The following is a 55,332-nucleotide window of genomic DNA, read 5'->3' as shown; positions in this document are numbered from 1 at the left end:
CTGCGCCGACGTGGTGACCGTGCCGGCCGGCGAGGCGGGCGAGACGTTGCCGGAGGTGTCGACCGCGACGACGGTGAAGGAGTACGCGGTCGACGGGGTCAGCCCGGTGATCGCCAGCGACGTCGTTGCGCTGGAGCCCACCAGGGTGCTGCCGTCGTACACGTTGTAGCCGGCCACGCCCACGTTGTCCGTCGCGGCCGCCCAGCTCGCCGTCGCGCCCGTCGCCGTGACGTCGGTGAACGCCGGCTTGCCCGGCGCGCTCGGCGCCGTGGTGTCGAGCGGGCCGGAGCCCGGCGCGTCGCCCCAGACCTTCGTGCCGGCGTCGAAGAGCGTCATGTGGCTGTTCGCCGCCTGGGTGATGCCGGCCGGCAGCGACCAGTCGTTGGACGGGTCCCAGGTGCCGGCCGAGGTGATGCGGAACTGCACCTCGCGGCGCCACGCCGACTGCCCGGCCGGGGCGATGCTCTGCCCGGCGCAGCTCACGGTCACGTAGTACGTGCTGCCGCTGACCAGCGTCGGGCCGGTCGGGGCCGAGCACTGGTTGTAGGCGCTCGTCAGCGTGATCTGGCTCGGGGTCGTGGAGCCCTCGAGCGTGAAGTAGTAGCGGAAGGAGCCCTGGGTCAGCGCCCGGGCCGGCCACGCCGACTTGTTGTAGACCAGCGCCTTGACCTCGGTGAAGCCGGGGCCGGTGGCGTTGATGGAGGACTCGATGTACATCTCGGGCCCGTCCGGGGTCTCCGCGACCGGGAAGTTCGCCAGGGCCGTGCCGCCGTACTCGCCGTACATGCGGGCCAGCGCGCTGGTGAACCCGGCGTTGTAGTCGGTGGCGACCTCGTTCATCGTGTAGTCGTTGCGGCTGTCGGTGTAGGTGTCGTTCGGCGCCGTCGGGCCACCGACCAGGGCGCCGTAGAGCGTGTGCCGGGACTGCGCGGGCTCGTTGATGTTGTCCGTCCACGAGCCGTGCGCGGTGCGGTGGTGCGGGTTCTTCGGCGGGTTGGCCCCGAAGCCGATCATGTAGCTGGAGCTGCGCGGGTTGTCGCCGAGGATGTAGTTGATCTGGCGGACGCCGAAGTCGTGGTAGCGCGCCTTGCGGGTCGCGTCCGTGAGCCAGTCGCTGTAGACGAACGCGGCGAAGGAGGTGTTCGCGGCGTACCGCAGCGATCCCCAGCTGTCGAGCACCGCCTCGCCGCCGGGCGACGTCGGCACCTTCGCGCCGTTGACGCCGACGGTCCAATAGTCCAGCCAGCGGTTGGCGTCGTCGATGTACTGCTGCTTGCCGGTGAGCTTGGCCAGCAGCACGTAGCAGCCGTACGACTTGTCGTCCCAGGCGATCGTCCAGCGGTACGACTTCGTGGTGGTCTGGTTCTCGTTGCTGAGGTTGGCGTAACCGTTCTCGGCCTTGGCGAGGTAGCTGCTGTCGTTGGTGGCGCGGTACAGCCAGATCGCGCCCCAGACGAGCTCGTCGTTGTAGCCGCTCCACGAGTTGTAGTAGCTCGCGGCGTCGGTGATGCAGTCCGAGTACTTCTTGCGGACCGTGTCGGCGAAGGTGTACAGCTGCTTCGCGTGCGTCACGAGGGTGTCGGCGTAGGCGGGGTCGGTCGGGCGCAGCACGATCGAGGAGGCGGCCATCGCGGCCGCCGTCTCACCGGCCAGGTCCGAGCCGCCACAGGTGGCATCGATCTTGTACGCCGGGCGCGCCATCGGCATCACCTCGGCCGGCCCCCACCAGGCGTGGTCGGGGTTGCCGCTGCCGATCTGTCCGTAGAGGACGTTGGCGCTCGGGTGCGCCTTGATGAAGTAGTCGTTGACGAACTTCAGGTTGTTCACCAGGTTCGTGAGCTGGCCCGAGCGGACGTACGCGTCGCGGTACTCGACCGCGCCCCACGCCAGCATCGTGGTCGAGAACGCCATCGGGAAGCCGAACTTCACGTGGTCGCCGGCGTCGAACCAGCCGCCGGTGAGGTTCAGCCCGACGTCCGAGCCGTCGTTCATCGCCGAGCTCCCGCGCCAGCCGACCCGGCTCCAGGACGGCTTCGGCCCCGACTGCTGGGCCTCGTAGAACCAGATCGACTTCTGCAGCGCCTCGGCGTAGTTGAACGCGGGCGCGGCGTGGGCGGACGGCTGCTGTATGGCGACCCCGAGCGCGGCGGCCGCGGTCATGCCCACGGCCGCGAGCGCGCTCAGCAGCCTGCTTCGTTTACGCATCGACTTCCCTCCCTGCGGCGGCTGGTCGGATTGAACCCGCCGCCGCCCGCCCTTCGGAAAGCAAGCCTGCGAATTGCCGCCATCGGTGCAGGTCAGCGCCTGAAAGTTGCACGTCCGCCAGCTGTTGCCAGAGCGTCCACAGGCGCTTGGCGGCGGCCTCGTCGCGGGGTGCGTATCAGAACGCCTCTCTCCTGGCACTCAGTGTCAATTCCGCTCTCAGGTGCCAGAAATGCCCGCCGGAAACGTAGACTGCTCGGGTGAGCCTGGCCGAACGCAAGCGCCAGCTGGTCCGCGACGAACTGGCCGAGGCCGCCCTGAAGCTGGTCGCGTTCCAGGGCTTCGACGAGACGACGATCGACCAGATGGCCGCGGCGGCGGGCGTGTCGCGCCGGACGTTCTTCCGCTACTTCCAGTCCAAGGAAGACGTCATCATCGAGTTCCTGAGCGACCTGGGCCGCAAGCTGAGCGCCGCCCTGCGGTCACGACCCGAGCCGGAGCGTCCGGACCAGGCCCTGCGCCAGGCCCTGCGCGTCTTCACCGACAAGTTCTCGGAGCACCCGCAGAAGTCCCGGCGCCTGGCCCGCGTGACAGTCGAGACCCCGGCCCTGCTGGCGCGCTACCTGGAGCGCCAGGTCGCCTGGAAGCAGACGATGACGCAGGAGCTGGCCCGCCGCATGGCGAGCGACCCGGCGACCGACCTCCGCCCGTCGGTCCTGGTCGCGGTGGCGTTCGCCGCCTTCGACACGGCGCTGATCCGGTGGGCCACCACCCCGGGCGACGAGGACCTCGACGCCCTGGTCGAGGAGTGCTTCACCCTCGCCTTCACCTGACGGCGGGCCGCGACCGGCGCAGTCAGGAAAATCACGCGGCGCGGGCCGGGTGGTTCGGCGGAAGCGCGCAGGCGGCCGTCCCGCCGGGCATACGGTGGCGGTTGCGGGCGACCCAGCGGTAGACCGGCCACGCCAGCGCGGTGACGGGGCGCAGGCCCAGAACGGCGCCGGCGGCGCGCCACACCAGCCCCGCGCGGCGCAGCAGGTCGGCGATCGCGGCCGGGCCGGCGCTCACCCGGTGCGCGTCGACGTAGTACACCGCGGCGCTCACCTGCTCCTCGGTGAGGCCCAGCACGTCGAGGCCGGCGAACTGCCATGCCACGACGTCCGCGGCGGGCCTGATGCGCCGCTCGATGAAGCGGGCGCATGATGAACAGAAGGCACAGTCACCGTCGAACACGAAAGTCGGGCGTTCCACGCATTCATCATCCCGCACCCCGCCCGACCGGCGGGCGTGAGCCCCGACACCGGGTTGGGAATGCCGGTAAGGGGTATTTGGTTATGACGGTGCATACCCGATGGACGCCATGAAGGATCGGAGCTGAAGGCATGGCAACCGTAGAGCTGACCGCGGAGAACTTCGCCGAGAAGATCGGCAGCGAGGGCATCACCCTCGTCGACTTCTGGGCCTCGTGGTGTGGCCCGTGCCGCATGTTCGCGCCGGTCTACGAGCGGGTCTCCGAGGCCAACCCGGACATCACGTTCGGCAAGGTCGACACCGAGGCCGAGCAGGCGCTCGCGGCCGAGTTCAACATCCGGTCGATCCCGACGCTGATGATCGTCCGCGACGGCGTGGCGCTGTACTCCGAGCCCGGTGCGCTGCCGCAGCAGGCTCTCGAGTCGCTGATCCAGCAGGCCCGGGATCTCGACATGGACGAGGTCAAGGCCAAGGTCGCCGAGGCCCAGGCGGCCGCCGAGTCCGCCGCCACGGACGGCTCGGTAACCAAGGCGTAACTCCAGGTAGTAGCCCGCCGGGGCGCCTTGCATCCCGTTCGTACGCGTGTTCGAATTGAGTCGTGCGATGGGACAACCTCAAGGCGACCGGCGGTCCTGGCACCGGTGATCCCGGGCAGCCGCGAGTGCTACCGCTCGCGCTGCCCGGGGCCGTCGCCCGGACCTTCGACACTCCCGAGTTCCGCGGCGTCACCTTCTACGAGGTGCAGGCCAAGTCTCTGATCAACAAGGTGCCGGGCGCCTCCCGGGTGCCGTTCCAGTGGACCATCAACCCCTATCGGGGCTGCTCCCACGCGTGCGTCTACTGCCTGACCGGCGACACCGCGATCCTCATGGCCGACGGCACCAGCCGGCCGCTTTCGGACCTGCGGGTCGGCGACGAGATCGTCGGGACCGTGCGCGACGGGCGGCTGCGGCGATACACGACCACCCGCGTGCTCGCGCACTGGCAGACCGTCAAGCCCGCCCACCGGGTCACCCTCGCCGACGGCACCGCGCTGATGGCCTCGGGCGAGCACCGCTTCCTCACCGACCGCGGCTGGAAGCACGTGACCGGGGCCCGGCACGGGCGCAGCCGCCGGCCGCACCTGACCACCGCCAACCGCCTCGCCGGGTTCGGCGTGCTGCCGGCCGCCCCGGCGGTGGGCGCGCCGGCCTACCGGCGGGGATATCTCTGCGGCTTCGTCAACGGCGACGGCCACGCCTCGCCGGTGCCGGAGGCGGTGCGGCGGCGCGCGGACGAATACGCGGCGGCCCTCGGCGGCCTGCACGCCCTGGCCGGCGGCGACCCGCGCGAGTTCGCCGGCGCCAGCGTCCGCGACGCGAGCACCGTGCTCGACTGGCCGCAGGCGCCGGAGCGGGCCTGGCGCCAGGGGTTCGTCGCCGGGCTTTATGACGCCGCCGGCGTCCTGGCGGGCGGCCTGCCCCGCTTCGACGTGGTCGACAAGGTGGTCGTCGACTGGCTCGTCGAGTGCCTGGAGCGCCTCGGCTTCGCCACCGCCGCGGACGAGGACTTCCAGGGTGTCCGGCTCCTCGGGGGCGTCCGCGAGCGGGTCCGGTTCGGCCGGCTCTTCGCCCCGGCCCGCATGGTCGGCGGCCCCGAGGGCGACCTGGTCCGCGGCGACGAGTCGCTGCGCGTGACGGCGATCGAGCCGCTGGGCGTCGACGTGCCGATGTATGACATCACCACCGGCACCGGCGACTTCATCGCCAACGGGGTGGTGAGCCACAACTGCTTCGCCCGCCACACCCACACCTACCTCGACCTCGACGCCGGCCACGACTTCGACTCGCAGATCGTCGTCAAGGTCAACGCCGGCGAGGTCCTGCACCGCGAGCTCTCCGCCCGCACCTGGTCCGGCGCCCACCTGGCCATGGGCACCAACGTCGACGTCTACCAGCGCGCCGAGGGCCGCTATCGCCTGATGCGCGAGATCCTGGCCGCCCTGCGCGACCATGCCAACCCGTTCTCGATCCTGACCAAGGGCACCCTGATCACCCGCGACCTCGACCTGCTGCGCCAAGCCGCCGAGGTGACGCGGGTCAGCCTGTCGATGTCGGTCGGCTTCCTCGACGAGACCCTGTGGCGCACGGTCGAGCCCGGCACCCCGAGCCCGCTACGCCGTCTGGACGCCATCCGCCGCCTGTCGGACAACGGCTTCGCGGTCGGCGTCCTGATGGCCCCGATCCTGCCCGGCCTGACCGACACCCAGGACTCCATCGACGCCACGGTCGCGGCCCTGTCAGCGGCCGGCGCGGCCAGCATCGTCCCACTGGTGCTGCACCTGCGCCCGGGCGCCCGCGAGTGGTATCGCTCCTGGCTGCTTCGCGAGCACCCGCACCTCGCGCCGCGCTACAGCGAGCTTTACGGCAACGGGTCATACGCGCCGCAGCCCTACCAGCGCGAGATCACGGCCCGCGTCCGCCTCGCGGCCCGCCGCCACGGGATGACCACCGGCGGCACGGGCACAACACGGATGGGCCCGCCGGACCCGGCGCCACAGCCACCCCCGAAGGACACGGCGGAGCAGGTGACCCTGCTGTAGCGGCGAGGAGCATTCGGGGACTCCGGTCCCATCAGACGCCTGGGCCCTGGTCGAGCGTGCGCCGCAGTGCCGGGCCGACCAGATTCATCAGCACGGCCGCCGCTCCCATCAGACACCCCGGACGGCGTCCAGCATGCGCCGCGCCCCCGACAGCCAGATCCGCCGGGATGGCCGCCGCCCCCGTCAGCCGCCGGGGCCAGGTCCAAAGCACCGCAGCCCCGGACCAGCCGAGGCCGTCAGGACGGCCGCCACTCCCATCAAACGCCGGGCCAGGTCCGACAAACGCCGCAGCCCCGGACCAGCCGAGGCCGTCAGGACGGTTGTCGCTCCCGTCAGACGCCTCGGCCGGGTCCGACAAGCGCTGCGGCCCCCGGACCGGCCGAGGCCGTCAGGACGGTTGTCGCTCCGGTCAGACGCCTGGGCCGGGGTCGAGCGTGCGGCGCGGTGCTGGGCCGGCCAGATTTGTTGAGCCGGGGGCGGTCGGCTCTGGCTCGGACGGCTTCGGCGGGGTGGAGCGCAGGCGGCGGGCCCACTTGATCGGGGTGATCTTCTCCAGGGGCAGGAAGGACGCCATCGCGATCTGGTGCGGGATGAACGAGATCGTGATCAGGCTGAATGTCAGCAGGTGGAAGACGTAGAAGCCCGCCACGATCGCGTAGCGGAACTTCGGCTTCACGAAGAACACTATCGGGCTGAAGATCTCGAAGCCCACGATGCCGAACTGCGACACCGTCGTGAAGTACGGGATCTTCAGCAGCCACTGTGCCGCCACCGTGCCGCGGCGGATGAACGAGCGGGTGAGCGTCGCGCCGGTGAGCCAGGCCAGGCCGCCGTAGCGCAGCTTGGCGATCGAGGCCAGGAAATACGTGGCGATCACGCCGATCTGCGTGACCCGCAGCGCGAAACCGCCCGCCTCGCTCGGGGTCTCATCGCCGTGGCGGGCGCGGCCGGCGGTGGGCAGGACGGCCAGGGCGACCAGGATCGCGTACCGATCATGGTCGATCTTGCCGTAGCTCATCGCGATGACCATCCACTCGAAGTACAGCGCGAAGACCGTCCAGCCGAGCAGCCGGTGCGCCCGGCCGGTCGCGGCGAGCAGCGACAGCGGGATCAGCGCGTAGTAGATCGAGTTGACCAGCAGGTGGGTCGGCGTGGGCAGGTGCAGCAGCCGGCCGACGACCAGCGGCTGGTACAGGTCGCCGGGCAGGTTGCCGTGGCTTTTGATCCAGGCGCTGAAGAACACCAGGTCGAGGGGGATGAAAACGTAGACCAGCGTGCGGAAGGCGGCGATGCGCGCCTTCGGCACCGGGGCGAACAGCCAGCGCGTCACGGGTGGTACCTCGCCAGAACCTTCTCGGTGATCTCCCCCGTCGGCTGCGCGTGGCGCAGATGGTGCGCCACTTCGACGATGTCCACCTCGACGAGCGGGGGCTTGCCGGGGTTGCGCGCGGTGTAGGACTCCTGCACCGAGCGCAGCAGCGCCGGGTCGGCCTTGAAGCGCTCGATCTGCGCCTCGATCTCGGCCCGCCGCACCCCGGCGTTGCGCTCGTTGAGCTCGAACCGGCGCCCGGTCGTGTCGACGCCGTCGGTGCGCAGCACCAGCACCGGCTCGTCCGGGTTGTCGGCGGTCGAGAACATGCGGAACGGCGCGAACGGGAACACCGTGTCGTCGGCGAAGAAGGTGCCCGCCAGCGTCAGAGCGGCGACGACCAGCGTCGCCACGACCCGCGCCACGCGCCCCCGAGTGGTCAACCCTTCCATCGGCGCCGTACTTTACCGCACGGCCAACAGATCACTCTCCGTAGCGAGATACCAATCACAATGCGTAGTGGCGCGCTCATCTTCGGCAGACTGTGACGCGCGTCTCTATACGGAGCGTTGCGACGGGCGGGGGTGGGGTACCAAGATACTCACCACAGAGCGTGGGCGGCGGGCGCCAGGAAGAGCCCCGCCGCTCGCTGCGTTTTCTCACACTTGCCCGGATCCTCTATCGAGCGCGCGAACCGGCCCGGCATGCTGCCCAGACACCTGACAGAGGGGGCGAAGATGCAGTTCGGCCGATACTTCGAGGAGTTCGAGATCGGTGCGGTCTACCGCCACTGGCCCGGCAAGACGGTCACCGAGTCCGACGACCACCTGTTCTGCCTGTTGACCATGAACCACCACCCGCTGCACCTCGACGCCCACTACGCGCAGACCCAGACGGACTTCCAGCGCAACGTGGTGGTCGGCAACTACATCTACTCGATCCTGCTCGGCATGTCCGTCCCCGACGTGTCCGGCAAGGCCATCGCCAACCTCGAGGTCGAGTCGCTGCGGCACACGGCCCCGACCTTCCACGGCGACACCGTCTACGGCGAGACCGTCGTGCTGGACAAGCGCGAGTCGCAGTCCAAGCCCGACCGCGGCGTCGTGACCGTGGAGACCAAGGGATACAAGCAGGACGGCACCCTCGTCTGCGTGTTCAAGCGCCGCGTGATGGTGCCGAAGAAATCGCACGCGGGCCCGGAGGCGCCCAGCTTCCCGGAGCCGAAATCGTGAGGGCCTAAGCGTCAAGGAGGACGGCGTGGGTTTGCTCCGCAGGCTGCTGGGGCGGGACCCGGCATGGGTCGAGCGCTGGGCGGTCTACCCGGGCGAAGTGGGCGAGCACCTGGCGATGTACAACATCGATCTCGGCGCCGTCGAGGCCGCCCCGGTCGCGAGGTTCCCGCAGCGGTACGACGTCGAGTTCACCTACGCCGGCGACGGCGCGAGCGGCATGCCGGCCGCGCCCGAGCTGTCCGCCATTCACGAACTGGACGCGGCGGTGCGTCAGGTCCTCCGCTCGGCCGGCGGCGCACTGGTCGGCCGCGTGCTGTCCGACAACGCGGGCCGGATCACCGGCCACCTCCCAGCGGACTCGATTCCGCCGCCGCTGCCCCCGATAGCCGGACTGACCCCGCAGACGTCACTGGTGAGCGATCCGGGCTGGACGCGCGTGCGTCAGGAGCTGACCCCGGACGCGTGGCAGCGCAACATCATGGACGACAACCAGGTGGTCCAGGAGCTCGAGGCCCACGGCGACCGCCTGAGCACCCCGCGGGCGGTGGAGTTCCTGGCCTACTTCCCGGACCCGGACCGGGCCGAGGCGTCGGCCCAGGCGCTGCGCGAGGACGGGTTCGCGGTGACGGTCGAACGGGGCGACGAGGGCGACTTCGTCCTACAGGCCATCCGCCGCGACTCCGTCGAGCCGCCGGCCCTGCACGAGGTTACCTGGAAAGTGCGCGGCGTCGTCGAGTCCCACGACGGCATCTACGACGGCTGGGGCTGCATGGTCCAGGCCTGACCCCGGCCGCGACGGGCTCCGGCTCCGGCCGCTGCTCGCACAGCCGGGGCCTCCCGTGACCCATACCGCACCGTGGGCAGGCCGGGGCGCCTGTTGTCCGCGGCTCCGCCAGCGACCCACAGCGCGCCGGGGCCGCGGCCGCCCCCGCCCGTCGACTTGAGACCGCAACACAGGCACCGGCCCCGCCGCGGGCCTTCAACAAACGAGCCAAGGCCACGGCTGCCCACACCCGTCAGCTTGAGCCCGCAACACACGCACCGGCCCTGCCGCGGGCTTTCAACAAAGCGAGCCGAGGCCGCGGCCGCCCACATACCGCGTCGCAGGCACCGACCCTGCCGCGGGCCTTCAACAAACGAACCGAGGCCACGGCCGCCCACCCGTCGACTTGAGCCCGCAACACACGCACCGGCCCCGCCGCGGGCTTTCAACAAAGCGAGCCGAGGCCACGGCCGCCCACCCGTCGACTTGAGCCCGCAACGCACGCACCGGCCCCGCCGCGGGCCTTCACAAACGAGCCGGGGCCGCGGCTGCTCACGCACCGCGTCGCAGGCACCGGCCCCGCCGTGGGCCTTCGACACGCGTTCCGGACTCGCGGTGCCTGACTGATCGGGCATATCGGGCGGTCGCGACCTGTTGGCGCGGGCGAAAAGGCGCTATCGGCGGATTTTTCGGCATACGCTCGGCAGTGGGAGGTTGCCATGCCGAGCGAGCGTGCTTCCGGCCCGGTCGGGCGTCCGGCCGTCGGCGTCGACCTGCCGTTGCGGCGGCAGGAGTGGGAGCTGCTCGTCCGGCTGCCGCGTGCCGTGCTGGTCGTGGCCTGTGCCGGGGACAGGGACGTCGACGCCGTCGCCGGGGTGGAGGCCATTGCCGCCGGTCAGCGGTCCCGGGCGCTGCTCGTGCGCGGGGTGGTGGCCGCCATCTTCTCCGAGCAGCTCACGGACGAGGATATCGACAGCGGGAACGTGCAGCCGGACGCGGTGCTGGCCGAGTGCGGGTGCGCGGTGCGGCTGCTGGCCGAGCGGCTGGGGACGGACAGCGCACTCGCGTACGGGGAGTGGCTGATGGACATCGCCGCCAGCGTCGGGCGGGCCGCCTGGCAGGGCGGATGGATCCGGCTGGGCGGGGTGGAGATCCAGCTGGCGGAGCGGCGGCTCGTCAACGGGATCGCACAGGAGCTGGCGCGCGCCCTCGGCCGCTGAACCCGGGCGGGGGCAGGAACGCGGCGCGCCGCTGGCGCCGGTCGGGTGGGCTGGGCAAACCTTCTCACTCGGCCGGCCTCCAGCGAACGCCCCGACCGGTTCGTGAGCGAACCGGGCGCCTGAAAGCGGACTCCAGTGGGGGCCGGACGTGGAGGTTCGGGGCCGGACGAGCGGGTGCGGTACCGTCGCCGCAAATGGAACCGGAGATCGAGCTTGCGGTCGGGGTCGGGCCTTGGGAAGGCCCTTGGCCGTCCGAGCCACACTACGACCCGCAGCTGCTCGCGGACGGTGACCGGCGCAACGTCGTCGACCGCTACCGCTACTGGCGGCTCGAGGCGATCGTCGCCGATCTCGACACGCGGCGGCACCCCTTCCACGTGGCCGTCGAGAACTGGCAGCACGACCTCAACATCGGCACCGTCGTACGCAACGCCAACGCGTTCCTCGCCGCCGAGGTGCACATCGTCGGGCGTCGGCGGTGGAACCGGCGCGGGGCCATGGTCACCGACCGCTACCAGCACATCCGCCACCACCCTGACGTCGAGGCGTTTCTGGCCTGGACGTCGGCGCAGCGGCTGCCCCTGATCGGGATCGACAACCTGCCGGGGGCGCGGCCGCTGGAGCGGGCCGAGCTGCCGCGGCGGTGTGTGCTGCTGTTCGGCCAGGAAGGGCCGGGGCTGTCCGAGCCGGCCCGGGCGGCCTGCGGCGCGGTGTACTCGATCGCGCAGTACGGCTCCACGCGTTCCATCAATGCGGGCGTCGCCAGCGGTATCGCCATGCATACCTGGATCCGCCAGTACGGGGTCGGAAACCCCTGATCGGCTTTACCGTGGGTACATGGGCGTCGCGATCAGCTGTCCCCGCTGTGGTGGTCCGGTGCGGCCGCCGGACCTCATGCACTCCGAGTGGCGCTGCGACACGGACGGCGCGGTGCTGCCGCTGCACGTCGCGCAGCACATCGGACCCGAGATCGCGGACGCGGCCAGAACCAAGCTGATCGCCGCGGCCCAGCGGGCCGGGGAGCAACGACCCACCCCGCTGTGGTGCCCGTGGCCGCTGCCCAGCGGGTGGACGGTCACCGGGCTGGGCTGGGTCGGCGACGAGCGCTCCGGGGTCCGGGCCACGGCGCTGGCCTGCAGCGGGCCCGGGCCGGTCGAGCACGGGCCGGCCGACGCCGTCATCATCGCCGAGGAGCCGGGCATCGGGCTCGGCACGCGGTTCGCCGGCATTCCGGGGACCGATCCGGGGACGTTCTTCGACGGCGACCTCGCCACCATGACCGCGCACGCGAAGGTCCGGGCCGCCGGGTGGCCGACCCCGCTGTGGATGGCGAAGTCGCCGGAGGACCGGACCGTGTACGTCGGCGAGGCGGCCGGCATGTGGCTCTACATCGTCACGTGGCCCGCCGCGGCCGGCTATCTCCTCGAGGAGGAGCTCGACCTGCACGATCTCTGCGACGACGTGCCGGCCCAACTCGTTTACGGCGCGCCGTCGCCGTATCTTCACGGCCAGGCCGGCCAGGCGTAGACAGCCGCGACTAAGGCCTGTTTCATAGCTCGTGGTTAGCTAGGTCGTACCGGGTCGCGATCGCACAGTGGCGTTTCAGTCGATTGATGCCGCACTCCACCGCGTGGCGCTGCCGGTAGCGTTCGGGGTCGAAGGCTGGTGGGCGGCCGCCCTTCGAGCCGAGCTTGCGCCGGTTGGCGTCCTGGTCGGCCTTGCTCGGGATGGTCGCCTTGATCCCGCGCCGGCGCAGGTAGCGGCGGTTCGCCCGTGACGTGTAGGCCTTGTCGGCCAGGACCCGGTCCGGGCGGGTGCGGGGCCGGCCACCGTCCAGCCGCGACACCCGGATGCCGTCCAGCACGACCGTGAACTGGGGCTGTCCCCGCGCTGCCCGGCGGTCAGCAACGATCGACAGCGGCTTCTGCCCCTGTTCACACCCCAGGTGGATCTTCGTGGTCAGCCCGCCGCGGGACCGGCCGAGGGCATGGTCGGCCGGCTCCGGGTCGACGCCGCCCGGCGGCTCTCGCTGCAGGTCACCGTCGCGGCGGGCGCCGGCGGCGTGCTGATGCGCCCGGGCGATCGTGGAGTCCACGCTGACGTCCCAGGTGATCAGCCCGGCGGCGTCGGCCTGCAGCCTGGTGACGATGCCCTGCCAGACACCGGCGCGCTGCCAGCGGCGGAACAGTCCGTAGACGGTCTGCCAGGGCCTGTAGCAGGCCGGCACGTCCCGCCACGGTGAGCCGACCCGGACCCGCCACCGAATCCCGTCAACGAGCTGCCGTTTACTCCACTTCGGCGGCCGGCCTGCCTTCTTACCCCGCGGCAGCAGCGGCTCCAGCTTCGCCCACTGCGCGTCGGACAGGTCGAACCACCTCGTCACCGCTACGCTGGCCACGAGGTCTCCGTGCTGATGGTCGTCTTGGTCGAAGAACCAACTACCGGAGACCTCGCCGTCTATCGATCAACGACGCGCCGAGACTTCCTCACACCAAACCCACGTTTGAAACACGGCCTAGGATCGGGCTGCGGGCCGATGGCTCCGGCGCGGCGTTAGTGCACCCTGAGCCGCGCAGCTGATACGCTGAGTTGGCCGGGGCGTTGGTGCGCAACGCCGCGGGGAGGGGATTGACGGCGATGGTCAAGAAGGTCCTCACCTGGGGAAGCATTGCCTTCCTCATCTTCTTCGTGGCATATAGGCCGCAGTCGGCCGCCGAGGTGTTCAAGTCCATCGGCGGCGGCATCATGGACATCGCCACCGGATTTGGCGACTTCTTCTCCAGCCTGGTTGCCTGACGCCGATGTCCACCGGCGCCGAGCCCCCCGAGAACGACCCGAACTCCCGGCGTTTTCAGGACCGGGACACGGAGCCGATCCCCCGCGCGCGGCCGGAGTTCCTCCCGGATTCCTACAGCGTGCCGACCGACGACGCCGCACCACGGGCCGAATACACCACGGACGGCGACGACTTCATCTCCGAAGCGTATGCGGACCCCCTCACCGACGGTGCGCACGCGCGCGGCTCGAGTGCCCCGCAGTATGACAGCGCCCCGCCGACCTTCTCCCAGGACGAGTTCGCCCGGCTCCAGGGCGGGGAGGCCGCACCGTCGGTCCCGCCCGGCAGCCGCATGGCGCCCCTGGAGGACGAGGCGAGCCGGCACGCCTCGCGCTATCTCTTCCCGACGGAGAAATTCCGCGGTGAATGGAAGCGGCACTGGGTGCAGCTCGCGAAAGAGGGCCTGATCGCGATCAGCGCGACGGTCGCGATGGGTTACATCGCCGGCTGGCTCACCAAGCACGGCCAGGAGCAGCTGCGCACCGCCGTGGTGGTGATCTGGGCGGCCGTGGTCCTGTGGTGCGCGTGGAAGGTCGCCGACTGGTGGTACGACCGCTTCATCCTCACCAACAAGCGGGTCATGGTCGTGTCGGGCATTTTCACGCGAAATGTGGCAATGATGCCGCTGTCGCGGGTCACGGACATGAAATACGTGCAGTCATTGACCGGCCGCATGTTCGGATATGGGCATTTCGAGCTCGAGTCCGCCGGCCAGGATCAGGCGCTGCGCAACATCCGCAACCTGCCCAACCCCAACGAGCTCTATCTGCGCATCGTCGAGGAGATGTACGAGCCGGAGGCGGTCGAGGCGCGCCTGAGCCGACCGGCGGGCGGCGAGGACGACGGCACCTGAGCGGCCCGCCGCTGGGAATTACCTGAGAACCTCGCCAGGGACGCAACCGGACGGACCCTTCATGGCGTCTACGTACGTGGGCGGAGGGGGAGGGGACGGCCGGTGCCGGACGACGTAGGTTTCCGCGAAGAAGACTTCCGTGAGTTCGTCGGGCTCCGCTCCAAGGCGCTGCTGCGCACGGCCTACCTGCTGGCCGGCGACTGGGCGACCGCGGAGGACCTCCTCCAGATCGCGCTGACCAAGACCTTCCTGGCCTGGAAGCGGCTCGGGCACATCGAGGCCGTCGAGCCCTATGCGCGCCGCGTCCTCGTCAACACCGCGACCAGCTGGTGGCGGCGGCGCTGGCACGGCGAGCGCCCCACCGAGATCCTGCCCGAGGGCACCGCCGCCGACCAGATCGAGGAGACCCTCGAGCGCGACGCCATGTGGCGGCACGTGCGCGCCCTGCCCAGCCGGCAGCGGGCCGTGCTCGTGCTGCGCTACTACGAGGACCAGTCCGAGGCCGAGACCGCCCGCCTGCTCGGCGTCTCCGTCGGCACGGTCAAGAGCCAGACCTCCCGCGCCCTGGCGACGCTGCGCGAGAAGCTCGGCGCCGAGGGCGTCCGCCCCAAGACCCAGACCCGGACCCAGCCGGCCCGCCCCCCGACCGACCCCGCCCCCGCCCTGACCGCTGTGAGTGTTCCGGCTCTTGAAGAGCCGGAACAACCTTTTGCCGAGGCTGAGGCGCTTCTACCCGCGGACACCGTGGTCGAAGAGCCGGTGGAAGTCTGACTGGGGACGTGACGATCATGCTGGAAGACGAGCTCCGCGAGACATTCGCGGCCAAGGCGGGCGACCCCCCGCCCGGGTCGCTGTCGTCGCTGGACGGGGTCGCCGACGTCGCCATCCGGGGCGCCGCGCGGGTCCGCCGGCGACGGCGCGCCGCGGTGACCGGGCTGTCCGGGTTCGTCGCCTTCGCCGCCGCGTCGGTCGCGGTCGTGCACACCCTGACCACGGGCACGCCGACCGGCTCGCCGCAGTCACCCGGGCCGGTCGCCCAGGGCAGCCCCGAGCAGCGCCCCTCCGTCGTCGGCACCTCGACCGCCCCGGTCGCCCCGCCGGAGATGCACGAGGTCACCGCGATCGGGCCCAGCGCGCAGGCCGCCACCAAGGTCCGGCTCCAGCTGCCGGCCAAGAGCACCGTCACGGCGGCCTACCAGGCCAAGGACGGCTACCTGGTGGTCAACACCCAGCCCGACGGCGACAAGCAGCTCGTCCTGCAGGACGACAACGAGCAGCAGCAGGTCCTGGTCGACGACGCCACCAACATCACCGTGGCCAAGGACGGCAGCACGGTGGCGTGGGCATCGCAGGGCCAGATGAACGTCGGCACCCGCAGCAACCAGGACAACAAGAAGATCGCCAAGGGCCTCTCGACCGACGTGCCGCCGAACACCGAGCCGGTCACGTTCGTCGGCACCAACCTGGTCATGAGCAACGACGACAAGGGCTTCGACGTCTGGCACACCGAGCGCAAATACAGCCAGACCTGGGACAAGACCGTCGTGCGGGTCTTCGGCGGCACGCCCGACAACCTCGGCGTCTATGCCGAGATCGCGGCGGTGTCCCCGGACACCCAGATGTGCCTGGCCCAGTTGCTGTTCGACCAGCCGTTCAAGATCGCGAAGAAGTTCTGCGGGTTGCCGATGGCGACCAAGGGCGGGGCCCGGATCTCGCCCGACGGGCGCTGGCTGGCCTACCCGGTCGCCGGGGCCGGTCAGGTCGCGATCCTCGACCTGACCACGGTGTTCGACGGTGGCAAGCCAAAGCTGTGGAAGCTCGCCGTCACCGACAAGACCGTCTGGCTCAACGCGAAGACGTTCGTGGTCGACAACGGCAACAAGTTCCTCAAGCTCGACCCGACCGGCAAGGCCGACAATGTCGAGCAGCTGGACCAGGAGAGCGACGGGGTCGTCCTCATCGAGCCGCTCACCGCCCAATAGCGCCTCTATAGGCTGGGAGCGTGCGGATCGATCTTCACGCCCACTCCACGGCGAGCGACGGCACCTCGACACCGGCCGAGCTGGTCGCCGAGGCGGCCACCGCCGGGCTCGACGTCCTCGGGCTGACCGACCACGACACCACTCTCGGCTGGCCGGCCGCGTTCGAGGCCCGGCCGGCCGGGCTCACCCTCGTGCCGGGGGCGGAAATCTCGTGCCGGTGGCACGGTGCTCCGTGGCCGATCGGGCTGCACTTGCTGGCGTACCTGTTCGACCCCACCGACCCGGCACTGTCCACCGAGCTGGCCCGGGTGCGGATGTCCCGCGAGACCCGCGCCGAGCGGATGGTCGAGATGCTCTACGCCGACGGCATCGACATCACCTGGGACGAGGTGCTGCAGGACGCCGCCGGCGGCACCGTCGGCCGCCCGCACCTCGCCCAGGCCCTCATCCGCCGCGGCCTGGTCGGCTCGGTGACCGAGGCGTTCGAGCCACAGTGGCTCGGCCGGCGCTACCGCGTGCCGAAGGAGGACCTCGACGTCTTCGCCGCCCTCCGGCTCGTCCGGGGCGCGGGCGGGGTGCCGGTCTTCGCCCACCCGCGGGCCAGCGTGCGCGGCCCGGTCGTGCCGGACGAACTGATCGTCGAGATGGCCGGCGCCGGGCTGTTCGGGCTGGAGGCCGACCACACCGACCACAGCCCGGGTGAGCAGGCCGAAATGCACGCGCTGGCCGACCGGCTCGGGCTGGTCACGACCGGCAGCAGCGACTACCACGGCAGCAACAAGACCGTGCGGCTCGGCGCCCGCACCACCGCCCCCGATGTGCTGGAGCGCATCGTCGCGGCCGGGCACGGAAGCGACGTGGTGGGGTGAGCACCGAGTACAGCGGCGCCGGCGACCCGCGGCGCAGCATCGACCTGCTGTGGGGGCGGGCGCCGGCCCCGGCCGCCCGGCGCGGGCCGCGGCCCAAGTTCACCGTGCCGGGGATCGTCGCGGTCGCGGTGGCGCTGGCCGACGCCGAGGGGCTGGCCGCCGTGTCGATGCGGCGGGTCGCGGAGCAGCTGGGGGTGACGGCGATGTCGCTGTACACCTACGTGCCGAGCAAGGCCGAACTGCTCGACGTGATGGTCGACGCGGTCAGCGGCGAGGCGGTCCGCGACGACTACGCGGCCCGGGGCTGGCGGGAGCGGCTCGGCGAGGTCGCCCGCAACAACTGGGAGCTGTACCGCCGCCACCCCTGGCTGCTGCAGGTCGCGACCAGCCGGCCGGTGCTGGGGCCGAACACGATCGCGAAGTACGACTTCGAGCTGCGCTCCTTCGAGGGCACCGGCGTGCGCGAGGTCGACAGCGACCTGCTGCTGAGCCTGGTGCTCAACTACGTCACCGGCGCCGTGCGGGCCGCGGTCCTGGCCGACCAGGCCGAGCAGCGCACCGGGCAGAGCGAGACGGAGTGGTGGGCGGCATGGTCGCCACTGCTCGCCGAGGTACTCGACCCGGCCCGCTTCCCGACCGCGGCGCGGGTGGGGCAGGCGGCCGGCGAGGAGTACGGCGCCGGGGACCCCGCGCGTGCCTTCGCCTTCGGGCTGGAGCGGGTGCTGGACGGCATCGCGCTGTTCATGCCGAAGGGCCGCCCCGCGTAGTGCGGGACGGCCCTTCGGGTCTCGCTGTCAGTGCAGGGTCGTGTAGATCGTCTTGGTGAGCGTGCCGTTGGCGTCGTCACCGTCGAGCGACCAGATCATCGCGCCGCCGTAGCCGGCGAGGCGGACGTACAGACCCTTCTGGGCCACGACGATCGGGTCGTCGAACGTCCAGAACGTCGTGCCGTTGAACAACCAGGCGTGGCCGGCCACGAGGTCGTGGTGGACCTTGTAGCCCTGCTGCGGCAGCGTGGCGAGGACCTTGTAGTCCTCGTTGCCCGCCGCCCACGTGCCCGGCGCCGGTCCGGTCGCCGGCTGGAACAGGCCGTTGTTGGCGTTGGTCACGCCGGTCCAGCCCTGGCCGTAGTACGGCACGCCGAGCACGAGCTGCCGCTTGGACGCGCCGCGGTCGGTCCACGCCTTGAGCGAGCTCGCGGCGCTGAAGTCCGGCGTCGTGGGCGCCTTGCGCGGCACGAACAGCGCGGACTGCTGGTTGGTGGTGGTCTCCCAGGTGCCGTGGTAGTCGTAGCCCTGGACCGAGCCGAAGTCGAGGTACTTGAAGATCTTGTTCACCTCGAAGCCGGCGTCGATCTTCGCGGGGGCGGCCGGGAGGAACGCGGTCAGCGTGGCCTTCTTGCCCAGCTGCTTGCGGAACTCCGCGACGAGCTTGGTGAAGTTCTGCTTGTCCTCGGGGCGGATCACGTTGCCGGCGTTGCCCTCGGAGCCGGGCCACTCCCAGTCGAGGTCGAAGCCGTCGAACACGCCGGTCGACATGAACGTGTCGATGCACGACTTCACCAGCGCCTGGCGCGACGCGTCGGTCAGCGCGGCGTCGGAGAAGTTGGCCGACAGCGTCCAGCCGCCCAGCGACATGAGGACCTTGAGGCCGGGGTGCTTGGCCTTGAGCTTCTTGAGCTGGTTGAAGTTGCCGGCGAGCGGCTGGCCCGCCGCGTCGGCGACGCCGTCGACGCTCTCCTGCGCCGAGACCGGGCGCTGGTAGTCGGCCCACGGGTCGGCCGAGACGCACTTGCCGCTCGCGTCGACACCGCCGAAGGCGTAGTTGATGTGCGTCAGACGCGCGGCCTGGCCGCTGGTCTCGAGGTTCTTCACGAAGTACTGGCGGCCGTAGATGCCCCACTGGATGAAGTACCCGACGCGCTTGAACTGGTCCTGGTGCGAGGCGCCGTGGGCGCCCGCCGCCGTCCCGGGCGCGAGGGCCAGCGACGTCGCCGCCAGCGCGGCCGCAACCCCCGCCAGGAGCCTGCGTTTGCCCATAAACCCTCCATCTGTAAGGAAAGTTTGCTGTTCCCTCCGCAACGTAGGGGTGCGCTCCGGCAACGTCAAGACCCAGGTATCCGCTCGATACGGGCCTGGTCCGACAATTCCGGTCGTGGATTTGAAGCTTCTGGGTGAAGTGTTCGTGACTCTCCTCGTCATCCTGGACCCGCCGGGGGCGGTGCCGATCTTCCTCGCCCTCACCGGCCAGATGGAGCGCGCCCATCGCCACCGCGCGGCCCTGCAGGCCGTGCTGCTCGCCCTCGGCGTGATCGTGGCGTTCGCGCTGCTGGGCCGGCAGATCCTCGGCTACCTCCACATCGAGCTGCCGGCCCTGCAGGGCGCCGGCGGCCTGCTGCTGCTCCTGGTCGCCCTGGAACTGCTCACCGGCAAGACCGACGGCCCCCGCCACGAGGTGACCTCCAACGTCGCGCTGGTCCCGCTCGGCACGCCGCTGCTGGCCGGCCCCGGCGCGATCGTCGCCACGATGCTGTTCGTGCGGCGGGCGCACACGTTCTCCGGCTACTCCGCGATCGCGGTGGGGATCATCGCCGTGATGCTTGTCGTGTACCTCGTGCTGCGCTTCTCCGGCGTGCTCGTGCGCCTCCTGCGGCCGAGCGGTATCGAGGTCCTCACCCGCATCGCCGGTCTGCTGGTGGCCGCGATCGCCGTGCAGTTGCTGGCCGACGCGATCGGGGCGTTCGTGACGACGTACCTGCACTCGCCGCATTGAACTTTTGTCGTACCCCGGTGGCAGGATGCTGGGCGTGGAGCAGTTGGGTCTATTCGCGACACCTCGGCGGCTGTTCACCTGCACGCCCAGCAAGCTGGGCAGCTACGAGGACTGTCCGCGCCGCTACCGGTATTCCTACGTCGAGCGGCCCGCGCCGCAGAAGGGGCCGCCGTGGGCGCACAACTCGCTGGGTGCCTCCGTGCACACGGCCCTGAAGAACTGGTATGCCCTCGATCCCGGCCGCCGCACGACCGCGGCGCTGCCGGCGCTGCTCAAGGCGACGTGGGTGCGCGAGGGGTATCGGGACGAAGCACAGGAGCGGGAGGTGTACCGGCGGGCCCTGGACTGGCTTGAGTCCTATGTGGACTCGCTCGACCCGGCCGAGGAGCCGGTGGGGGTGGAGCGGACGGTTGCGGCGCGGACCGAGACCCTTGCGCTGTCGGGGCGGGTGGACCGGATCGATCAGCGCGGCTCCGAGCTGGTCATCGTCGACTACAAGACCGGCCGGGGCGGGGTCTCGGCCGACGACGCCCGGGGGTCGCGGGCGTTGGCCCTCTACGCGATCGCCAGCGCTCGCGTGTTCCGCAAGGCCTGCCGGCGGGTTGAACTGCACCACCTGCCCACCGGCACCGTCGCCGCGCACGAACACACGCCGGAGTCGCTGGAGCGGCACCTCAGGCGGGCGGAGGAGACGGCGGCGGACATCGTGGCGGCCGAGGAGGCACTGGCCGGGGGCGCCGACGCCGACTCGGCGTTCCCGCCGATGGCCGGGCCGATCTGCTCGTGGTGCGACTACCGGAAGGTCTGCCCCGAGGGGTCCTCCGCCGCCGCCAAGGATCCCTGGGCCGCAATCGAATGAAATTGGGCGCGGGATGAGGTTCGGGATCGAGGCCGGCACGCTCGGATTGCTGACCGAGCCCTCCCGCGTCGTGGCGGTGGCCGTCGCGGCCGAACAGGCCGGATGCACGCCGAGGCCGGGGTGACGCTGTGGCTGGAGCACGGTCACGGGCGGAGGGGTCCTACGAGGAGTTGCCGAGATGGTCAGAAACCCAGGGCTATGATCGGGATGCCGCAGATGACCAGGAGTTCCACGTAGCCGATGATCATGGCGGCCAGGGCCATGCGAGCGCCCGGACGCCGCTCGCGGCGAGACTGGGACCAGGCGATGTGCCCCATCAGGATGCCGAACGGCGGGAGCAGGAAAGCGCAGATCAGGGCGCCTATCGCCATCGCGTTGACTCGCACCTGAGAACTATTTCACCTGGTCTGTCACCGCCGGAAGCTCGATACTCCAAGGATACCGGTCAGTAGCTTCGGAGGTCTCGCCACATGGCTCGTCTCGCTCGCACGCCTGGGCTCAGTGATGTACAGCAGTCGATGCTGGAGACCGTGCGGGAGTTCGTCGACAAGGAGATCATCCCGCACGCGCAGCGGCTGGAGCACGAGGACGTCTACCCCGCCGACATCGTGGCGGGCATGCGGGAGATGGGGCTGTTCGGGCTCACGATCGCGGAGGAGTACGGCGGGCTCGGCGAGTCGCTGCTGACCTACGCGCTGGTCGTCGAGGAGCTCTCGCGCGGGTGGATGTCGGTGTCGGGGATCGTCAACACGCACTTCATCGTGGCCTATCTCGTGTCGCAGCACGGCTCCGCGGAGCAGAAGCAGCGGCTGCTGCCCCGGATGGCGACCGGCGAGGTGCGCGGGGCGTTCTCGATGTCCGAGCCGGGCACCGGCTCCGACGTGGCCGCGATCCGCACCAAGGCGGTGGCCGACGGGGACGAGTGGGTGCTCGACGGGCAGAAGATGTGGCTCACCAACGGGGCCTACTCCTCCGTGGTGGCGACGCTGGTCAAGACCGAGCTCGGGGCCGAGTCGGTATACGGGAACATGACCACGTTCCTGCTGGAGAAGGAGCCCGGGTTCGGGGAGAACCTGCTGCTGCCGGGGCTGAGCATCCCCGGGAAGATCGAGAAGATGGGATACAAGGGCGTCGAGACCACCGAGATGATCCTCGACGGGGTCCGGGTCCCCGCCTCGGCGATCCTTGGCGGCGCGGAGCAGGCCGGCCGCGGCTTCTACCAGATGATGGACGGCATCGAGGTCGGGCGGGTCAACGTGGCCGCGCGGGCGTGCGGGATCTCGATCCGGGCGTTCGAGCTCGCGATCGCCTACGCGCAGCAGCGCCAGACCTTCGGCTCGCCGCTCGTCAAGCACCAGGCGATCGCGTTCAAGCTGGCCGAGATGGCCACGAAGATCGAGGCGGCGCACGGGCTCATGGTCAACGCCGCGCGGCTGAAGGACGCCGGGCAGCGCAACGACGTCGAGGCAGGCATGGCGAAGCTGCTGGCCAGCGAGTATTGCGCCGAGGTGGTCCAGGAGGCGTTCCGGATCCACGGCGGTTACGGCTACTCGAAGGAGTACGAGATCGAGCGCCTCATGCGCGAGGCGCCCTTCCTGCTCATCGGCGAGGGCACGTCCGAGATCCAGAAGACCATCATCAGCCGGGGTCTGCTGCGGGATTACGGGGTGCGCTGAGCGCATGCACCGCGCGGACGACCGCGATGCACGTGTTCTCCACGTAGTCGACGCCGGCGGCCTCGGCCAGCGCCCGCCCCTCAGGGCTGACGATGTCCTGCTGCAGCCAGATCGCGGGCGCGCCGATCGCGAGCGCGTCCTTGACCACCGCCGTGGCATCGGCCGACGGGCGAAACACGTTGACCAGGTCCACGGCGAACGGGATATCGGCGAGCGTGCGGTAGACGCGCTCCCCGAAAATCTCGTCGGCGAACGGGTTCACGGGCACGATGCGCCAGCCGTGCCGCTGGATCTGCAGTGGCACGGCATGAGCGGTCTTCGTCCGGTCCCGGGAGGCACCCACGACCGCGATGGTGCGGGCCTCGCGCAGAATCTGTTCGGCAGTGCGCATGCGCCAACGCTAGCTCGCCCGACCACCGGCCCGAGCCGCACGCGATCCGCAACCGTCACTGCCGCCGACGGCCGGAATCACAGCCAGCCGACCAGCCGGGCCCGCAACCACGACCCGCGGCGACGCTACTCACGACCGCCACCAGCCCCACCCAAGCCACACGCAATCCGCAACCATCACCGCCGCCGACGGCCGGAATCACAGCCAGCCGACCAGCCGGGCCCGCAACCAGGACCCTGCGGCGACGCGGCTCACGGCCGCCGCCAGCCCCCACCCAAGCCGCACGCAATCCGCAACCATCACTGCCGCCGACGGCCGGAATCACGACTGGGCGCCCAGCCGTGCGCGCAACCACGACCTGCGGCGACGCGGCTCACGGCCGCCACTAGCCCCACCCGAGCCGCAACCGTCGCTGCGGCTGGCGGGCGGGATCACGGCTGGGCGGGCAGTCCGGTGCGCGACCAGGACCTGCGGCGACGCGGCTGACGGTCGGCTATACCGGATTTATAACCTGTCAGGCGAAAAATCCGACATGTCGTGGCGCGCCAGCGCCCGACATGTCGGCCGCCCGACTCAAGGGTCATGCGGACTGGCGGGACAGCGATCCGCGCAGGCGGGCCAGCTCCTGCGGGGTGCCGATGGCGGGGCGGCGGTCGGGCTGCTCGAGGTACACGTGAATGGAGCGGAACAGGAACCACAGGGAGACGTCCAGCGGGACCGTCTGGCCCGGCTGGAAGCGCTTGAGCGAGCGGCCCCGCACGAGCTCCGGGTGGGCCAGCGTCCACTGCGGACTCTCCGGGCCCGGCTCCAGCGCGGCCCACGGCACGAAGGTGCGGCCGCCGTCCAGTGCTACGCCGGTCGCCGTGATGAGCAGGGGTCCGCTGCGGATCATACGGTGGAGCAGCATGAGCATGGCGCCGCCGTTGAGGATCAGGATCGCCCAGGCCAGGGTCGGCACGATTCGGCCGGAGACCCGCAAACCGTTGAGGGCCATCAGGAGGACGGCGGCGCAGAGCAGGCCGTTGAAGATGCACTGGCGGCGGAACGTGGGATCGGCCCCGAACGCCGGCTCACCCCGGTGGACGGTGAGCCGGAACGTTGACGGGCCGCGGGTGGTCCGGGTGAGCTGGACCAGGCCGACGACGATGCCGAGGGTGGTCAGCGGCTGCAGGACGAGCAGCATCGGCAGGAACGCCTCCGGCTCGCCGGAGAGCAGGACCACACCCGCGGCCGAACCGACGACGACCGGTGGCCCCAGCAGCACCACGTAGTCACCGGCCCGAGCCCCCATGCGGCCGAGCCTAGCCAGCCAACCTGATGATTGGCTGACCGTCCGCTGGCCGGAGCCCAGGTGGGCGGCCGAGGCCGTGACCCGTTACCGGTACTGCGCCTCGCGGACGCTGTTGCCGCCGTCGACGACCAGCATCTGGCCGGTGATGTAGGAAGCGCCGGGCGAGCACAGGAAGGCGATCGTCGCCGCGACCTCCTCCGGCGTGCCGGGGCGCCCCATCGGCGTGCCGAAGCCCTGCTTGAGCTCGACCAGGGTGGACGCGCCGGTGTGGATGATGCCGGGCGCGACCGCGTTGACGGTGATGCCGTCGGCGACCAGTTCCATGGCCAGGGCCCGGGTGAGGCCGACGACCCCGGCCTTGGCCGCGGCGTAGCCGGCCTCGGCGGGCAGGGCGTTGACCGGGCCGGCGGTGGCGGCGAGGTTGACGATGCGGCCCCAGCCGTGCTCGGCCATGCCCCCGACGAAGGCCCGGCTGACCAGGAACGCGGTGGTCAGGTTGCGGTCGATCTCGGCGCGCCACTCCTCGTAGGTCAGCTGCGCGACGGGGCGCAGGACTTCGGGGCTGGCCTTGCTCGCCAGGCCGGCGTTGTTGACCAGGACGTCGACCGGGCCGACCTGGTCGACGATGGCGTCGGCGAGCGCGCCGACCTCGGCCTCGACGGTGAGGTCGGCGACGAATCCGGTCACGCCGAGCTCGCTGGCCCGGTCGTGGATGCGCCGGGTGGTGGAGACGATGGCGACCGTGGCGCCCATCTGCTTGAGCCGGCGGGCCGTGGCGTAGCCGATGCCGTCCGGGCTGCCCGCGCCGGTGACCAGGGCAACCCGCCCGTCGAGCCGGTCGGCGGCGGTCGGCGCCTCCTCGTCGGCGGGCTCGCCGGCGAGTTCGGGGCCGCTGGAGGGGACGGCGCGCAGGGTGCGCCGCGCGGAGGAGGGCCGGCTCGCGTCGCGCCGGCCGCTCTTGCCGGCGGGACCGCTTGAGCGTAGGTCGGGTGCCATACGGCAAATCCTGCCTTCCGGACGCACCGGCGGGCAATCCGACGCGCGTTTTCTCAGTTCGGTGGGGTGAACGCGGTGGTGCGTTTCATCCCCGCGGCCCGTCCCTTGGCCGAGATCACCAGCGCCATCTTGCGGGAGGCCTCGTCGATCATCTCGTCGCCGAGCATGACCGCGCCGAGCTTCCCGCCCTCCTCGGAGGTGTAGTAGTCGTAGGCGTCGAGGATCAGCTCGGCGTGGTCGTAGTCGTCCTGGGCGGGCGAGTACACCTCGTTGGCCGCCTCGACCTGCCCGGGGTGCAGCACCCACTTGCCGTCGAAGCCCAGCGCCGCGCTGCGCCCGGCGACCTCGCGGAACGCGTCGACGTCGCGGATCTGCAGGAACGGGCCGTCGATGGCCTGCAGGTCGTGCATGCGGGCGGCCATGAGGATGCGCATGAGGATGTAGTGGTACGGGTCGCCGGGGTAGCCCGGGATCAGCCCGCCGACGACCAGCGACCTCATGTTGATCGAGGCCATGAAGTCGGCCGGGCCGAAGATGATGGTTTCGACGCGCTTGCTGGCCGCGGCGATCGCGTCGACGTTGACCAGGCCGGCGGCGTTCTCGATCTGCGCCTCGATGCCGATCGCGCCGACCGGCAGGCCGACGGTCTTCTCGATCTGGGTCAGCGTCAGGTCGAGCCACTCGATCTGGCCGGCGCTCTGCACCTTGGGCAGCATGATGCAGTCGAGGTTCTCGCCGGCGCCCTCGACGACCTCGATCACGTCGCGGTACGTCCAGGGCGTGGTCAGGTCGTTGACCCGCACGACGCGGGTCTTGCCGGCCCAGTCCCCCTCGTTGAGGGCGGCCACGATGTTCTTGCGCGCCTCGGGCTTGGCCAGCGGGGCCACGGCGTCCTCCAGGTCGAGAAACACCTGGTCGGCGGGGAGCCCCTGGGCCTTGCCGAGCATCTTCACACTGGAGCCGGGCACGGCAAGGCACGAGCGGCGCGGGCGTCCGAGGGCGGCGGGCATGGCGGAGCTCCTTAGCGACAGTTAAGGGCGGCTACCAAACGGTAACCTCGATGCGTGAGTACACAGAATGCCCCTGTGGGAGATCTCACCGGCCGCACAGTGGTCATCACCGGGGCCAGCTCCGGAATCGGTCTCGCCGCCGCCGTCGACATGGCCCGCCGCGGCGCCGACACGGTCCTCGTGGGCCGCAACCAGTCCCGGCTGGAGGCGGCGACCGAGGCGGTGAAGGAGGCGGCGGGCGGGCGGAGCGTCGCGGCGTACCGCAGCGACTTCGCCAGGCTCGACGACGTCCACGTGCTGGTGGATCACCTCCGCCAGCGATACCAGCACATCGACGTGCTGGCCAACAACGCGGGCGGCGTCGTACGCGGACACCACGTCACCGGCGACGGGTTCGATGCGACGCTGCAGACCAACCACCTCGCCGCGTTCCTGCTCAGCAACCTGCTGCGTGAGCAGCTGCGGGGCGGGCGGATCATCAACACCGCCTCCGGCGCGCACGCGATGGGCGCGCTGGACCCCGGCGACCTGCGGGGCGAGCGCAAGCGCGGGCTGTGGCGGCAGTACGGCTCGGCCAAGCAGGCGAACATCCTGTTCACGGCGGAGGCGGCGCGCCGCTGGCCGGACATCATGTCGGCCTCGTACCACCCCGGCTTCGTCCGCAGCCGGTTCGGCTCCTCGATCGGGGTGAACGTGGCGGCCAAGGTGGCGCTGTTCGCGCGCAGCCCCGAGCGGGGCGCCGACACGCTGGTGTGGCTGGCCGCGACGCCGACGTCGCAGCTGACCTCCGGCGGGTACTACATGGATCGCAAGCCGACGCGGCCCTCCCGGAACAGCGACGACCCGGCGCTGGCCGCCCGGCTGTGGCAGGAGAGCCTCAGCGCCGTGGGTCTCGGGTAGCACCCCGGACCTTGTGCAGGCGGAACGGGCGGCGCGGGATGCGCGTCGCCGGCGTGGGGCGGGGCGGGGCGGACTGGTCGTCATCGGGCAGTTCGGCCGTCCCGCCGCTCGGCGTGAGGCGGCTGACCACGCAGCGCTCGGCCCAGCGGCGGGCCAGGTCCTCGGCCCCGCCGGCGCCGTTGAGCCGCTTGCCGGCCAGCTGCGGCACGAGCTCGGCCCACGCCTCGTCGGCGGGTGCGACCCGGGTGACCTCCGCGGGGAAGGTGACGATCCGCCCGCCGTGGTCGCCGCGCAGGCTGACCTCGGCGCTCGCGGCCTCGGCCAGGCCCGGCGCGGCCTGCTCGCCCTCGCCGCTGACGACCAGCAGCGCGCCACCGAGCCAGGCGCACCACAGCAGCGTCGCCGGGCGGCCGCCGACGGAGACCCAGGCGACCGCGGCCTTCTTCGCCGCCTCTTCGACCAGCGCGTCCATGGTCGCAATCCAATCACGCCGGGATCGGCTCGCGCGGTGCGTCGTCGCGGAACTCGGTGGAGGTGTACCGCATGGCGGTCAGCCCCGGGGGCAGATCCCCCGCGGCTGAGTCTCCCGCCGGCCACCCGCCCTTGCGCAGCAGCGCCGCCAGGAACTGCTCCGGGTCGGCGGCCTTCGCCCAGACCGACGGCAGGAACGTCGAGCGCCGGACGCCGTCGAGCAGAATCAGCCCGTCGACGCCGGGGCGCAGCTCGGCCACCAGCTTCGCGCGGCCGTCGACGGGGATCGGCTCGGGCCGGCTCAGCACCGAGACCTTGACATCCAGCGCCGGCCAGTCGTCGGCGGTGACCGGGGGCAGCCGCGGGTCGTGCATGGCCCGGACCGCGTTCTGCACCACGTCGCGGTGCAGCGGCCGGACCGGCTCCAGGCTGCCGACGCAGCCGCGCAGCTCGCCGCCGCGCTCCAGGGTCACGAACGAGGCGCCGTTGTGCAGCAGCCGGCTGCCGGGCGGGATCTGCGCGCTCAGGCGGTCGCCCGTGAGCCGTGCGTGGATCGCGTCCGCCGCCAGGCGGGCGAGATGTCGGCCATCCGTCAGCGACAGCGTCGCCGTCACGGTCACCCGACCAGCATAGGAGCCCCGGCCATCAGCGGGGGCCCGACCAGCACCGCAAGGTCAGGGGCCCAGTAGTCAAACAGGCAGCCTCTCAGGTCCTCCGAGCGGTCCGCCCGGCCACCCGAGGCGTGCATTGTCGGATCAACGACAGTGCACGGCATGCCGACGGCCCGGACGCTGCCGGGCATCGCCATGCTGCTGGCCGGCGTCGCGGTGGTCGTGCACGGCGGCCGCCGTCAGCCCACGAAGGGCGGCACGATCATCTCGCCGGAGGCGATCGGCACCGCGTGACCCGCCACCGTCGCGGAGACGGCCACGCCGCCGGAGGCCGTCACACTGCAGTGCAGGGCCGAAGGGCGGTGCATCTCAAGACCCTGGGCGATCTCGTACCGCGTGAGCCCGTCGCCCGCCGCGAGCCCGCTGCTGACCAGCCAGACCCCGAAGCCGAGCGCGGCCGAGCCGGTCGCCGGATCCTCGGCGACCCCGACGTCGGGCACCAGCACCCGCACGTGCGCGAGGCGCCGCTCGGCATCCCAGTGAAAGACGCTGAGGTTGTCCACCGGGCGCAGCAGCCGCAGCCGGGCCACCGCCTCCTCGGTCACCGACAGGAACGTGAACTCCAGCCCGCAGCCGGCCCTGCGCGGCGCCGGCCCCACGTAGTCGGCCCTGGTCAGCCCGATCGACTCCAGCAGCGGCCCCGGGTCGAGCTCGGGTCCGGCGGTCGGCTCGCCGCCGGTGACCGTCGCCGCGCCGTGCACGTCGTCGACCTGGACCGCGATCAGCCCGGCGCCGCACTCCTGCACCACGTCCGGGCCCTTGACCACGCCGTCGCGCACCAGCGTCACGGCACAGCCGACGGTCGGATGCCCGGCGAAGGGCAGCTCGGTGCCCGGCGTGAAGATCCGGGCACGGTACGTCGCCTGCGGGGTCGTCGGCGGCAGTACGAAGATCGTCTCGGAGAGGTTGAACTCCCGCGCGATCGCCTGCATCTGCTCGGCGGCCAGGGCTTCCGCGTCGAAGACGATCGCCAGCGGGTTCCCGGTGAAGGGGCGGTCGGTGAAGACGTCGACGATGCTGTACCGCAGCGTGCTCATATCGGCAGCCTAAGTCCCGCAACGCCGCCACGTTCGGTCCAACGCTGACGCCGTGGCCTCCTTCAGTAGGCTTAAGACTCGTGAGTACTGCGCCGCGGGTCTACATCGCGCGCCTCGCGGGCCTGAGCGTGTTCGATCCGAACGGCGACCAGGTCGGCCGGGTGCGGGACGCTGTCGCGCGGGCGCGGACCGGCAACCAGCCGCCCCGGGTGGTCGGGCTGGTCGCCGAGATGCCGATGCGCCGGCGCATCTTCCTGCCGATCGGGCGCATCACGGCCATCGAACCCGACGCCGTGGTGCTCAACACCGGCACGCTCAACCTGCGCCGCTTCGAGAAGCGCCCGGGCGAGCTGCTGGTGCTGGAGGACTTCTTGGACCGCCACGTGACCGTCTCCGCGACGGGGCGCACCGGCGCGGTCGTCGACGTGGCCATGGACGCCGGACGGACTGGCGAGTGGTCGCTCTCCCGCGTCGCCGTGCGCGAGTTCACCGGCCGGCTCACCCGCCGCGGCCACCTCAACCAGCTCGAGTGGGGCGAGGTCAGCGGCCTGACCGGCGAGCCGGAGACCCAGGGCACCGCCGGCCTGCTCGCGGTGCTGGACAACATGCGCCCGGCCGACCTCGCCAACGTCCTGCAGGATCTCTCCGAGACCCGGCGCGTCGAGGTCGCCTCCGCCCTGGACGACGAGCGCCTCGCCGACGTGCTCGAGGAGCTCCCCGAGCACGACCAGCTGGAGATCATCACGGCCCTGGAGCCGCAGCGCGCCGCCGACGTCCTGGAGGAGATGGACCCGGACGACGCCGCCGACCTGCTCGCCGAGATGCCCAAGCCCGAGCAGGAGGTTCTGCTCGACCTCATGGAGCCCGACGAGGCCTCCCCGGTGCGGGCGCTGCTGGAGTACGCGCAGGGCACCGCCGGCTCCGTCATGACCTCGGAGCCGATCGTCATGGCTCCCGACGCGACCGTCGCCGAGGCGCTCGCCCGCATCCGCGAGCCCCAGCTCTCCCCCGCGGTCGCCGCCGGCGTCTTCGTCACCCGCCCGCCGATGGCCACGCCCACCGGGCGCTACCTCGGGGTCGTGCACTTCCAGCGCCTCCTGCGCGAGCCGCCGTCCGCCCTGCTGGGTGGTGTGGTCGACAACGACATCGACCCGCTCGAGCCGGACACGACACTGGCCGAGATCACTCGCCGCATGGCGACCTACAACCTGGTGGTGATGCCCGTGGTCGACGACACCGACAAGCTGGTCGGCGCGGTCACCGTCGACGACGTGCTCGACCACCTGCTGCCGGAGGACTGGCGCGATCGCGACAACGGCGAGCCCCTGACCATCTCCGCCCCCGAGGCCGGCGTCTCCGGGCACAGCGGCGGTGCCCGTGGCTGAGCGGCGCCGTCTCGACCAGCCCCGGTCCACCCGGATCTCGCTGCCCCGGTTCGACCCGGAGGCGTTCGGCCAGTGGTCGGAGGGGATCGCGCGGTTCATGGGGACCGCGAAGTTCCTCGTGTACATGACGATCGTGATCCTGGCCTGGATCGCGTGGAACACTCTCACGCCGCGCAGCTGGCAGTTCGACCCCTACACGTTCACCTTCCTCACGTTGATCCTCTCCCTCCAGGCCTCGTACGCCGCGCCCCTCATCCTGCTCGCGCAGAACCGGCAGGCCGACCGGGACCGCCTCGCCTCCGAGGAGGACCGGCGTCGCGCTGCCGCGCAGAAGGCCGACACCGAGTACCTCGCGCGGGAGATCGCGGCTCTGCGGATCGCCCTGGGCGAGGTGGCGACGCGGGACTTCCTGCGCTCGGAGCTGGCCCGGGTCGCGGAGGAGCTGGACGAGGCGGCCGACCGGCGGGCGAAGGTGGAGCGCAAGAAGGTCCGCAAGGCGTTGGGCTCGCTGGCCGATCCCCTGTCCCCCCTGGACGAACCGGACGACACCGTCGACTCCGACGAACCCCAACGCCGCAACCGTTAGCTCCGCCACCGGCTTCTGCCCACTCCGCAGCGGACTACTCGTCTGCCGCGCAGTGGTCAGGCGCCTCGCCACGCGGTTGCCGTCGCCTTGCGACGCGCTTCGCCGCCCTACTTGTCCAGCGCCACCTGCCGCGCCGCCCGGCGGCCCATCTCCGCCGCCTTGTGGTGCCGCTGCACCGCTTGTCCCACCAGCGCCACCTGCCACGCCGCCCGGCGGCCCCATGTCCGCCGCCTTTGTGGTGCCGCTGCACCGCTGCGAGGCGGCCTGCATCCACGGCGCTGCCTCGCCCGCCGCCTCGGCGGCGAGGACTGTGCAACGCCACAACCGTGCCGCGCCTCGTGCCAGCTCGCGGCCCTACGGCACATTGCGCCCGATTTTTCGCTTTTATCCGGACTTGTAGGCTCACGCCGCGCGCCTCAAGGGGCTAGGCGCGCGGCGTGTAAACGATGGTCGCACCGGGTTCGGTACGCAGACAAGCCCCCTTGGGTGACATATGCCGGCAAAATTCGCCGATCGGGCGTGTGATGCGTTCCTCGCGCAGCCTTGACGTGCGGGGGTGGGCGGCCGCCCGACGTAACATGGCACCCATGTCAGCCCCGGCCACGTCCGTCGAGGAAGCGATCACCGCCGCGCTCGCGACCGTCGACGACCCTGAGATCCGCCGCCCCATCACCGAGCTGGGCATGGTCCGCGACGTCACCCTCCGCCCGGACGGTGTCGCCGAGATCGGCATCCTGCTCACGGTGGCCGGCTGTCCCCTGAAGGACAAGCTGCGCACCGACATCACCCGCGCGGTCGGCGCCGTCGCCGGCGTGAGCGGAGTCGAGATCGACTTCGGCGTGATGACGGCCGAGCAGCGCAAGGAACTTCAGATCAGCCTGCGCGGCGACGTCCAGGAGCCGGTGATCCCGTTCTCCCAGCCCGGCTCCCGCACCCGGGTCTACGCGGTCGCCAGCGGCAAGGGCGGCGTCGGCAAGTCCAGCGTCACGGTCAACCTGGCCGCCGCCCTGGCCGCCCGCGGCCTCTCCGTCGGCGTGGTCGACGCCGACATCTACGGCCACTCGGTCCCCCGCATGCTCGGCGCCGACGGCCGCCCGACCCAGGTCGAGTCCATGATCATGCCCCCCTCCGCCCACGGCGTGAAGGTCATCTCGATCGGCATGTTCACCCCCGGCAACGCCGCCGTCGTCTGGCGCGGCCCGATGCTGCACCGCGCGCTGCAGCAGTTCCTCGCCGACGTGTACTGGGGCGACCTCGACGTCCTGCTCCTCGACCTCCCGCCGGGCACCGGCGACGTGGCCATCTCCCTGGCCCAACTCCTGCCCACCGCCGAGATCCTGGTCGTGACGACCCCGCAGGCGGCCGCGGCCGAGGTGGCCGAGCGAGCCGGCTCGATCGCCCTGCAGACCCACCAGCGCATCGTCGGCGTGGTCGAGAACATGTCCTGGCTCGAGCTCCCCGACGGCCAGCGCATGGAGGTCTTCGGCGCGGGCGGCGGCCAGACGGTCGCGGACTCGCTGACCCGCGCGGTCGGCGCGAAGGTACCGCTGCTGGGCCAGATCCCCCTGGACACCCGCCTCCGCGAGGCCGGCGACAACGGCCTCCCCCTGGTCCTGGCGTCCCCGTCCACCCCGGCGGCCGCGGCCCTGTCGGCGGTGGCCGACAAGCTGGCCCTGCGCCGCGAGAGCCTGGTCGGCAAGCCCCTGGGCCTGAAGCCCGCCGGCCGCTGACCGACTCCGCAGGGCCCGCGCGAAGCCACTTCTCCGCGGGCCCGCCGGCTGTGGGTCCCGGGCCTGCAACGGCGACCTCCAGCGCGAGCAGGCGACCACAGCTCCGCCCCGCCTGTCCGCAGGAGTCGTCGAGCCTGAAATATCGCCAACTGACGGCGGCTCAACAGGATCGGGCGGCTGCGTCCACAGCTCAAGCACCCGCCGCGCGTGCGCCCGCCCGCGTCGCCGAGGGCCCGAATGCAATGCGCTGATGGGTTGGTGCGCGATCTTGACCTGCTGTCGATTGCCTTTGGAGCGACCGACAAACAGGGGCCTGCCTACACACGGCCCGGACGCATCGCGGTAGGCGTTCTCGGCACTCCTATCGGACTTGGAGCGCCCGGTAATCGGCGCCCTGCCCGCCAATGCGCCCCGCGGCGCGGCAGGGTCCAAGCGTCGAGGTGCAGCGGAGTAATCTTGCCCGATTGTCGGACTAATGCCCCGATAGGCGAAAAATCCGTTATGTCGCGGTAAGCCGACATTACGGAATGGCGATCGACCAGCGAGCCCGAACAATCACCCGCCAGGAGCCGGACGAAACTCCCGAGACGGCGCCGAGCGGATGCCCGCGAACCGACAGGCCGGGGCCCGCCCCGCGCGGATCAGGTGACGTCTTCCCACGAGGCTCGAACCGCCGGCTGCGCAGAGGCCGCCGGCGGCGAGGACGCGGTCGAGGAAGAGGTCGACGGCGAGGTCGAGGACCGAGCGGCTGACGCGGCCTCCTCGGCGTCGCGCTTGACCTGGTCGGCCACGCCGCGGACGTCGTCGTAGATGCCCTGCAGCGGCTTGCGCAGCGCTGCCTCGTCCTCCTCGCTCAGCAGGTGCTTGCGCAGGAAGGTCTTCGGATGCAGGTCCTCGAGCTGGATGTCGGTGCCCAGCTCGCGGCTCAGGTCGCCGGTGGCGTTGCGCGCCATCTGGCGAACCTGGCGCAGCATCCGCACGCCGTCGCTGATGGCCTTCGGCAGCCGGTCGGGGCCGAAGATGAAGATCCCGACCAGGATGATGACCAGGAACTCCCAGCCGCCGATGTTCTCCAAGCCCATGTTTCCGGCCCTCCCCTGCTCTCAAGGGCAAGATTACGCATGCAGGGGGCGGTTGCGGGAGTGCCTGTCAGGTCACTTCGTGCCGGCGGCGAGCGTGATGGAGACCTTGGCCCTCGCGGTACCGTGCAGATATTGCACTTCCACCGTGTCACCCGGCGCATATTTGCGCACCAGGGCCGTGAGGTCCCACGATTCTTCGATCGGCTTGCCGTTCACGGCCATGACCACGTCACCGGCCTTGAGCCCCGCGGCCTCGGCCGGTCCGCCGGGCTCCACCGTGGACAGGCGGGCACCGCCGAGCGGGTTCTGATATGAGGTGTCGACCTGGACCCCCATCACCGTGCGGCGTGCCTTGCCCGTGTTGATGATGTCGGTCGCGATGCGCCGGGCGTGGTTGATCGGGATGGCGAAGGCGAGCCCGACGTTTCCGGCGCTGGACTGGTCCTCGGAGAGGGTGCCGATGACGGAGTTGATGCCGATCACGCGGCCGGCGGCGTCGAAGAGCGGGCCACCCGAGTTGCCCTGATTGACGGCGGCATCGGTCTGGATGGCCGAGTAGTAGCGCGCGGTGCCGCCCTCGCTGGTGCGGATGGGGCGGTCGAGGTAGCTCACCACACCGTACGTCACCGTGCTGGTCAGCCCGAGCGGGGCGCCGATGGCGACGACCGGGTCGCCGACCTGGACCTGGTCGGAGTTGCCGAACTCGACCGGGGCGAGCTTGCCGTCGGGCAGGCCGTTGGCGTCGATCTTCAGGACGGCGATGTCGGACTCGGGGTCGCTGCCGACCACGGTCGCCGTGGCCGCGGTGGCGTCGCTGAAGCGGATGGTCGCCGCGCCGCTGCCGCCCTCGACGACGTGGTTGTTCGTGATCACGTGGCCGTCGCCGGAGACGACGAAGCCGGAGCCGAGGGACGTGCCGTTGCCGACCCGGACGCTGATGGTGACGACGCTCGGGAGGACTTTCTTGACCAGCCCGGCGATCGACTCCGGGGCGCGGTTGTTCAGCGGGGCGTTGCCGAGCTGGCCGCCGCCGAGCGTGGTGCCGCCCCCGCTGGCGAAGACATACCCCAGCGTGCCGCCGAGCGCACCGGCGAGCAGGGCGGTCACGATCGACACGACGAGCACGAGGCCGATGCCGACCCGCGGGCCGGGTGACGGCGGGGGCGGCTTCTCCAGCTCCGGCACCTCGTCGGCCGGCGGCTTGACCACCACGACCGGTGCGTCGGGGTCGCGCCAGGGGTCGGCCAGCGCGTCGGACCACCAACTGCTGGCCGCCGGCTGTGGCGCCGCGGCCTGGGGCGAGTTGGGTGCTGTCCACGCCGGGCGCGCCCCCCAGCCACTGCTGGCCGGCGCGCCGGGGCCCGGCTGAGCCCAGCCCGAACCGTCTGTCACGATCGGCTCCTCCGTCCGTTTCGCATCCAGCATTGCACGCCCCGGCTTCAAGCATGCGGGGGCGAGGTCTCCTAGGCTTGCGGTCAATCGACTCTTCTGAGGGGTGTCCCATTACCGCTTCCGCCCGGACCGCTGACTTCATCGACGGGTACGTGTCCGAGGACCCCGTGCTCGCGGCCGCTCGCGAGCAGGCGTTCGAACTGGGCATCAGCGCGGTGAGCCGCGGCTGCGGGGCAGCGCTGCGGGTGATCGCGGCGGTGAGTAACGCCAAGGCGGTCGTCGAGGTCGGCACCGGCACCGGCGTGAGCGGCGGCTGGCTGCTGCGCGGAATGCGCCGCGACGGCGTCCTGACCACCATCGACTTCGAGGCCGAGCACCAGCGCGTCGCCCGCCGCGTCTTCTCCGCCGCGGGCAACGCGCCGTCGCGCACCCGAATCATCACCGGCCGCGCGCTCGACGTGCTGCCCCGCCTGGCCGACCGCGCGTACGACCTCGTCTTCGTCGACCACGACCCCAGCGAATACGGTCCTGTGATCGCGGCCGCCGAGCGCCTCCTGCGCCCCGGGGGCACCCTGGCCCTGGCGGACGCGCTGGCGGGCGGCCGGGTCAGCGATCCCACCGTCCGGGATGCGGAGACGGTACTCCTCCGTGAGGCCGTCAAATCCCTCCGCGACAGCGACGCGTGGATCCCCGCACTCCTCCCCCTCGGTGACGGTCTGCTGCTTGCCGCTCGCGCACAGTAGCCGATCGTCGCCCCTCGCCAAAACTGTCGTACCCCGGTTCGAAGATCTCCCCATGACCGAACTCGGCACCATCACCCGGACCGTCCTGCCCGCCGCCGCCCCCTACGACTTCGCCTGCTCACTGCGCGCCCTCGCCGGCTTCCGGCCCGTCCTGCGAGACATCGCCCTCACCCACGACTCGGTCCGCCGGGCCCTGCCGCACCCGACCGACCCGGAGTCCGCGGTCGTGGTCGAGGTCACCGGGCGCGACGACGGCGAGCCCGGCGCCGCGCTCACCGTCTTCAGCGCGGCGCCACTGAGCCCGCCCGAACTCGCCGACGTGGACGCCCGGGTCAGCGCCTGGCTCGGCCTGCGCGACGATCTGGCGGGGTTCCTGCGCACCGCCGGGGCGGACGACCCGGTGCGCCCCCTCCTCGCCCTCACCGCAGGCCTGCACCAGGTGAGGTTCTCGAGCCTCGCGGAGGGGGTGGTGTATTTCACGCTGCTGCAGAACTCCACCCAGTGGTATGCGACCCTGCGCAAGCGCCGCCTGACCCTGTATCTGGGCAACACGGTGAGCGTTGCCGGCGAGGACTTCACCGCGTTCCCGGACCTCCCCCGGCTGTCCCACCTCGGCCCGGCCCACCTGCTGCCGTTCGTCGGCGCCCGGCACCGGGCCGAGCGCCTCGCCCAGGTCCTCGCCGGGGTCGCCGCCCTCGACGAGACCCACCTGCGCACGGGGCCCTACGCGGAGGCGAAGGCGGCGCTGCTGTCGATCCGCGGCATCGGGGAGTTCACGGCGCACGCCCTGCTCCTGCGGGCCCTCGGCCGCCCGGACGAGGTGCCGCTGGAGATGGGACAGCACGTCAACACGGCCGCCGCGGTCTACGGCGACCCGCCCCCGCCGCCCGCCGAGCTGCGCGACCGCTACGGACGGTGGATCGGCTGGTGGGCGTATACCTGCCGGACGGCCCTGACCTGGCTGGACCACGAGAAGCGCGAGCAGTCCCGCCGGGAGCGCGCGAGGACCGATCGGCAGCACCCCCACCCCGCGTCCGTGACCCGCCCCCGCAACCTGACCATCGCCGCCCGCCGCCCACGCCATCCGGCCCCGTGGAGCCCAACGACCCCGGGCCCCGCCGCAGACCTCGAAGCAACCGCCGACCTCGCAGCAGCCGCGGACGCCGAAGCGACCGCGGACGTTGAAGTGACCACGGACCTCGAAGCAACTCCGCCTCAGGCCGGATCCGTCGGCGCCGACTCTGCCTACGACGCCGCAGGGTCCGACGGCCCGGCACCCGCACCGAACGTCGAGCCGACGGCAACCGCATTGGCCTCCGAGCCTGCGGCTGTCTCGGGGCCCGCTGAGAGTTCGGAGATCAGGGTGGACGACATCGTGGGAAGCGTCGAGATCGCGGCCAGGGAGGTCGTGGGCGCCTGAGTCCTGGCCTTCGCCCCGGTTTGGCGCGGCTTTCACGAGCCGCGCCGGACCGGGGCCGCCCACGCGCCCTCGCCCCAGCCTGGCCAGGTCCAGGCCGGGCAGACCGGGCAGACCGGGGCCGGGCGTCAGACCGGGGTGCCCAATGCTCGCCTCACCCCCGCCCGGGCTCGGCCCTCGGTGCACCGCCCGCGTCCGTCTGCCGCAACCGGTGCTTCTCAAGGTCGTCGGCCGTCGCGGCCCTCGCTGCCCGCGCCAGCGTGGCCAGGGCGTCGGTGAGCCGGCCTGAACTCGGAGTCGCTGGGTGCCTCATGCCCGGCTCACCCCGTCCAGCCCAAACCCGGCTTGGGCTCGGCCTCGCCGCGACGCCCGCGTCCACCTCTCCTCAGCCCCGGCCCGGGCCGCCTGGCGGGGCTTGGCGGTCGTCGCTCCACGTGGGCCAGGGTGCGTCGAGGCGGCGGGGGCGGCTACAGGATGCCCTCGAGCTGGGACTTGTAGCCGAGGATCTGTTCCGGGTCGGTGTCGAGGACGTCGCGCAGGAGGGTGGCGTAGACGGAGCGGAAGTCGGTGGTGAACTTCAGGTCGCCGTTGTCGAGGTTGGAGAGGCTGGGCTGCTCGCCGTACAGGCCGCCCCGCACCGGGCTGCCAAGGATGAACATGTTCGATGCGGTGCCGTGGTCGGTGCCGTCGGAGCCGTTGGCGGCCACGCGGCGGCCGAACTCGGAGTACACGGCGACGACGACCTTGCGGCCGGCCTCGGTCTTGGCCATTCGCTCGGCGAACGTGGTCAGGGCGCCGTCCAGGAGCTTGAGCAGGATCTCCTGCGAGTTTCGCTCCTCGGCGTGCAGGTCGAAGCCGCCCAGGGAGACGGAGAAGACCCTGGTCGCGACGTTCGCCTCGACGCAGCGGGCGACCAGGTCAAGCTGGGCGCTGAGGTCGGAGCGGCCGCCGGTGGCGGTGCCGGACGAGGTGGACGTGTCGTTGTCGCCGTCGGTCTCGTCGACGCTGTGGATGAGGGCGTCGACCTCGATCAGGTCGGCGAAGGCGCGGGCGGCGCGGGCCTGCAGCGGGGGCTCGCCGTCTGCGGGCTTACCGAACGCGGTGAGCACCTCCGGCCTGACGCCGGTGGGCAGGGTCAGGCCGGAGACGGGGACAGCGGCGCCGGCGGTGGTCTCGCCGGCCAGGAGCGGAGGGAGTACGGGTTCGAAGGAGACGGCGTGGCGGGGGTCGCCGCCGACGGCGTCCAGCCAGCGGCCGAGCCAGCCGGTGTTGCCGGGGCGGTCGGGCTGGGCGGTCTGCCAGATGTCCATCGAACGGAAGTGGCTGTGGTCGGGCTTCGGGTAGCCGACGCCGCGGACGATGGCCAGCTTCTTCGCGTCGTACATGCGCTTGAGTCCGGCGAGTCCGGGGTTGAGGCCGAGGGAGTCGTCGAGCCTGAGGACCTCCTCGGGCTGGTACGCGAGGTCGTGGCGGGCCGGTGCGTAGGCCTTGTCCGCGTACGGGATGACGTTGGCCAGGCCGTCGTTGCCGCCGTAGAGGGTGACGAGGACGAGCGTCCTGGCGTCGCCGGGGCGGTCGTCCCAGGTGGCGGTGGCGAAGATGTCGCGCAGCGTCCAGGCGCCGCCGGCGGCGAGGGCCGCGCCACCGGCCACGCCGCTGGCGATCAGGAACTTCCTACGAGTGAGGGCGTCCATGCCGCCTCCTTCCGTGGTGCGTGAAACAGATTGGCTTGCGTGCCGGGCCCGTCAATTGATGACGTACTCGGGGCTGGCCAGCCCGAGGGCCAGTAGACGGCGTGCGTCGCCCGCGGCCGGGGTCAGCGCGGCCAGGGTCCGGTCCGTGAACTGGTCGACGACGAGCAGCCGGGAAAGGGCCGTGGGGCGCTGGGGCGCGGGCACCGAGTTCAGGCGGTCCAGGACCGGTTGCGAGGCCCGCGCGGCCAGGGACTGGGCGAGCCTGATGCGGGCCTGGGTCGCCGATGTCGTCAGCCAGGCCGCGCCCGCGGGCCAGCCGCCCACGCTCGGCGGGCGCAGCGGGACCTGGCCGAGCTGGGTCAGGCCGCTCGCGAGCTGCTTGCGCTGGGCGTCGTTGAGCTCGCCGGGGCGAATCCGCAGCTGGCGGAGGGCGCCGACGAGCCACTCGACGGGCTGCTTGACCAGTTCGGCGTGGCCGTCGGACTCCAGCAGCGTGCGCAGCATGGCGGCGGTGGTGGCCTGGGTTTTAGCGCGATCGAGGACGTCCTGGGGGATGGCGGCGTCGCTGCAGTACCGCAGCCAGAGGCGCCTCGCGACGAACTCCGGGCAGCCGGGCTGGGACAGCAGGATGTCCGCGAAGCCGTCGGCGTCGTAGTTGCCGGTCCGGCCCAGGATGGTCTTCGGCTTGTCGTCGTGGCGCTTGGCGTTGAACGTCGCCGTGCCGGCCTTTTGCTCGACCGTCCAGCCGGTCAGCGCTCGGGCGCCCTCGCGGACGTCCTGCTCGGTGTAGTGGCCCACGCCCAGGGTGAACAGCTCCATGAGCTCGCGGGCGAGGTTCTCGTTCGGGGCCTTGCCGGTGTTCTTCTGCCCGTCGAGCCAGACGATGAGGGCGGGGTCGCGCAGCATCGTGTGGACCTGGGTGGCGAAGTCGCCGAGGGCGGTGCGGAACAGGGTCTGCTGCTGGCCCAGCATCAGCGGCCCGGACTTGACCTTGTCGGCGGAGGTGGCCCAGTGGCCGTGCCAGAAGAAGGTCAGCTTCTCGTGCACCTGGTGGTCGGCCTGGACCATGCGGTCCAGCCACCAGGCGCCGACGGTCCTGATCCGCTCGGCGCGGTCGGTCTTCTCGTTGACGACCGGACCGAGCCTGGGTAGCGGGGTACGGGCCGCGCCGGCGTCGGGCCCGGCGGGGCTGAACAGCGCGTCCAGGGTCGCCGCCGGACCCTTGGCCTCGGCGGCGTCGACCTCCTCCGCGGTGGGCCCGAACGTCGCCCGCCGCAGCAGATGCGCAACCTTCTCCCGATCGGCCATGGAGCCCAGGCTATGGGGCGTTTGTACGAGGCTTGTCAAGCCTGCCTCAGGCTCCGTTGAAGATGAAGCTCAGCAATCCGGGAACGCTCCGCGGGCGGGTACGGGCGCGGCGGGCCGCTCAGCGGCCCTCGTAGACCGGCTTCCGCTTCTCGACGAAGGCCGCCGTCGCGTTCTGGTGGTCAGCGGTGTGGCCGCACGTCGACTGTGCCTCGGCCTCCACGGCCAGGGCGTCCGCGAGCGAGCCGGCACCCCCTGCGGCCAGCTCCCGCTTGATCTGGCCGTAGGCGACCGTCGGGCCGGCGGCGAGACGGCCGGCCAGCTCCAGGGCCGTGGGCAGGACGTCCTCGTCGGAGGAGACCAGGCGGGTCAGCATGCCCAGGTCGAAGGCGGTCTCGGCCTTGACCGGCTCGGCCAGCAGGAGCAGCTCGAGGGCCTTCGCGTGGCCGACGATGCGGGGCAGGGTCCAGGAGATGCCCGTGTCGCCGGCCAGGGCCACGTTGGCGAAGGCCATCAGGAACGCTGTCTTCGGGCCGCCCACGCGGAAGTCGGCCAGCAGGGCCAGCGACGCGCCGGCGCCGGCCGCCATGCCGTTCACCGCGGCAACCACCGGCTTCGGCATCTCGGCCAGGAGGGTGGCGATGGGGTTGTAGTGCTCCGTCACCGTCGTCAGGGACGCCCCGGTGCCGGCCTCGAGGGAGAGCGCGTGCTCGCGGAGGTCCTGGCCGCCGCAGAAGGCCCGGCCCGCGCCGGTGAGGACCACAGCGCGTACGGCTGGATCGCTCCGCAGGCTCTCGAGTGCGTCCCGGAGGGCGACCTTCAGGCCGTCGGTCAGCGAGTTGAGGGCGTCGGGGCGGTTGAGGGTCAGGATCGCGACGCCGGTCTCGGTGCGCTCCACCAGCAGGTCCATCGGGCTCTCCATTTCAACATCTACAGGGTCAGGCACGTGTCCACGAAACGGTCCGCGGCGGGGCGGAGGCGGACAGCGTGGTGGTCGAAGAAGGCCGCGGCGGCGGTGCCGGCCCAGCGCGGCGGCAGCAGGGCCGGCGGCAGCTGCGGGTCGCGGAACAGGAATGCGCGCCAGGCGTGTACCAGGGTGAACCGCACCGCGTAGGCCTGCTCGTCCGGGGTGGCCGGGCCGACCGAGCTGACCAGCGGGGTGAGGCGCTCGACGAACTCACCGTAGGCGGCGGCGATCGCGGCGAGGTCCCAGGCGCGCGCGACCAGGCCGGCCACGCCCTCGGTGCCGCCGGCGTGCTGGGCGGTGAACCGGTCGTAGTGCACGCCGGCCTCGCTCAGCAGGGCGTCGACGCCCTCGCCCGGGCGCGGGGCGATCCAGGTCGAGGCGTCGATCGAGCCGTACCCGAGGAATCCGAGGTTCGCCACCAGTCTCGCCCGCGCGCCGCGGTGCGCGGGCGGTTCGAACGTGATGAGATCGAATCGCCCCGTCCAGGCGTTCTGCGGGCCGCCCGGGCGCTGGGTGCGGTAGATGCGGGCACCGGCCGCGTCGAGGCGGCGTGCCGCCTTCGGGGTGATGCCGTAGCCCGGGCCGGTCGGCAAGCGTAGGGGGTGCAGCCAGCCCTGCCGGACCATCCGCGAGATCGCGGTGCGCACGGCGGGCGCGGCGATGCCGAGGGGAGCGAGCAGGCGCACGAGAGCCGCGACCGCGGCCCGCCCACCGCGCGGGCGAAGGTGGTCGCCGTAAAGATCAAAGAGGGCGGACCGGGCCTGCATGGCCGCTTATTGTGACACTTGACCGGCATTTCCCGCCAGGAGTTGTCACAAGGTTCGCGTCCCGGTTTGGGTCTTGGGGCCATCATCAGGGAAAATCAACGGTTGGTGCGTACCTCACGGTGGCGGCGGGTCCGGTCGAGGCCCCGTGAGCAGGCGCGCCGGGCATGCGGGGACGGCTGTGCCACCTGGTGTCTGGGACATCAGGGAGCGAAGGGAGACAACATGGCGGCCATGAAGCCGCGGACAGGCGACGGTCCGCTGGAGGTCACCAAGGAGGGCCGCGGCATCGTCATGCGCGTCCCACTCGAGGGTGGTGGGCGGCTTGTCGTCGAGATGACCAAGGACGAGGCCAACGAGCTCAGTGAGGCGCTGAAGACCGCCACAGGCTGAGTCTTCCTGCATACAGCTTCAGCGGCCCTGGGCGGCCGCTCTCATTGGTGTGCGCACGAACTGCGCGAGTGTAAGGAGGGTCCCCGTGCTGGACATCAGGTTCGCCACGGCCCGCAGCACCTCCGGTGCGGTGGCCGTCGTGGTGCCGTCCGGCTCCCCCTCCGCCGCGCTCGACCTGCTCACGCCGCTCAAGCTCGGACCGGCCGACCTGGCCGAATGCGAGACGTTCCTGGGGGACGTCGAGCACACGGGGTCGGCCGGCTCGGTGCACGCCCTGCCGCGGCCCGGGCGCCGGCCGGCGCGGGTGCTGTTCACCGGCATCGGCGACGGGGACGAGGCGGGCTGGCGGGCGGCCGGCGCGGCGCTGGCCAAGTCGGCGCGCTCCGAGCCCTCGCTGCGCGTGCTGGTCCCCTCGGACACGCCCTCCGACGCGATCCGTGGGCTGGCCGAGGGCCTCTGGCTGGCGTCGTACCGCTTCCGCCTGGCCGAGTCCGAGCCCGACCCCCTGCGCCGGGTGACGGTGGCGTTCCCGGCCGGCACCGAGGTTGGCGACGGGCTCATCGAGGCGCTGGAGCAGGCCCGCGCGGTGGTCACCGCCACCGTGCTGGCCCGGGACCTGACCAACATGCCGAGCGACCGCAAGACGCCGGCGTGGTTCGCGCAGCGGGTGGTCAAGGCCGCCGAGGGGGTGCCCGGGCTCTCGGTCGAGGTCCGCGAACCCGAATACCTGAAGGCGCAGGGCTTCAACGCGATCCTGGCGGTCGGCCGGGGCGCGGCGGCCGAGCGCGGGCCGCGCCTGGTCGAGCTCTCCTGGCGGCCCCGCGGCGCGAAGCGGCACGTGGTCCTGGTCGGCAAGGGCATCACCTTCGACACCGGCGGCGTGTGCATCAAGCCGCTGGCCGGCATGAAGCTGATGCGCAAGGACATGGGCGGCGCGGCCGCCGTGATCGGCGCGACCCTGGCCGCCGCCGCGATGCGCCTGCCCGTGCGGATCACCGCGCTGGCCCCGCTGGCCGAGAACGCGCTGGGCGCCGACAGCATGCGCCCCGGCGACGTCGTGACGCACTACGGCGGGGTCACGTCGGAGATCCTCAACACCGACGCCGAGGGGCGGCTGGTGCTCGGCGACGCGATGGCCTACGCCGTGCGCCGCCTGCGCCCCGACGTGATGATCGACCTGGCCACGCTGACCGGCGCGCAGGGTGTGGCGCTGGGCAAGCGGACCGCCGCGATGTACAGCCACAGCGACTCCCTCGCCGGCGACCTCGCCGCGGCCGCGGAGGCCTCCGGCGAGTCGGTGTGGCGGATGCCGCTGAGCGAGGACTACGCCGAGGCGATCGAGGGCGACCTGACCGACATCGTCAACTCGACCGACATCGGGGCGGGCTCGCTGCTGGCCGCGCTCTACCTGCGCGAGTTCACCGGCGCGCTGCGCGAGCGCTGGGCGCACTTCGACATGTCGTCGCCGGCCTGGTCGGACTCGAACGACGGGGAGCTGACCAAGGGCGCGACCGGCTGGGGCGTGCGCACCCTGACCCGCTGGCTGGAGACCACCGCCGCCTGAGACGGCGGCGGTCCGCAACCGCGCTGGTGTTACAGGATCGTCCAGGTGTCGCCGCTGTTGAGCAGCCCGGCGAGCTCCTCGTCCGGGGTGCCCTTGGCCTTGGCCTTGGCGGTGGCGAGCTGGTCGCGCACGACGTCGTCGTACGACGGCCGCTGCACCGAGCGGAAGACCCCGATCGGCGTGTTGCGCAGGTCCAGGCCCGGCAGGCGGGACAGGGCGAACGCGTAGGCCGGCTCGGCGACGGTCTGGTCGTGCACGACGATCTCGGCCGGGTCGACCTCGGCGGTGGGCACGACGGAGAGGCCGAAGCCGCCGGGCGGGTGGGTGACCGCCCACTCGCCGTCCTTGCCGAAGGTGATCGGCTGCCCGTGCTCGAGCCGGATCAGGAAGTCGTCGCGGGTCGCCGGCTCCTTGAGGGCGTCGAAGGCGCCGTCGTTGAAGATGTTGCAGTTCTGGTAGATCTCCACGAACGCCGATCCGCGGTGCTCGGCCGCGGCGCGCAGCACCGACTGCAGGTGCTTGCGGTCGGAGTCGATGGTGCGGGCGACGAAGCCGGCCTCGGCGCCGAGGGCGAGGGAGATCGGGTTGAACGGCGAGTCCGCCGACCCGGCCGGGGTCGACTTCGTGATCTTGCCGATCTCGGAGGTGGGCGAGTACTGGCCCTTGGTCAGCCCGTAGATCTTGTTGTTGAACAGCAGGATCTTGAGGTTGACGTTGCGGCGCAGCGCGTGGATGAGGTGGTTGCCGCCGATGGACAGGGCGTCGCCGTCGCCGGTGACGACCCACACGGACAGGTCGGGGCGGGAGACGGACAGGCCGGTGGCGATAGCGGGGGCGCGGCCGTGGATGGAGTGCATCCCGTACGTGTTCATGTAGTACGGGAACCGGGAGGAGCAGCCGATGCCGGAGACGAAGACGATCCGCTCGCGGGGGAGGTTCAGCTCGGGCATGAACGACTGGACCGCGGCCAGGATCGCGTAGTCCCCGCAGCCGGGGCACCAGCGGACCTCCTGGTCGGACTTGAAGTCCTTCGTGGTCAGCTTCAACATCTCAGGCATTCTTGACCACTTCCTCGAGCACACCCTCCAGCTCGGCCGCGGTGAACGGCAGCCCACGAACCTGGTTGTAGGCGATCGCGTCGACGAGGTAACGCGAGCGGATCACCCCGGCCAGCTGGCCCAGGTTCATCTCCGGAATCACCACCTTGTCGTAGGACTTCAGCACGTCGCCGAGGTTCTTCGGCATCGGCGAGAGGTGCCGCAGGTGCGCCTGCGCGACGGCGAGGCCGCGCTGGCGCAGGGCGCGGGCGGCAGCGCCGATCGGCCCGTAGGTCGAGCCCCACCCGAGCACCAGCACGCGGGCGGTGCCGTCGGGGTCCTCGACCTCGACGTCGGGCACGTCGATGCCCTCGATGCGGGCCGCGCGGGTGCGGACCATGAAGTCGTGGTTGGCCGGATCGTAGGAGATGTCGCCGGTCTTGTCGGCCTTCTCCAGCCCGCCGATGCGGTGCTCCAGCCCCGGCGTGCCCGGCACCGCCCACGGCCGCGCGAGGGTCTTCGGGTCGCGCAGATACGGCAGGAAGGTCTTGCCGTCCTCGCCGTTGGGCTCGGTGGCGAACTGCACGCTCAGGTCGGGCAGCTCGTCGACCTCGGGCAGGCGCCACGGCTCCGAGCCGTTGGCGATGTATCCGTCCGAGAGCAGGATCACCGGCGTGCGATAGGTCAGCGCGATCCGGGCCGCCTCCAGCGCGGTGCTGAAGCAGTCCGCGGGCGAGCGCGGGGCGACGACCGCGACCGGTGCCTCGCCGTGCCGGCCGAACAGCGCCATGTTGAGGTCGGCCTGCTCGGTCTTGGTCGGCAGGCCCGTCGACGGGCCGGCCCGCTGCACGTCGATGATGAGCAGCGGCAGCTCCAGCGCGACCGCGAGGGAGATCGTCTCGCCCTTGAGCGCGACGCCGGGGCCGGAGGTGGTGGTCACGCCCAGCGAGCCGCCGTAGGAGGCGCCCAGGGCCACGCCGATCGCGGCGATCTCGTCCTCGGCCTGCACGGTGGTCACGCCGAACTTCTTGTGCTTGCTCAGCTCGTGCAGGATGTCCGACGCCGGCGTGATCGGGTAGGCGCCGAGGAAGACGGGCAGCCGCGAACGTACTCCCGCGGCCACCACGCCCAGGGCCAGCGCGGCGTTGCCGGTGATGTTGCGGTAGTTGCCCGGCACCATGCGCGCCGGCTTCACCTCGTAGCGCACCGCGAAGTTCTCGGTGGTCTCGCCGAAGTTCCAGCCGGCCTTGAACGCGGCGACGTTCGCGGCGACGAGCTCCGGGCGCGAGGCGAACTTGCGCTCCAGGAACGAGAGCGTGGACTCGTGGGGGCGGGAGTACATCCACGAGAGCAGCCCCAGCGCGAACATGTTCTTGGCGCGCTCGGCGTCCTTCTTGGAGATCTCGAACGACTCCAGGGCCTTGACCGTCATCGAGGTCAGGCCGACCGGGGCGACGTTCCAGCCCTCGAGCGAGCCGTCCTCGAGCGGGTTCGACGAATACCCCACCTTGGCGAGGTTGCGGTTGCTGAACTCGTCGGTGTTGACGATGATCGAGGCGCCCTTGGGCAGGTCGGCGAGGTTGGCCTTGAGCGCGGCGGGGTTCATGGCCACGAGCACGTTCGGCGCGTCGCCCGGCGTGAGGATGTCGAAGTCGGCGAAGTGCACCTGGAAGCTCGACACGCCCGGCAGGGTCCCGGCGGGGGCCCGGATCTCGGCGGGGAAGTTGGGAAGCGTCGATATGTCGTTGCCGAGCTGAGCGGTCTCGGACGTGAAGCGGTCACCGGTGAGCTGCATGCCGTCGCCGGAATCGCCAGCGAACCTGATGACCACCCGATCCAGCTGGCGGACCTGCTTGGTCACGTGAGCTGACCTCCAATGCGGCGGAAGATGGCGTCGTACACCCCTGAGGGTACGTCGGCGTGAACGCCGTGCCTGCGGCGCATATCCCTTCCGGGACGCCGAAGCTGCGACTTTCGTCATTGCGCCGGACTTCTGGATGTGCGCTAGCCGCAAACGCCAGCAAACCCGGCATTCAGTCGCTGTCGGATTCGTCCGCGTCCTCGCGCCCAGAGAAGCCGGTGATCGTGTCCCGGCTCACGTTCTCGCCGGTGTTCTTGATCGCGATCATTATGAAGAGAGGCTCGCGTTTTCGGCATGTCGGAGATCGTGATGATGCGTGTACGGTGCGTGCCATGAGCGGATATCTGGGTGGATATGCGACGCTCGGGCTCCTCCTCGTGGTCGGAGCCGCGGTTTTCGTCGCCGCGTTCACGGCCAACCGGCTTCTGGGTCCACGCCGTTCAGCCGAGTGGCCGAACGGCGCCGGACCGAAGTACGAGACCTACGAGTGCGGGCTGGACCCGGTCGGCGGGGACTGGGCACAGGCCCAGATCCGCTACTACGTGTACGCCTATCTCTACGCTCTGTTCGCGGTGGAGAGCGTGTTCCTCTTCCCCTGGGCCGTGATCTTCGATGCGCCCGGCTACGGCGGGGCGGTCGTCGTCGAGATGGCGATCTTCGTGGCCGTGCTGTTCCTCGGGATCCTCTACGCCTGGCGCAAGAACATCCTGCGCTGGACCTGACCGGCGTCAGGCCAGGCCGCGGCGGGCCACCGCCGGCTGGCGCTCACCGCGGATCGCGGCGACGGTGTCCAGGACGCGCCGGGTCTCGCGGACCTGGTGGGCCCGGAACACCCGGGCGCCGAGCCACGCCGAGACCGCCGTCGCCGCGAGCGTGCCCTCCAGGCGCTCCCCCACCGGCACGTCGAGGGTCTCGCCGATGAAGTCCTTGTTCGACAGCGCCACCAGCACCGGCCAGCCCGTCGCCACCAGCTCGCCGAGGCGGTTGGTGATCGCGAGCGAGTGGCGGGTGTTCTTGCCGAAGTCGTGGGCCGGGTCGATGAGGATGCCGTCGCGGCGGACGCCGAGGGCGAGGGCCCGCTCCGCCAGGGCAGTCACAGTGTGTACGACATCAGCCACCGGATCCGCGAAGGACGTGCGGTGCGGGCGGGTCCGTGGGGTCAGCCCGCCGGCGTGGGAGCAGACCAGGCCCGCCCCGGTCTGGGCCGCCACCTCCGCCAGGGCGGGATCGGCACCGGCCCAGGTGTCGTTGATGAGGTCCGCCCCGGCCGCGACGACCTCGCGGGCCACCTCCGCCCGCCAGGTGTCGATCGAGATCACGACCTGCGGGAACCTGGCGCGGATCCTCTCGACCGTCGGCAGGGTGCGGCGCAGCTCCTCGGCCGCGTCGACGGTCTGGCCCGGACCGGCCTTGACGCCGCCGATGTCGATGATGTCGGCGCCGTCGGCGACCGCGGCCTCGACCGCGCGCAGGGCCGCGTCCTCGGCGAAGGTCGCCCCCTTGTCGAAAAAGGAGTCCGGCGTCCGGTTGACGATCGCCATCACTGCGTACTCGCCGTCGGCGAACTGCCGGGCGCCGAGACGGAACATGCCATGACCTCCGTGTTTCCTACTGATGGGTGTGCCGGGCTCGCCCCGGCGTACTCAGCGTGCCACGATTCCCCCTATGGCTGACTTCCTCCTCGTGTTGATCGCCGCTGTGGTCGTCGGGGCGATCGGGTTCGGCGTGTCGCTGTTGATCACCGGTGACGACCCGGGGATCGAAGCGCATGAGCCCGACGGACGTGCCGTCCCGCTGCCGTCGTCGCGGCCGCTGATGGAGGGCGACGTCAACCAGCTGCGGTTCGACACGGTCGTCCGGGGATACCGGATGAACCAGGTCGACGCCGCGCTGCGCCGCGCCGGGTACGACATCGGCTACAAGGAGGAGCTGATCCAGGTCCTCGAGGCCGAGATCAAGGCGCTCCGCGAGGGCCGGCAGGAGGACGCCGACGCGCTGCGCGACGCCCGCCTGGCCGCCGCGGCGGGCGCGAACGCCGAGACGCCGGCCGCGCCCAAGATCTCCGAGGTGACCGAGACCGGCTCGGACATCCAGGTCACCGAGATCTCCGACGCGGACGAGGCCGACGAGAAGCCGCCGTCCGACACCGCCTGGGGCTCCTCCGCCGACGATTCGTGGGGCCGCCCCTCGCCGGTGGTGAAGTGACGGCCGAGGACTTCGCCGAGGCGGAACGGCCCGGCCCCGGCGAGGTGACGGCCACGGTGATCGTGGCCGCACCCGCCGAACGGGTCTTCGCCGCCCTCACCGACTGGTCCCGCCAGGGCGAGTGGATCCCGTTCACGACAGTCCGCGTGCTCTCCGGCGACGGCGGCGAGGGCAGCCAGATCGAGGCCGTGACCCAGGTCGGCCCGGCGACGCTGCGCGACCTCATGCGGGTGGTGAAGGTCGACCGGCCGTTCGAGGTCCGCGTCGTGCACTACGGCAAGGTCCTGCGCGGCCCCGGGGTGCTGCGCTGCACCCCGCTGGGCACCGACCGCACCCAGGTGGTCTGGCACGAGTGGTTCCACCTGCCCGCGGGTCCGGCGGGCCGGGTCGCGTGGCCGGTGCTGTGGCCCGGCTCGAAGGCCGGCCTCACGGGCGCGCTGCGGCGCTTCGCCCGGCTGGTGGAGTCCGGGCGCCTCGCCTGAGTTTTTGTCGTACCCCCCGAGTAGCTTTCCCGTCATGAGCGACGTGGTGGTAGGAGCAGACGGGAAGACCCGGTGCGGATGGGGCGCGTCCACCCCGGACTATCTCGACTACCACGACAACGAGTGGGGCCGGGCGATCCGGGACGACGACGGGCTGTATGAGCGGATGACGCTGGAGGCGTTCCAGTCCGGCCTGTCGTGGATCACGATCCTGCGCAAGCGGCCCTCGTTCCGCACGGCGTTCGCGGGGTTCGACATCGAGAAGGTCGCCGCGTTCGGCGAGACCGACGTCGACCGGCTCCTCGCGGACACCGGAATCGTGCGAAACCGGGCGAAGATCGAGGCGGCGATCGCCAACGCCCGGGCGGCCGCGGAGTTGCCCGGCGGGATCGCGGCGCTGCTGTGGTCGTTCGCGCCGGACCCGGTGCCGCAGCGGCCGGTGGACTTCTCGGAGGTGCCGGCGGTCACGGCGGAGTCGAAGGCCATGGCGAAGGAGCTGAAGCGGCGCGGTTTCCGGTTCGTGGGGCCGACCACGGCCTATGCGCTGATGCAGGCGACCGGGATGGTCAACGACCACGTCATGGGGTGTTTCGTGGAGATCTGACCAAGCGTCGCGAGGGCCGGGCGGCGGGGCGTGGTGCAATGACCGCATGGCTAAGTGGGTGGTTGTCGTCTCCGGTGAGCAGTACCGCAACGAGCGGCTCTACGGGGGCGAGGGGCTTGCGGTGCCCGGCGAGGGGCTCGCCGTGGGGGATGAGGCGTTGCTCGTCGCCGGCGGGGACGAGCCGGTGGTGTTCGGGGTCGCTCGGGTGGACCCGGGCGGGCGGCTGCGATACACGGTGAACCTCCTCGACTCGCCGCTGCCCGCCGGCAAGCTCGGGGACGGGCCCGCCGGGGCGCGGGCGCTCGACGAGGCCGAATATCTCGCCGTTGCCCGGCAGGTCGAGCCGCCCTCATCCGGCGTCAAGCGGACCTGGCTGGTCAGCGTGGACCTGCCCATCGAGGCCGGCTCCCCCGGGGAGGCCGTGCGAGCGTTCTGGAGCTACGTGCGGGAGCTCGGGCCGGCCGAGCTGCCCGCGTTCGTCTGGCCCGCCGGGGACGAGCTCGCCATGCAGGCGTACGTCCTCGGGGTCGAGGCCAACCAGGACCCCGAGGAGGAGTAGCTACTCGACCGTCGAGAAGCGGATCGAGCCGGCCATCAGGTCCGGGTGCTCGATGGTCAGGGCCAGGGCCACCGACTCCTCCAGGCTCAGCGTGCCGCCGGCCGCGTAGGCCGCGTCGAACGCCGCGTCGCCCATGCTCACGCGCAGCGTCGCCTGCTGCTCGGTCCAGTACGCGGCGAACGGGCCCGCCGAGCAGCGCAGGCGGATTCGCGCGGTCTGGGCGGCGCCGAACAACCGGGCCGCCGTCTCGGGGTCGTCGGCCAGCAGGCAGCGGACGGCGACCGCGTTGAGGGTCTCGCAGACCTTCAGGTGGAAGCCGTGGGTCATGCGGGAGCGCAGGGCCACGATCAGGTGGTCGTGGGCGCCCACTAGGTCGCCGCGGGACAGGGCGACCATGCCCAGCAGCATGTCGACCGTGCGGCGGCCGCGCTCCAGCGGGCGGCTGTTCTCCAGCGGGCGGGCGCTGGCCAGCAGGTCGGCGGCCTCGTCCAGGGCACCGCGGCGCCACAGGAGCTGGGCCAGGGCGTACACCGCGCTCAGTGCCTCGCCGGCCACGCCCTGCTCCTCGGACCAGCCGATGACCTCGCGGCTGAGGCGCTCGACCTCCTCGGTGCGGCCCATCTCCAGCAGCGGGGCGCCGCGGGCCGCCAGGATCCGCGCGATCAGCCCCGGGTCGCCGGCGCGGCGGGCCGCGGACTCGGCGCGCTGGGAGAAGCGCAGCTCCTCAACCGTCTCGCCGTCGGCGCCGGCGTGCAGCGAGTGCATGTGGTAGGCGGCGGCCAGCTCGGCGTCGGGGACCGGCTCGCCGGTCGCACTGATCCGCTCGTACAGCCGGAAAAGCCACATGCGGCCCTCCCGCACGAGGCCCCGCTCCCGCCACCACTGATCCATCGAGCCCGCCAGGGCGAGGCCCTGCCGGGCGCTACCGCGCGTCACCGTCCAGTGCAGCGCGGCCCGCAGCTCGTCGGCCAGGGGATCCAGGGTGTACAGCGAGAGCGTCACCGGCCGCCCGTCGGCGTCGAGATACGCGTCGTGGGCGGCCTGCAGGCACCACGACACGTGCCGCTCCCGCGCCGACTCCTCCTCCCCGGCATCGAGCAGCAGCCGGGCGGCGTAGGCGCGGATCGGGTCCAGCATGCGATACGTGGCGTTGGTGGCGCCGGCCTCGGCCTGCAGCAGGGACTTGTCGACCAGGGTGGCAAGCGGATCGAGCGGATCGCCGTCGTGGAGCCACTCGATCGCGGGCAGGTCGACGGGGCTGGCGAAGACCGACAGCCAGCGCAGCAGGCGGGCCGAGCGCGGGTCGAGGGTGCGATACGACCACCCGACCGCGGCCTGCATGGTGCGGTGGCGGTCGGAGGCCTCCTGCGGCGCCGGGGCGAGGCGGGAGCCGGCGTCGAGGGTGCCCAGCACGTCGCCGATGCGGTCGGCCAGCTGGGCGGCGGAGAGCAGGCGCAGGCGGGCCGCGGCCAGCTCCAGGGCCAGCGGCAGGCCTTCCAGGGCCTTCGCGACCCGGGTCAGGTGGCCGATGTCGCCGGGCTCGACCGGGCGGCCGCCGCGCGCCGCGGAGGCCCGGTCGACGAGCAGGGCCACGGCATCGCTGAAGCCGCCGCCGATCGCCGCCTCGGTCGACAGCGGCGGGATCCGCCACACGACCTCGCCGGCCAGGCCCAGGGGCTCACGGCTGGTGGCCAGGACCGCCACCTCGGGCCCGGCCGCGAGCAGCCGCGCGACCAGGCGGCGGGCGGCGGGCAGTTGCGCGTCGGACGTGTCGAGCACGACGAGGAGACGGCGGTCGCGGACATGGTCGGCGATGGTCTGCGCGACCGCGCGCCCCGGCTCCGGGCGCAGGCCCAGGGCGGCGGCGACGCTCACGTCGACGAGGTCACCGTTGGCGACGGCGCTGAGGTCGGCGAACCAGACACCGTCGCCGAAGCGCTCGACGATCTCGCCGGCGGCCTCGACCGCGACCCGGGTCTTGCCCGCGCCGCCGGCACCGACGACCGTCACCAGGCGGTGCCGGGAGATGAGGTCGCGCACGGCGGCCCGCTCGGCGGCGCGGCCGATGAAGCGGGTGGTCTGGACCGGCAGGTTGTGCGCGGGCGCGTCGATCGTGCGCGGGCGCGGGAACTGGCGCTCGAGCCCCGGGCCGACGAGCTGGAAGATGCGCTCACAGCCGTCGAAGCCGCGCAGGCGGTGCAGGCCGAGGTCGAGCAGCCACGTCGCGTGGCCGAGAGCGTCTTCGCCGAGGCCCGCCTGGGCGGCAGTGGCCGCGGAGCAGAGGATCTGCCCGCCGTGGGCCGCGGCGGCGACCCGCGCGGCGCGGTGGACCTCGGGCGAGGTGTACTCCCCGCCGTACGGCTCGGCGAACCCGGTGTGCAGACCCATGCGAACCCTGGGGCGGGCCTCAGGGCTGGGCCAGTGGTGGGCGGCGAGCGCGCGCTGGGCCTCGGCGCAGGCGGCGAGGGCGGTGGACGCGTCGGGGAAGGCCACGAACAGGGAATCACCCTCGGTGAAAAGTTCCACACCGTCCGCTTTGGACAGTGCGCGGCGAATCACCTCCCGGTGCTCATGGAGCACCGGACGGTATCCCGCACCGAGCATCTGGGCCAAGCGCGTCGACCCCTCGATGTCAGTGAATAGGAAAGTCACCAGCCCGCTGGGCAGGTGCGTCCGCCCCGACACGTGAAACCTCCGCCTCCTAATTCAGGCGTGCCCCATATTTCCCCACTCAACTGGCGCGCGCATCGTAGAAACGGTCGAACCCGGATTGGTCAACCGGGGCGATCTGTGCTGGTCAGCAACGATGGGGGGCGAAGGTTGAGTGGGTTTCGCGTGACGTAACGACAACGCTCCGGTGGCGGTTGTGGCACGACAGGACACAACATCAAAGCCGTTTCGCCGGTGCATTCCGAAACCGGTCCGTAACAATGTTTCAGCAACCACAGGCGCCCCCGCAGCAACCGCCGCCCGCGCCCCCGCCGCCACCAGCGCGCGGAGCATTGAGTGACGACCCACCTACGCCCAGTCCGGCTCCATTGGGCTGCGCTGAGACGGACCCAGACCGGGCGACAGCGATCGTGGACAGCAGTTTGACCGTGTCGTCGTGGCCGGCCGGACAGACGGTCTTCACGTTGGCTTCACGCATAGGGCGTTGCACTTCGAAGGTGTCGCCGCAAGCGCGGCACCGGTACTCGTAGCGAGGCATAGTCACAGGCTATGCCACAGTGACACGCACACGGGAATTGCGGAATACTCGACGCGTGGCTAGTGACGACGAGGCGCCGGAGGACCAGCGACCGACCACAGTGGACGCTTCCCCGGCGGCTGCGGTCCGGCCCTCAGTACCCCGGGCCGACGAACGGTCGATCCCGGTCGAGTTCACCGCGCCGAAACCATCCCATCAGCCCAAACACGCGGCCCCCGAGCCCACCGTGGACATCGTCGAGTCGGGCCCGCCGCGGCACCGCCGGCGGGAGCGGCTGGAGCGGCTGCGGGCGCGCCCGGGCACCCGGTTCCTGCTCCCCGGCGTGCTGATCGCGGCCGTCCTCACCGCGGCCGGGGTCGCCGGGGCCGTCGTCGTCCCGGCGGCGTCGAAGCCACGCGCCGACGCCACCCCGTCCGGCCCCGCCCCCGATGGCACCAACGGCCTGCCCCCGGAGACCGGCGTGCCGGCGACGGGCGAGGCGCCGCAGCCCGACGACCCGTCGGCCTCGCCCACGTTCAGCCCGCCGGCCGGCACCCGCCAGCGCCCCGCGGACGTCTACGGCGCCTGGGCGGCGCCCCGCTCGGTGCGGCTGGACATCCCGGTCGTGGCCCTGCAGGCGTACGGCTACGCCGAGGCCGTCGCCGCGCGCTCGACCCCGAAGTGCCACCTGACCTGGACCACCCTCGCCGGGATCGGCAAGATCGAGTCCGACCACGGCCGGACCAACGGGTCGGTGCTGCAGGACGACGGCCGCTCCATCCCGCCGATCGTCGGCCCGCCGCTGGACGGGCAGAACAACCGGCAGGCCATCCCCGACACCGACCAGGGCGCGATGGACAACGACCGCACCTGGGACCGCGCCGTGGGGCCGATGCAGTTCCTGCCGACCACCTGGAAGCAGTACGGCCTCGACGCCGACGCCGACGGTGTCGCCGACATCAACGACATCGACGACGCCGCCCTGACCTCCGCCGCGTACCTGTGCTCCAACGACCGCGACCTGTCGACCGTGGCGGGCTGGAATGCGGCGATCCACGCGTACAACGTGCCGGAGGAGTACCGCGCCGCGGTCTTCAACGCCACCAACGACTACGGCCGCCGCGACCGCCAGGGTTAGCCCGAGGGTGACCCGGGGCGCCGCTCGGGGGTAGATCAATGCCACGCTCTGCGCTCTGGTACTTC

General features: G+C 71.6%; 57 protein-coding genes (1 of these 57 running past the window's edge). 32 read left to right on the top strand and 25 right to left on the bottom strand.

Annotated features, from left to right (window positions below):
• On the bottom strand, positions 1–2,205 hold the 5' portion of the coding sequence (locus ACQPY0_RS05005; protein WP_432985350.1) for a glycoside hydrolase family 9 protein. It extends 612 nt beyond the left edge of the window; the window shows 2,205 of its 2,817 coding nt (coding positions 1–2,205); its start codon is at positions 2,203–2,205; the stop codon falls past the left edge of the window.
• Between the two features lie 257 nt (positions 2,206–2,462).
• Between ACQPY0_RS05005 and ACQPY0_RS05000 the strand changes: the two genes are divergently transcribed.
• Positions 2,463–3,035: a TetR family transcriptional regulator gene (locus ACQPY0_RS05000; RefSeq protein WP_432985347.1), complete on the top strand. Its 573-nt coding sequence runs from the start codon at positions 2,463–2,465 to the stop codon at positions 3,033–3,035.
• A 31-nt stretch (positions 3,036–3,066) separates the two neighbouring features.
• Here ACQPY0_RS05000 and ACQPY0_RS04995 read toward each other — a convergent pair whose 3' ends face one another.
• Complete coding sequence (locus ACQPY0_RS04995; protein WP_432985344.1) at positions 3,067–3,453, bottom strand: thiol-disulfide oxidoreductase DCC family protein; 387 nt, start codon at positions 3,451–3,453, stop codon at positions 3,067–3,069.
• Positions 3,454–3,584: 131 nt separating this feature from the next.
• Between ACQPY0_RS04995 and trxA the strand changes: the two genes are divergently transcribed.
• The gene (trxA, locus tag ACQPY0_RS04990) at positions 3,585–3,989 is read left to right on the top strand and encodes a thioredoxin (RefSeq protein WP_432985341.1); all 405 of its coding nucleotides are present in this window, start codon (positions 3,585–3,587) and stop codon (positions 3,987–3,989) included.
• Between the two features lie 62 nt (positions 3,990–4,051).
• Complete coding sequence (locus tag ACQPY0_RS04985; protein ID WP_432985338.1) at positions 4,052–6,034, top strand: intein-containing Rv2578c family radical SAM protein; 1,983 nt, start codon at positions 4,052–4,054, stop codon at positions 6,032–6,034.
• Positions 6,035–6,443: 409 nt separating this feature from the next.
• Here ACQPY0_RS04985 and ACQPY0_RS04980 read toward each other — a convergent pair whose 3' ends face one another.
• Together ACQPY0_RS04980 and ACQPY0_RS04975 are read right to left on the bottom strand one after the other, a co-directional pair.
• Positions 6,444–7,364, bottom strand: coding sequence for an MFS transporter permease (locus ACQPY0_RS04980; RefSeq protein ID WP_432985335.1), 921 nt, complete (start codon positions 7,362–7,364; stop codon positions 6,444–6,446).
• Positions 7,361–7,795: a hypothetical protein gene (locus ACQPY0_RS04975; protein ID WP_432985332.1), complete on the bottom strand. Its 435-nt coding sequence runs from the start codon at positions 7,793–7,795 to the stop codon at positions 7,361–7,363. The genes ACQPY0_RS04980 and ACQPY0_RS04975 overlap by 4 nt, the downstream gene beginning before the upstream one ends.
• A 285-nt stretch (positions 7,796–8,080) precedes the next feature.
• Between ACQPY0_RS04975 and ACQPY0_RS04970 the strand changes: the two genes are divergently transcribed.
• The 5 genes from ACQPY0_RS04970 to ACQPY0_RS04950 all read left to right on the top strand — a co-directional run bounded on the left by ACQPY0_RS04970 (position 8,081) and on the right by ACQPY0_RS04950 (position 12,085).
• Positions 8,081–8,575, top strand: a complete 495-nt coding sequence (locus ACQPY0_RS04970) for a MaoC family dehydratase (RefSeq protein ID WP_432985329.1) — start codon at positions 8,081–8,083, stop codon at positions 8,573–8,575.
• A gap of 25 nt (positions 8,576–8,600) precedes the next feature.
• On the top strand, positions 8,601–9,359 hold the full coding sequence (locus ACQPY0_RS04965) for a DUF695 domain-containing protein (RefSeq protein WP_432985326.1): 759 nt from the start codon (positions 8,601–8,603) through the stop codon (positions 9,357–9,359).
• Between the two features lie 698 nt (positions 9,360–10,057).
• On the top strand, positions 10,058–10,558 hold the full coding sequence (locus tag ACQPY0_RS04960; protein ID WP_432985323.1) for a hypothetical protein: 501 nt from the start codon (positions 10,058–10,060) through the stop codon (positions 10,556–10,558).
• Between the two features lie 194 nt (positions 10,559–10,752).
• A complete protein-coding gene (locus ACQPY0_RS04955) occupies positions 10,753–11,376 on the top strand; it encodes a TrmH family RNA methyltransferase (RefSeq protein WP_432985320.1) in 624 nt (207 codons plus the stop codon).
• A gap of 19 nt (positions 11,377–11,395) precedes the next feature.
• Entirely contained in the window at positions 11,396–12,085 is a 690-nt protein-coding gene (locus ACQPY0_RS04950; RefSeq protein WP_432985317.1) for a DUF6758 family protein, read from the top strand.
• Between the two features lie 22 nt (positions 12,086–12,107).
• Here ACQPY0_RS04950 and ACQPY0_RS04945 read toward each other — a convergent pair whose 3' ends face one another.
• Positions 12,108–12,956, bottom strand: a complete 849-nt coding sequence (locus ACQPY0_RS04945) for an IS5 family transposase (RefSeq protein ID WP_432985314.1) — start codon at positions 12,954–12,956, stop codon at positions 12,108–12,110.
• Positions 12,957–13,195: 239 nt separating this feature from the next.
• Here ACQPY0_RS04945 and ACQPY0_RS04940 point away from each other — a divergent pair, with 239 nt between their 5' ends.
• The 6 genes from ACQPY0_RS04940 to ACQPY0_RS04915 all read left to right on the top strand — a co-directional run bounded on the left by ACQPY0_RS04940 (position 13,196) and on the right by ACQPY0_RS04915 (position 17,865).
• Positions 13,196–13,354 carry a hypothetical protein gene (locus ACQPY0_RS04940; protein WP_203853873.1) on the top strand — a complete coding sequence of 53 codons (159 nt, stop codon included), beginning with the start codon at positions 13,196–13,198 and terminating at the stop codon, positions 13,352–13,354.
• Between the two features lie 5 nt (positions 13,355–13,359).
• Positions 13,360–14,247 carry a PH domain-containing protein gene (locus ACQPY0_RS04935; RefSeq protein ID WP_432985310.1) on the top strand — a complete coding sequence of 296 codons (888 nt, stop codon included), beginning with the start codon at positions 13,360–13,362 and terminating at the stop codon, positions 14,245–14,247.
• Between the two features lie 102 nt (positions 14,248–14,349).
• Positions 14,350–15,018, top strand: coding sequence for a SigE family RNA polymerase sigma factor (locus ACQPY0_RS04930; protein ID WP_432985307.1), 669 nt, complete (start codon positions 14,350–14,352; stop codon positions 15,016–15,018).
• A gap of 17 nt (positions 15,019–15,035) precedes the next feature.
• Entirely contained in the window at positions 15,036–16,229 is a 1,194-nt protein-coding gene (locus tag ACQPY0_RS04925; RefSeq protein WP_432985304.1) for a hypothetical protein, read from the top strand.
• A 20-nt stretch (positions 16,230–16,249) separates the two neighbouring features.
• Positions 16,250–17,098: a PHP domain-containing protein gene (locus ACQPY0_RS04920; RefSeq protein WP_432985301.1), complete on the top strand. Its 849-nt coding sequence runs from the start codon at positions 16,250–16,252 to the stop codon at positions 17,096–17,098.
• Positions 17,095–17,865 (top strand): TetR/AcrR family transcriptional regulator, encoded by a 771-nt coding sequence (locus tag ACQPY0_RS04915; RefSeq protein WP_432985298.1) that lies wholly within the window; start codon positions 17,095–17,097, stop codon positions 17,863–17,865. Before ACQPY0_RS04920 ends, ACQPY0_RS04915 begins: the two co-directional genes overlap by 4 nt.
• A gap of 27 nt (positions 17,866–17,892) precedes the next feature.
• On the opposite strand, the gene ACQPY0_RS04910 is transcribed toward ACQPY0_RS04915, so the two are convergent.
• Complete coding sequence (locus ACQPY0_RS04910) at positions 17,893–19,137, bottom strand: glycoside hydrolase family 18 protein (RefSeq protein WP_432985295.1); 1,245 nt, start codon at positions 19,135–19,137, stop codon at positions 17,893–17,895.
• A gap of 115 nt (positions 19,138–19,252) precedes the next feature.
• Between ACQPY0_RS04910 and ACQPY0_RS04905 the strand changes: the two genes are divergently transcribed.
• Positions 19,253–19,870 carry a MarC family protein gene (locus ACQPY0_RS04905; RefSeq protein WP_432985292.1) on the top strand — a complete coding sequence of 206 codons (618 nt, stop codon included), beginning with the start codon at positions 19,253–19,255 and terminating at the stop codon, positions 19,868–19,870.
• 25 nt (positions 19,871–19,895) lie between these two features.
• Positions 19,896–20,729 (top strand): RecB family exonuclease, encoded by an 834-nt coding sequence (locus ACQPY0_RS04900; RefSeq protein ID WP_432985289.1) that lies wholly within the window; start codon positions 19,896–19,898, stop codon positions 20,727–20,729.
• Between the two features lie 182 nt (positions 20,730–20,911).
• On the opposite strand, the gene ACQPY0_RS04895 is transcribed toward ACQPY0_RS04900, so the two are convergent.
• A complete protein-coding gene (locus ACQPY0_RS04895; RefSeq protein WP_432985286.1) occupies positions 20,912–21,115 on the bottom strand; it encodes a DUF4190 domain-containing protein in 204 nt (67 codons plus the stop codon).
• An 84-nt stretch (positions 21,116–21,199) separates the two neighbouring features.
• Here ACQPY0_RS04895 and ACQPY0_RS04890 point away from each other — a divergent pair, with 84 nt between their 5' ends.
• Positions 21,200–22,405, top strand: a complete 1,206-nt coding sequence (locus tag ACQPY0_RS04890) for an acyl-CoA dehydrogenase family protein (protein ID WP_432985283.1) — start codon at positions 21,200–21,202, stop codon at positions 22,403–22,405.
• Here the strand turns inward: ACQPY0_RS04890 and ACQPY0_RS04885 are convergent.
• From ACQPY0_RS04885 to ACQPY0_RS04870, 4 genes are all read right to left on the bottom strand, one after another.
• Complete coding sequence (locus tag ACQPY0_RS04885) at positions 22,368–22,796, bottom strand: CoA-binding protein (RefSeq protein WP_432985280.1); 429 nt, start codon at positions 22,794–22,796, stop codon at positions 22,368–22,370. The two genes, ACQPY0_RS04890 and ACQPY0_RS04885, sit on opposite strands and share 38 nt — an antisense overlap.
• Positions 22,797–23,376: 580 nt before the next feature.
• A complete protein-coding gene (locus ACQPY0_RS04880; RefSeq protein WP_432985277.1) occupies positions 23,377–24,087 on the bottom strand; it encodes a hypothetical protein in 711 nt (236 codons plus the stop codon).
• 84 nt (positions 24,088–24,171) lie between these two features.
• Positions 24,172–25,083 carry an SDR family NAD(P)-dependent oxidoreductase gene (locus ACQPY0_RS04875; RefSeq protein WP_432985274.1) on the bottom strand — a complete coding sequence of 304 codons (912 nt, stop codon included), beginning with the start codon at positions 25,081–25,083 and terminating at the stop codon, positions 24,172–24,174.
• 53 nt (positions 25,084–25,136) lie between these two features.
• Positions 25,137–26,093, bottom strand: a complete 957-nt coding sequence (locus tag ACQPY0_RS04870; RefSeq protein ID WP_432985271.1) for an HpcH/HpaI aldolase/citrate lyase family protein — start codon at positions 26,091–26,093, stop codon at positions 25,137–25,139.
• A 75-nt stretch (positions 26,094–26,168) separates the two neighbouring features.
• Between ACQPY0_RS04870 and ACQPY0_RS04865 the strand changes: the two genes are divergently transcribed.
• Positions 26,169–26,993 (top strand): SDR family NAD(P)-dependent oxidoreductase, encoded by an 825-nt coding sequence (locus ACQPY0_RS04865; protein ID WP_432985268.1) that lies wholly within the window; start codon positions 26,169–26,171, stop codon positions 26,991–26,993.
• On the opposite strand, the gene ACQPY0_RS04860 is transcribed toward ACQPY0_RS04865, so the two are convergent.
• Both ACQPY0_RS04860 and amrA read right to left on the bottom strand, forming a co-directional pair.
• A complete protein-coding gene (locus tag ACQPY0_RS04860; RefSeq protein WP_432985265.1) occupies positions 26,971–27,465 on the bottom strand; it encodes a hypothetical protein in 495 nt (164 codons plus the stop codon). The genes ACQPY0_RS04865 and ACQPY0_RS04860 overlap by 23 nt on opposite strands.
• Positions 27,466–27,478: 13 nt before the next feature.
• Complete coding sequence (amrA, locus tag ACQPY0_RS04855; RefSeq protein ID WP_432985262.1) at positions 27,479–28,084, bottom strand: AmmeMemoRadiSam system protein A; 606 nt, start codon at positions 28,082–28,084, stop codon at positions 27,479–27,481.
• Between the two features lie 153 nt (positions 28,085–28,237).
• Between amrA and ACQPY0_RS04850 the strand changes: the two genes are divergently transcribed.
• A complete protein-coding gene (locus ACQPY0_RS04850) occupies positions 28,238–28,369 on the top strand; it encodes a hypothetical protein (RefSeq protein WP_432985259.1) in 132 nt (43 codons plus the stop codon).
• Here ACQPY0_RS04850 and ACQPY0_RS04845 read toward each other — a convergent pair.
• A complete protein-coding gene (locus ACQPY0_RS04845; RefSeq protein ID WP_432985256.1) occupies positions 28,315–29,172 on the bottom strand; it encodes a PhzF family phenazine biosynthesis protein in 858 nt (285 codons plus the stop codon). The genes ACQPY0_RS04850 and ACQPY0_RS04845 overlap by 55 nt on opposite strands.
• An 80-nt stretch (positions 29,173–29,252) precedes the next feature.
• Here ACQPY0_RS04845 and ACQPY0_RS04840 point away from each other — a divergent pair, with 80 nt between their 5' ends.
• From ACQPY0_RS04840 to ACQPY0_RS04830, 3 genes are all read left to right on the top strand, one after another.
• Complete coding sequence (locus ACQPY0_RS04840; RefSeq protein ID WP_432985253.1) at positions 29,253–30,557, top strand: magnesium transporter MgtE N-terminal domain-containing protein; 1,305 nt, start codon at positions 29,253–29,255, stop codon at positions 30,555–30,557.
• Positions 30,550–31,143, top strand: a complete 594-nt coding sequence (locus ACQPY0_RS04835; protein WP_432985250.1) for a DUF1003 domain-containing protein — start codon at positions 30,550–30,552, stop codon at positions 31,141–31,143. Before ACQPY0_RS04840 ends, ACQPY0_RS04835 begins: the two co-directional genes overlap by 8 nt.
• Before the next feature lie 587 nt (positions 31,144–31,730).
• Entirely contained in the window at positions 31,731–32,873 is a 1,143-nt protein-coding gene (locus tag ACQPY0_RS04830) for a P-loop NTPase (protein ID WP_432985247.1), read from the top strand.
• A gap of 641 nt (positions 32,874–33,514) precedes the next feature.
• Here ACQPY0_RS04830 and ACQPY0_RS04825 read toward each other — a convergent pair.
• Complete coding sequence (locus ACQPY0_RS04825; protein WP_432985244.1) at positions 33,515–33,955, bottom strand: Sec-independent protein translocase subunit TatB; 441 nt, start codon at positions 33,953–33,955, stop codon at positions 33,515–33,517.
• Between the two features lie 72 nt (positions 33,956–34,027).
• On the bottom strand, positions 34,028–35,347 hold the full coding sequence (locus ACQPY0_RS04820; protein ID WP_432985241.1) for a S1C family serine protease: 1,320 nt from the start codon (positions 35,345–35,347) through the stop codon (positions 34,028–34,030).
• Positions 35,348–35,499: 152 nt separating this feature from the next.
• Here ACQPY0_RS04820 and ACQPY0_RS04815 point away from each other — a divergent pair, with 152 nt between their 5' ends.
• A complete protein-coding gene (locus ACQPY0_RS04815; protein ID WP_432985238.1) occupies positions 35,500–36,090 on the top strand; it encodes an O-methyltransferase in 591 nt (196 codons plus the stop codon).
• Positions 36,091–36,142: 52 nt separating this feature from the next.
• Positions 36,143–37,510 carry a hypothetical protein gene (locus ACQPY0_RS04810; RefSeq protein ID WP_432985235.1) on the top strand — a complete coding sequence of 456 codons (1,368 nt, stop codon included), beginning with the start codon at positions 36,143–36,145 and terminating at the stop codon, positions 37,508–37,510.
• Positions 37,511–37,974: 464 nt separating this feature from the next.
• Here ACQPY0_RS04810 and ACQPY0_RS04805 read toward each other — a convergent pair whose 3' ends face one another.
• The 4 genes from ACQPY0_RS04805 to ACQPY0_RS04790 all read right to left on the bottom strand — a co-directional run bounded on the left by ACQPY0_RS04805 (position 37,975) and on the right by ACQPY0_RS04790 (position 42,240).
• The gene (locus ACQPY0_RS04805; RefSeq protein WP_432985232.1) at positions 37,975–39,201 is read right to left on the bottom strand and encodes a DUF1501 domain-containing protein; all 1,227 of its coding nucleotides are present in this window, start codon (positions 39,199–39,201) and stop codon (positions 37,975–37,977) included.
• A 51-nt stretch (positions 39,202–39,252) separates the two neighbouring features.
• Positions 39,253–40,509: a DUF1800 domain-containing protein gene (locus tag ACQPY0_RS04800; RefSeq protein ID WP_432985229.1), complete on the bottom strand. Its 1,257-nt coding sequence runs from the start codon at positions 40,507–40,509 to the stop codon at positions 39,253–39,255.
• 118 nt (positions 40,510–40,627) lie between these two features.
• On the bottom strand, positions 40,628–41,416 hold the full coding sequence (locus ACQPY0_RS04795) for an enoyl-CoA hydratase-related protein (protein ID WP_432985226.1): 789 nt from the start codon (positions 41,414–41,416) through the stop codon (positions 40,628–40,630).
• A gap of 20 nt (positions 41,417–41,436) precedes the next feature.
• Positions 41,437–42,240 carry a PaaX family transcriptional regulator gene (locus tag ACQPY0_RS04790; RefSeq protein WP_432985223.1) on the bottom strand — a complete coding sequence of 268 codons (804 nt, stop codon included), beginning with the start codon at positions 42,238–42,240 and terminating at the stop codon, positions 41,437–41,439.
• Positions 42,241–42,462: 222 nt separating this feature from the next.
• Here ACQPY0_RS04790 and ACQPY0_RS04785 point away from each other — a divergent pair, with 222 nt between their 5' ends.
• Positions 42,463–42,630, top strand: a complete 168-nt coding sequence (locus ACQPY0_RS04785) for a DUF3117 domain-containing protein (RefSeq protein WP_081971220.1) — start codon at positions 42,463–42,465, stop codon at positions 42,628–42,630.
• Between the two features lie 85 nt (positions 42,631–42,715).
• Positions 42,716–44,194 (top strand): leucyl aminopeptidase family protein, encoded by a 1,479-nt coding sequence (locus ACQPY0_RS04780; RefSeq protein ID WP_432985220.1) that lies wholly within the window; start codon positions 42,716–42,718, stop codon positions 44,192–44,194.
• Positions 44,195–44,223: 29 nt separating this feature from the next.
• On the opposite strand, the gene ACQPY0_RS04775 is transcribed toward ACQPY0_RS04780, so the two are convergent.
• Together ACQPY0_RS04775 and ACQPY0_RS04770 are read right to left on the bottom strand one after the other, a co-directional pair.
• On the bottom strand, positions 44,224–45,252 hold the full coding sequence (locus ACQPY0_RS04775; RefSeq protein WP_432985217.1) for a 2-oxoacid:ferredoxin oxidoreductase subunit beta: 1,029 nt from the start codon (positions 45,250–45,252) through the stop codon (positions 44,224–44,226).
• Positions 45,245–47,092 (bottom strand): 2-oxoacid:acceptor oxidoreductase subunit alpha, encoded by a 1,848-nt coding sequence (locus tag ACQPY0_RS04770; protein WP_432985214.1) that lies wholly within the window; start codon positions 47,090–47,092, stop codon positions 45,245–45,247. Before ACQPY0_RS04770 ends, ACQPY0_RS04775 begins: the two co-directional genes overlap by 8 nt.
• 332 nt (positions 47,093–47,424) lie before the next feature.
• On the opposite strand from ACQPY0_RS04770, the gene ACQPY0_RS04765 reads away from it, so the two are divergent.
• Entirely contained in the window at positions 47,425–47,814 is a 390-nt protein-coding gene (locus ACQPY0_RS04765) for an NADH-quinone oxidoreductase subunit A (protein WP_432985211.1), read from the top strand.
• Positions 47,815–47,820: 6 nt separating this feature from the next.
• Here ACQPY0_RS04765 and folP read toward each other — a convergent pair whose 3' ends face one another.
• Complete coding sequence (gene folP / locus ACQPY0_RS04760; RefSeq protein ID WP_432985208.1) at positions 47,821–48,681, bottom strand: dihydropteroate synthase; 861 nt, start codon at positions 48,679–48,681, stop codon at positions 47,821–47,823.
• Positions 48,682–48,757: 76 nt separating this feature from the next.
• Here folP and ACQPY0_RS04755 point away from each other — a divergent pair, with 76 nt between their 5' ends.
• From ACQPY0_RS04755 to ACQPY0_RS04740, 4 genes are read left to right on the top strand one after another with little or no spacing between them, the layout of a single operon-like run.
• The gene (locus ACQPY0_RS04755) at positions 48,758–49,297 is read left to right on the top strand and encodes a DivIVA domain-containing protein (RefSeq protein WP_432985205.1); all 540 of its coding nucleotides are present in this window, start codon (positions 48,758–48,760) and stop codon (positions 49,295–49,297) included.
• A complete protein-coding gene (locus tag ACQPY0_RS04750; RefSeq protein WP_432985202.1) occupies positions 49,267–49,779 on the top strand; it encodes an SRPBCC family protein in 513 nt (170 codons plus the stop codon). Before ACQPY0_RS04755 ends, ACQPY0_RS04750 begins: the two co-directional genes overlap by 31 nt.
• Positions 49,780–49,813: 34 nt before the next feature.
• Positions 49,814–50,383: a DNA-3-methyladenine glycosylase I gene (locus tag ACQPY0_RS04745; RefSeq protein ID WP_432985199.1), complete on the top strand. Its 570-nt coding sequence runs from the start codon at positions 49,814–49,816 to the stop codon at positions 50,381–50,383.
• A 46-nt stretch (positions 50,384–50,429) separates the two neighbouring features.
• Positions 50,430–50,942 (top strand): hypothetical protein, encoded by a 513-nt coding sequence (locus tag ACQPY0_RS04740; RefSeq protein ID WP_432985196.1) that lies wholly within the window; start codon positions 50,430–50,432, stop codon positions 50,940–50,942.
• On the opposite strand, the gene ACQPY0_RS04735 is transcribed toward ACQPY0_RS04740, so the two are convergent.
• On the bottom strand, positions 50,943–53,627 hold the full coding sequence (locus tag ACQPY0_RS04735; RefSeq protein WP_432985193.1) for an ATP-binding protein: 2,685 nt from the start codon (positions 53,625–53,627) through the stop codon (positions 50,943–50,945).
• A gap of 250 nt (positions 53,628–53,877) precedes the next feature.
• Positions 53,878–54,150, bottom strand: coding sequence for an FmdB family zinc ribbon protein (locus tag ACQPY0_RS04730; RefSeq protein WP_432985190.1), 273 nt, complete (start codon positions 54,148–54,150; stop codon positions 53,878–53,880).
• A gap of 55 nt (positions 54,151–54,205) precedes the next feature.
• Between ACQPY0_RS04730 and ACQPY0_RS04725 the strand changes: the two genes are divergently transcribed.
• On the top strand, positions 54,206–55,267 hold the full coding sequence (locus ACQPY0_RS04725) for a lytic transglycosylase domain-containing protein (protein WP_432985187.1): 1,062 nt from the start codon (positions 54,206–54,208) through the stop codon (positions 55,265–55,267).
• The last annotated feature ends 65 nt before the right edge of the window (positions 55,268–55,332 follow it).

Source organism: Dactylosporangium sp. CA-233914 (assembly GCF_050942935.1).
In the GTDB taxonomy this organism is placed as follows: domain Bacteria; phylum Actinomycetota; class Actinomycetes; order Mycobacteriales; family Micromonosporaceae; genus Dactylosporangium.
The sequence above is the reverse complement of the archived record's forward strand: the minus strand, read 5'-3'. Positions and strand labels throughout refer to the sequence as shown.

Bases quoted from the DNA above. Each gene is read 5' to 3' on its own strand.
- trxA (WP_432985341.1), top strand. From the start codon at position 3,585: ATGGCAACCGTAGAGCTGACCGCGGAGAACTTCGCCGAGAAGATCGGC.
- ACQPY0_RS04975 (WP_432985332.1), bottom strand. From the start codon at position 7,795: ATGGAAGGGTTGACCACTCGGGGGCGCGTGGCGCGGGTCGTGGCGACG.
- ACQPY0_RS04970 (WP_432985329.1), top strand. From the start codon at position 8,081: ATGCAGTTCGGCCGATACTTCGAGGAGTTCGAGATCGGTGCGGTCTAC.
- ACQPY0_RS04960 (WP_432985323.1), top strand. From the start codon at position 10,058: ATGCCGAGCGAGCGTGCTTCCGGCCCGGTCGGGCGTCCGGCCGTCGGC.
- ACQPY0_RS04955 (WP_432985320.1), top strand. From the start codon at position 10,753: ATGGAACCGGAGATCGAGCTTGCGGTCGGGGTCGGGCCTTGGGAAGGC.
- ACQPY0_RS04950 (WP_432985317.1), top strand. From the start codon at position 11,396: ATGGGCGTCGCGATCAGCTGTCCCCGCTGTGGTGGTCCGGTGCGGCCG.
- ACQPY0_RS04940 (WP_203853873.1), top strand. From the start codon at position 13,196: ATGGTCAAGAAGGTCCTCACCTGGGGAAGCATTGCCTTCCTCATCTTC.
- ACQPY0_RS04935 (WP_432985310.1), top strand. From the start codon at position 13,360: ATGTCCACCGGCGCCGAGCCCCCCGAGAACGACCCGAACTCCCGGCGT.
- ACQPY0_RS04925 (WP_432985304.1), top strand. From the start codon at position 15,036: ATGCTGGAAGACGAGCTCCGCGAGACATTCGCGGCCAAGGCGGGCGAC.
- ACQPY0_RS04910 (WP_432985295.1), bottom strand. From the start codon at position 19,137: ATGGGCAAACGCAGGCTCCTGGCGGGGGTTGCGGCCGCGCTGGCGGCG.
- ACQPY0_RS04900 (WP_432985289.1), top strand. From the start codon at position 19,896: ATGCTGGGCGTGGAGCAGTTGGGTCTATTCGCGACACCTCGGCGGCTG.
- ACQPY0_RS04890 (WP_432985283.1), top strand. From the start codon at position 21,200: ATGGCTCGTCTCGCTCGCACGCCTGGGCTCAGTGATGTACAGCAGTCG.
- ACQPY0_RS04885 (WP_432985280.1), bottom strand. From the start codon at position 22,796: ATGCGCACTGCCGAACAGATTCTGCGCGAGGCCCGCACCATCGCGGTC.
- ACQPY0_RS04880 (WP_432985277.1), bottom strand. From the start codon at position 24,087: ATGGGGGCTCGGGCCGGTGACTACGTGGTGCTGCTGGGGCCACCGGTC.
- ACQPY0_RS04875 (WP_432985274.1), bottom strand. From the start codon at position 25,083: ATGGCACCCGACCTACGCTCAAGCGGTCCCGCCGGCAAGAGCGGCCGG.
- ACQPY0_RS04870 (WP_432985271.1), bottom strand. From the start codon at position 26,093: ATGCCCGCCGCCCTCGGACGCCCGCGCCGCTCGTGCCTTGCCGTGCCC.
- ACQPY0_RS04860 (WP_432985265.1), bottom strand. From the start codon at position 27,465: ATGGACGCGCTGGTCGAAGAGGCGGCGAAGAAGGCCGCGGTCGCCTGG.
- ACQPY0_RS04850 (WP_432985259.1), top strand. From the start codon at position 28,238: ATGCCGACGGCCCGGACGCTGCCGGGCATCGCCATGCTGCTGGCCGGC.
- ACQPY0_RS04845 (WP_432985256.1), bottom strand. From the start codon at position 29,172: ATGAGCACGCTGCGGTACAGCATCGTCGACGTCTTCACCGACCGCCCC.
- ACQPY0_RS04830 (WP_432985247.1), top strand. From the start codon at position 31,731: ATGTCAGCCCCGGCCACGTCCGTCGAGGAAGCGATCACCGCCGCGCTC.
- ACQPY0_RS04825 (WP_432985244.1), bottom strand. From the start codon at position 33,955: ATGGGCTTGGAGAACATCGGCGGCTGGGAGTTCCTGGTCATCATCCTG.
- ACQPY0_RS04810 (WP_432985235.1), top strand. From the start codon at position 36,143: ATGACCGAACTCGGCACCATCACCCGGACCGTCCTGCCCGCCGCCGCC.
- ACQPY0_RS04805 (WP_432985232.1), bottom strand. From the start codon at position 39,201: ATGGACGCCCTCACTCGTAGGAAGTTCCTGATCGCCAGCGGCGTGGCC.
- ACQPY0_RS04800 (WP_432985229.1), bottom strand. From the start codon at position 40,509: ATGGCCGATCGGGAGAAGGTTGCGCATCTGCTGCGGCGGGCGACGTTC.
- ACQPY0_RS04795 (WP_432985226.1), bottom strand. From the start codon at position 41,416: ATGGACCTGCTGGTGGAGCGCACCGAGACCGGCGTCGCGATCCTGACC.
- ACQPY0_RS04790 (WP_432985223.1), bottom strand. From the start codon at position 42,240: ATGCAGGCCCGGTCCGCCCTCTTTGATCTTTACGGCGACCACCTTCGC.
- ACQPY0_RS04785 (WP_081971220.1), top strand. From the start codon at position 42,463: ATGGCGGCCATGAAGCCGCGGACAGGCGACGGTCCGCTGGAGGTCACC.
- ACQPY0_RS04775 (WP_432985217.1), bottom strand. From the start codon at position 45,252: ATGCCTGAGATGTTGAAGCTGACCACGAAGGACTTCAAGTCCGACCAG.
- ACQPY0_RS04765 (WP_432985211.1), top strand. From the start codon at position 47,425: ATGAGCGGATATCTGGGTGGATATGCGACGCTCGGGCTCCTCCTCGTG.
- folP (WP_432985208.1), bottom strand. From the start codon at position 48,681: ATGTTCCGTCTCGGCGCCCGGCAGTTCGCCGACGGCGAGTACGCAGTG.
- ACQPY0_RS04755 (WP_432985205.1), top strand. From the start codon at position 48,758: ATGGCTGACTTCCTCCTCGTGTTGATCGCCGCTGTGGTCGTCGGGGCG.
- ACQPY0_RS04745 (WP_432985199.1), top strand. From the start codon at position 49,814: ATGAGCGACGTGGTGGTAGGAGCAGACGGGAAGACCCGGTGCGGATGG.
- ACQPY0_RS04740 (WP_432985196.1), top strand. From the start codon at position 50,430: ATGGCTAAGTGGGTGGTTGTCGTCTCCGGTGAGCAGTACCGCAACGAG.
- ACQPY0_RS04730 (WP_432985190.1), bottom strand. From the start codon at position 54,150: ATGCCTCGCTACGAGTACCGGTGCCGCGCTTGCGGCGACACCTTCGAA.